The organism is Qipengyuania sp. SS22 (assembly GCF_025736935.1).
GTDB lineage: Bacteria > Pseudomonadota > Alphaproteobacteria > Sphingomonadales > Sphingomonadaceae > Qipengyuania.
In genome coordinates, this window is sequence record NZ_CP107048.1 from 226,005 (window position 1) to 282,687 (window position 56,683).

Genomic DNA, 56,683 nt, shown 5'->3' on the forward strand with positions numbered 1-56,683 from the left:
AGATCACCAGCAGGTCGAGCGCGTCGGGTAGGCCTTTGCGGATCGCGTCGGAGCGTTTCTTGGCAAGATTGCCGAGGTAGATTTCGGGGCCCTTGTAGCCAACGAACACGGCCAGGGCGAGCGCCGCCACACGCTTCATCTCCCAGTCGGGATAGACCTCGACCAGATACAGCATAACGAAGGCGAAGCCGCCCAAGAGGATCGGGAGCACGGCGCGCAAGCCAATGACGACGATCGCCAGCTCCTTGTTGCGGATGCCGGCATGGGCAAGCTTCTGCTGGACCGATTCGATCTGGCTCTGCTGCAGCACTTTCATGCTGCCGAGCGTGTCCTTGATCTTGTCGGTCGTGTCGCTGTTGCGGACGAGGCTCTGGCGCTTCTTCGCGCTTGCGGTGACGAGGCCCATCTTGAGCTCTTCGCGGCGCCCTTCGAGGGCCTTCACGCGCTTGCTCATCGGGTCCTTGATCGTAACCGCGGTGTAGATTGCGAACAGCACGGCGAGTGCTGCGACCCCGGACAGGATCGAGCCGATCACAAAGATGTCGAAGCCCAAAAGGGTGGGGCCGGTTGCGGGATCCATTACGCTAGTCCTTCCCCAGCTCAGATTTCGAAGCTGACCATCTTGGCCATGATAAAGGCCCCGATGCTCATCCAGACGAGGCCGCCGAGGCCCGTGACGATCAGGCGGTCATCTTCGAAGAAGCCGCCGATGTAGCTGGGGTTGATCCACCAGATCATAAAAAACACGATGAAGGGGAGGGCACCGACGATATAGGCCGAAGCCTTGGATTCGGAGCTCATCGCCTTGATCTTGAGCTTCATCTGCGCGCGCTTGCGCAGGACGTCCGCCAGGTTCGACAGCGTCTCGGCGAGATTACCGCCGGTTTCGCGCTGGATAGCGAGCGTGATGCAGAAGAAGTTGAATTCGGAGATCTCGAGCCGGTTGGCCGCTTCCTGGAGCGAATCCTCCATGGTGCGGCCGATCTTGATGCGCTCGACGATGCCCTTGAATTCCACCCCGACGGGGCCGGGAACTTCCTGCGACACGACCGACAGGGTTTCGGTTACCGGCAGACCCGAACGCAGGCCGCGAACGAGCAGTTCGATAGCGTCGGGAAACTTGGCGTTGAAGGCATTGGTGCGCTTCTTGATCGCGCGGCTGACAAGGAAGTGCGGCAGGCCTGCGCCGACCAGCACGCCGAGACCAAGTGAAAAGGCCAGCGATCCGCTGCGCAGATACATCAGCAGCGCGACGGCGACGCCAAGGCCCAGCGAGCCATAAGCATATTGGCTCAGCGTCCAGCCCTTGCCGGTCCGGTCGAGCCGGATGGCGAGGGCTTCTACCCGCGAGGATGACCCGGCGACGCCGCGCATCTTGGGCCTGCGCGCCGCAATGGCCTTCTTGAGCTGCGATTCGACCTTGGTGTCGGTGCTTTCCGAGTGGCGGAAACGCACCTGCTGGAGGCGGCGCTGGCTCGCCTTGGCCGTGTTCGGACCGGAGAACAAAGCGTAGCCGATCGCCAGCAAAGCCAGGACCCCGAGGGCCAACAGCACCAGCTGGAAGATGTTCATGCGTACTCTCCGTTTATCCGATCGCGGATCCGGGGGCGTCCCCGGAAGCCGTTATTCCGCGGGCACTGCGGTCCGCGTGTCTTTCTTCTTCGCCAGCAGGTTCTTAAAATCGAGCCCGCCGAGCAGCGACTTCTTGGCCCCTGCTTCTGCGGCTTTCTCGGCTTCCTCGTCGCCGACGCCGATGATCCGCGAGGAGAGCTGCTTGATCGCCGAGGTGGCCTTGGCACCGGAATTGGCATCGACGAAGGTCTTGCCCAGCTTGGCGGCATTGGCCGCAGCCTTCTGGTCGAACGGGATCGACACATCGATCTTGCGTTCGATCGAGGCCTCGAAATCGGCCTTGCTGATTTCCGCGACGCCCGGCTGCACCTTGTTGGCGACGATCAGCGGCTGCGCTTGCGGGGCGTGGGTTTTGAGCCACGACAGGATGCGGATCGTGTCCCGCGCCGAAGCGAGCGACATTTCCGTGGCCAGCACGACGACGTTCACATCGTTGAGCAGGTGCGGGAAATTGATCATCATGTTGCGCGGCATGTCGACCACGGTCATTTCGAACTGGTGTTTGAACTCCTCCTGCAACTGCAGGAAGGCCGCGCCATCGGTCATCAGCGGCTGGCTGATCGGCGCTTCCGCCGAAAGGATGGCGAGGTTTTCGTTGGCGCGGATCATGGCACGTTCGATGAACAGGCCATCGATCCGGCCGGGATTGTCGATCGCATCGGTCAACCCGCGGCCCGGTTCGAGATCGAGCGCGAGCGCACCGGTCCCGAAATGCACGTCGAGGTCGAGCAGGGCGGTCGGCATGCGCTGATCGACCGAGAAGATCCATGCCAGCGAGGTCACCAGCGTCGATGCGCCCACGCCGCCGCGCGTACCGATCACGGCCGCCGAGATGTGATGCTTGACGCCTTCGTCCTCGCCGCCGCGCGGGGCCAGGAACACCGCTTGCGCCTGATTGAGCGAATCGCGCAGCGCGTTGGCCGACAGCGGCTTGAGCAGGTAGTCGTGGATGCCGCTCGCGAGCAGGTCGCGATACAGGCGGACGTCATTGACCTGGCCGATGGCGATCACCACCGTGCCCGGCTCGCAGACCTCCGCCAGCGCGTTGATGTCGTTCAGCGGGTCGCCGCTTTCCGACAGATCGACCATGAGGATGTTCGGACTGGCCGCCACCGACAAGGACTGGATCGCATTGCGCAGACCGCCCTTGTTGCATTTCTCGGGCTGCCAGCCGAGTTCGATCACCACGGGACGCAGCACGTCGAGGGCGGTCTCGTCGCAGATATAGGCGGCAAAGGCGTCGCGGTTGCCTGCCATGCTCGATTTAAGTGAAGCGCTCATGGCTGCTTAGCCTCCTTCATTGCTGCTGACTTCAGCCAGATCTTGCGCGCCGGTGGGCGGCTTTTCGCGATAGGTCCGGATGGCCTTCGTCGATGTCGTGACGACGGTCTGGCCGGTGCCCTGCTGACCCGAAATCAGGTCTTCGGGATTGGCGACCATGGCGGCGAGATTGCCGTTCACGGCACAGCCGTAGCCGGGATAGGTCGCGTTATATTCATTGGCTTCGTTATTGGCCGACCAGTCGGGGCAACCCGGGACGCTGGCGGTCGAGCGAGTGACGACGATCCGGGCCTGGCCCGGTTCGACATAGCCCGCGGTGACCGGCGAACCCTCGGTAACCAGCAGTCCGTGCCGGCCGGCAAGCGCCGCCAGATCGTTCTTTAGCGCCGGATTGGCGGAGGGATCGTCGAGCGAGACGCGGTCGCCATAGCCGAGGCCCATGGCCTCGAACCAGCCCGACACGCGCTGCTGCTCGCTGACTGCCAGGCCATCGCCGACAGTGTTCACATCGAGCGTGAAATTGGTCCGTTCCACCACCGGTTGCCGCGCGCTGTAGAGCGAGCGGTTCTCGGTCGGGAAACCGCCACAGGCGCCGAGCACGAGGCTGAGCGAGACGGCGAGTGAACCGGTAAGCTTGCGAGTGATTGCCTTTGCCATGGTACTCGTCCCTCTTATTCGAAGCTGAAGCCGGGCTGCGCCGACGCGGTACGTTCGTTACGGCGCGCGTCGGGCTCGGTGGCAGCCTGCTGCTCGTCATTGTCGCCCGGGGTTCCGTAGGAAAGGCCCGGGGTTGCCGGAGCGGTCTCGACCGCGCGCGGCTTGGGGCGGTCGCCGCCGCTCACGCCATCGCTTTGCTGCAAGCCCAGCAGGCGCTGGAATTCGGTCGGCTTGCGGAACCCGTCGGTCGGCAGCTTGATGTCGTTCGCATCCACCGGCTTCACCAGATAGGGCGTGACCACGATGACCAGCTCGGTCTCACCCTTGCGATAGGTGGTCGAACGGAACAGATTGCCGAGGATCGGCACGTCGCCGAGACCCGGAGCCTTGTCGACCGAATTGGTCGCATTGTTCGACAAGAGGCCAGCGATCATGAAGCTCTGGCCCGAACCGAGTTCGATCGTGGTTTCCGCGCGGCGGGTGGTCAGCGCCGGCACCTGGAAACCGTCGAGCGTGATCGCGCCCTGACTGGTCAGTTCCGACACCTCCGGACGGACGCGCATCGAGATCCGGCCATTGGCCAGAACGGTCGGGGTATAGGCGAGGCTGACACCATAGTTCTTATATTCGATGGTCGTCGTGCCAAGTCCCTGGCTGAGCGGGATCGGGAATTCGCCGCCGGCAAGAAATTCGGCGGTTTCACCCGACAGCGCGGTCAGATTGGGCTGTGACAGCGTGGTCGCGAAGCCCTCGGTTTCGGCGAGATCGAGCGCGGCACCGAGGTCGAGGCCGAGGAATTTGCCAAACCCGGCAAGAGTTGTGCCCGGAGTGATCGCAGTGAAAGTGCCGCCGCCGGCTTCTACGCTTACTGAGTCGGTGCGACCCTGACCGATGCCAAACTGGAAGCCGCCCGTCGTGTCGACGCTGGTCAGATTGACGCCGACCGCGCGGACGAAAGTGCGGCTGACTTCGGCGATGCGTACCTGCAGGTTGACCTGCAGCGGGGTCGCCATGCGCAGGCGGCTGATGACATTGGCATCCTCGCCGACATAGGCTTCGACCAGACGCTGCGCCTCTTCGGCATCCTCGGGCCCGGCAACCGTGCCGGTCAGGAGGATGACATTCGTGCCCATCGTCGCGACCGAGATATTGGCCTCGGGCATGGCGAGCGCCATCAGCTGGTCGATGCTGCCGATGTTCGAACCGACGCGGACATTGGCGGACCAGATGATATCGCCAGCGCCATTGCTGGCATAAATCGTGGTTTCGCCGCCGGCCTTGCCAAAGACATAGAGCTGGCGCTGCGATTTGACCTGGACGTCGGCGACATTGTCGTTGGCGACGAAGATGTCGGCCATCGTGCCGGGAACATTGACCAATTCGCCGCGACCGATCGAAAGGACGATCTCCGAACCGGGGCTGACGACCGACTGGGCCGTCGCAACGGTCGTCGGTGCGGCTGCCAGCGGCGCGATGGCCAGACTGGCGAGCAGCAATTTGGTAGTAAGACGACGTTTCATGGAATTGCCCCCTGAATGGCGTTCCGTATTTCTTATCGGGCTCATTTGATCATGACCGCCTGGGCGACGGGCACCGTCCTCGCGGCTTGCGCGGTTCCGGCAGCCTGCTGGCCGACGAAGGCAGTCACGCCCGTCTTTCCGACGGGTACTTCTTCGGTTTCCTTGCCGCGGGTGACACGCACGCTCGGGCCCTGGCGGACAGGCTGTCCGTCGAAGCCGACAGGCGCACCTCCCGGTCCGGCCGGAGCCGCGGTACCTTGCGAGGGCATGGTACGACGCTGGAAGCGCGAGACATCGCCACCGGTCACATAGCTGCTCTTGCCATCGTCGGGACGGGCCATTGCCTGGCGCAGCAGGCGCTCTTCTTCTTCGGGCGTGGCATCGTCGGGAATGGTTACGTCACCGGCGGCGATCGCGCGCTCGAGCTCGGTCTGGTTATCGGCAAGCGAGCGCAGCGACAGGCTCAGCGAGCCGATGGTCTGCGCGACAGCGACCTTTTCCGCGATCACCGGCGTCACTTCGAGCGTCACCGTGCGGAATTCCTTGACCACGGTCGAGCCGTCTTCGGCTTTTTCCGACACGGTCGACTGGTCGGTGGCGAGCACACGAAGGTTACGAAGGATGGTTTCCGACGCTTTCAGGCTGGTGCCTTCATTGCCTTCGACCTGCTGGGTCAGGACCATGTCCACCCGGTCGCCCGGGAAGACAAAGCCGCCCACGCCCGATTGGGCGTTAACGGGAACGGTGATGGCCCGCATTCCGGGAGCCAGCGCGGCAGCGAGGAAGCCGCGGTCGCCGGGCGCGACGAGCGAGCCCTGGGTCACCGGCTCACCGGCAGTGATCGGATGGCGCACGACGGTACCGAGCAGCTTGCTCATATCGGCTTCGCCGTCGAGGAAGTAGGCGTCCTGGACCAGCTCTTCGGGCCACATCTGGAAGCCGATTGCGTCTGCCGTGATGATCGTGCCGACCGGCAGCGCACGTTGTGCGACGAGAACCTTGGGTCCCTGCGCCTGGGCCTGTGCGGCTTCAGCCTGCGGTGCGCTCGCTCCGGCGAACATGCTCCGCGCGACAAGCGCCGTTCCGACCGCAACGATCAGTGCGGCAATCAGCAGAACCAGCTTCTTCCTATCCATGGCTATCTAGCCCCCTAGTTCAGCCCGGCAAATCCTATCGCGGGCAAGTATGGTTTCACGCTCTAAGGGCGAATTGGTTAAGATCGCGTTTTCAACCACCCACCGCGGCCACGTGGCCTGCGAGCAACTGCCCGCTTGCCACGATCCAGATACCGGCGAGTGATATTGCGGGTCCGTAGGGGACCCAGAGATCGCGGTCGTGGCGGCGGATGATGCGGATCGAGCCGAGCGTGACGATCAGTAATATCGTGAAGGGAGCGAGCATCAGCGCGACTGCGGCGGCCGGACTGGCCGCGCTTATTCCGGCGAGGCCCGGCGGCATCGGCAGCTTGGGCCCGCCCAGCACAGCGCTGGCGAACAGCGCGGCAATGGCGGTGCCGATGACGAGCAGCACGGTATCGCGCGCGGGCTTGGTCTTGATCGTTTTCGAATGCGCGACCCGCCATGCGCCGATGGCCATGGTCAGGACCCAGCCGAGCATCGCCATGGCGACCAGCAGCAGCGTGAATTGCGACGGCGGGACCCACAGCGCTAGCGCGGTCAGTAGCTTGACATCGCCGCCGCCCATCTGGCGGATGGCGAACAGCACGCAGCATACGGCGAAGACCAGCAGGGCGAGGCCGAGCTGGAAGGCGACGCCCGGCCATAGCGGCAGGCCGATCGACAGCCAGTAGAGCGGCGCCCCGATGGCGATGGTCATGGTCAGCCGGTTGCTGATCGTCCGGCTCTTGAGGTCGGTCACGATCACCCAGAGGAGTGCGATTGCCAATCCGGCAAGCAATACGTAGGTGAAAATCTGGCTTTGCATGACGCTCCCCGGGCAACCCTTCGGGATGTGGTGCTACAGGAACGTGCTTACCAAAAAGTAACCATAGAGGAGGTCGTGATCGCCGACATGCCAGCGCCGCAGGACACTATCGATCGCCGCGCGATTCCGCCGGCCGCGCGCGAATCCACTTTCGCACTGGCCGATGGTCACGCGATTCGGCGGATCGACTGGCCCGGCGCAGACGGCGGCCGACGCGGGTCGATCCTGTTCCTTCCCGGGCGCGGCGACTTTTACGAGAAGTATCTCGAGACGCTGGAGCAATGGCATCGTGCGGGCTGGCGCGTCACTGCCGCCGACTGGCGCGGACAGGCGGGGTCGGGGCGGCTCGGCAATGACGCGGTTACCGGCCATGTGGACGATTTTTCCGACTGGACCGCGGATCTCGCATACTTCTGGACCGCATGGAAGGCGACCACGCCTGGGCCCCATGTCCTGGCGGGGCATTCGATGGGCGGGCACCTCGTATTGCGCGCGCTGGTCGACGGGCTGGTCGCGCCTGATGCCGCAGTCCTCAGCGCGCCGATGGTCGGGATGGCGGGGCCGCCCTTGCCGCTCGGCCTGCTGCATTCCGCAGCGCGGCTGATGACGAAGGTGGGCAAGCCAACGCGTCCGGCCTGGAAATGGAGCGAGAAGCCGGGCGAAATGCCCGCCGATCGCAGCGACCTGCTGACGCATGACGGCGCGCGCTATGCCGACGAGCTGTGGTGGCGCGAGCAACGTCCCGAGCTGGTCATGGGGCCGGGTAGCTGGGGCTGGGTGGAACGCGCCTATGCCTCGAGCCGCCGGCTCGAAGAACGCGGAGCAATGGAAAAGGTGCAGGTGCCGGTGCTCGTGGTGAGTACCTCGGCAGACCGGCTGGTGAGCCATGCATCCGCCGTTCGCGCGGCGCAGCGCCTGCCCAAGGGCGAGTTGATCGTCTTCGGAGATGAAGCACGGCATGAAATCCTGCGCGAAGTCGATCCGGTGCGCGAGCGCGCACTGGCGGGCATGGCCGAATTCCTCGATCGTGTGGCTCCGCAGGAGAACCCGTGACAACTTACGACTTTGCCATCATCGGCGCCGGAATTGCCGGGGCCAGTCTCGCCGCCGAACTGACCGATGGCGGCGCAAGCGTCCTGATGCTCGAGGCCGAAGACCGGCCCGGCTATCATGCCACGGGACGTTCCGCTGCCTTTTGGGAAGAATGCTATGGCGGGCCGGAGATCGTGCCGCTGACACTCGCATCGGGCCCCTATCTCCGCGATGGCGGGTTCCTCCACCAACGCGGCGCACTGTACATCGGGCGCGAGGGCGACGAGGAGCTCGTGACGCAGTTCATGCAGCGCTTCGTCCCGACCGGGGCAACCATCCAGCATCTCGGCCGGGCGGAACTGCAACGGCGGATCAACGGAATCCGCCATGACTGGTCCGATGCGATCTGGGAGCCGATGTGCGCCGATATCGACGTGGCCCGGCTCCATGCGCATTTCCTCGCGCAAGCGCAGGGCGGTGGTGCCGACCTGGAATGCCGCGCGCGGCTCGCCCACGCCACCCGCGCCGACGGGCAATGGACGCTAAAGACCGAGCGCGGCGAGACCCATCACGCCGCCGTGCTGGTCAATGCGGCCGGGGCCTGGGCGGACGAGATCGCCCGGCTGGCCGGCGCGCAGCCAGCAGCAATCAGCCCCTATCGCCGTACGGTGGTGCAGGTGCGTGTCGACCCGCCGGCGCCCGAGGACCTTCCGCTGGTGCTCGACATCCGCGGGCGGTTCTATTTCAAACCCGAAGCCGGACGTTTGTGGGTGAGCCCGCATGACGAAGAACCGAGCAAGCCCTGCGATGCCGCGCCCGAGGAGCTGGCGGTAGCCGAAGCGATCGCGCGGCTTGAAGAAGTCGTCGATTGGCAGGTCGAAGCGGTCGAGCACAAATGGGCCGGCCTGCGCAGCTTCACGCCTGACCGTCGGCCGGTTTACGGCCCTGATCCCAAGGTCGAAGGCTTCGCGTGGTTTGCGGGACAGGGCGGCTTCGGTATCCAGACCTCGCCCGCCGCCGCGCGGCTCGGGCGCCAGCTGCTGCTGAATGAAAAACCCGATGCGATGACAGGGGGTCTCGATCCTGAACTCTATTCAGCCACCCGCTTTGGCTAGCAATGCCTGCATCCTTTGTTAGGGTGCGCGCCAAATCCAAGCTTATGACGGAGACAAATCGATGAGCCACCACTTCGAGATCTACAAGGACAAGGCCGGCGAGTTTCGCGTCCGTTTCAAATACAATTCGGAAGTGATGTTCTCGACCGAGGGATATGCCTCGAAGGCGAGTGCGCAGAACGCCATCGATTCGATCAAGAAAAACGGCCCCGGCGCGGAGACCGTCGACAACAGCTGATCAATCCGCGCGGGCGAACTGTTCCGCTGCATCGCTGGCGAGCCGGTCTACCCGGTCGTTTTCCGGGTGACCGGAATGGCCCTTAACCCAGTGCCATTCGACCCGGTGGTGCGCGGTCAGTTCGATCAGATCGTGCCACAGCTCGGCATTGCGCACCGGTTTCTTGCTGGCATTGACCCAGCCGCGCTTCTTCCAGCCGTGGACCCACTTGGTGATCCCGTCGATCAAATACTTGCTGTCGGTATAGAGATCGACCTCGCACGGCTCGATCAACGCGCTCAGCCCTTTGATCGCTGCCGTCATTTCCATGCGGTTGTTGGTCGTATCGGGTTCGCCGCCCGACAGTTCCTTCTCATGCTGGCCCATCCGCAGCAGCGCGCCCCAGCCGCCGGGGCCGGGATTGCCCTTGCAGGCGCCATCGGTGAACATCTCGACCTTCTTCATGCGAACGCCCTCTGGCCGTTTGCGCGATAGAATTCCAGCCGCCGTGTGAAATCCATCGGATCCTTGCGGCGGACCAGCGCGTCTTCGGGCGTATCGAGCCAGTCCTGGGCGCGGCTGGCGATGAAGCGCAGGCAGGCGCCCTCGGCAAGCAGCGGCAACGCGGCCCGCTCCTGCTCGCTCAGCACTCGCACGCTCTCGTATCCCTCGAGCAGCGCGCGTCCCAGCGCGCGATCGCAGGTTTCGCCTGCGTCGTCGAAGCACCACGCAGCATGCGTCACAGCCAGGTCATAGGCCATTGCCCCGGTGCAGGCGAAATAGAAGTCGATCATTCCGGTGACCCGGTCGTCGAGCATCAAGACGTTATCCGGGAAGAGGTCCGAATGGATGATCGATCGCGGCAAATCCTCCGGCCATTCGCGGACGATTGCCTCGCCGGTTTCCAGCATCGCAGGGAGCTGGGGGTCGATCGTGCCAAGCGCCGCGTCTCCGCAGTGTGCGAGGATCGCCAGCGTATCGGACGGGGCAAGCGTGTTTTCGCGCGCCATGGGGAAATCATGCGCGGCGAGGTGTGCCTGCGCCAGTGCAACTCCAACCGCGCGTGCCTGCGCCGGTGTCGGGTTGCTTGGCGAAACACCGGGCAGGAATTCGATCAGCGCGACCGCCTTGTCGCCGACCATGCGGTAGGCGCCACCGTCGGAATCGTGGATCGTGCGCGGCACCGGGCATTGTGCTGCGGAAAGATGGTCGAGCAGGCCGAGGAAGAAGGGCAGGTCGGCGGTCTCGATCCGCCGTTCGTACATCGTCAGGATAAACCGACCGCGCGTGGTTTCGACCAGCCAGTTGGAGTTCGAGACCCCTTCGGCAATGCCCTTGGACGAGACCAGTTCGCCGACATCGTAATGCGCGATCAATCGCGCAAGTTCCTCGGCCCCGAGATGGGTATAGACGGCCACGTTAGTCGGTCAGCTGGCGCGGCAGTTTGAAGACCATGTTCTCTTCGGTGGTGGTTATCACCTCCTCGTCGACCAGCCGCCAATCGCACAACCGGTCGACCACTTCGCGGACCAGCTTTTCGGGCGCCGAGGCGCCTGCCGTGAGGCCGATGGTGCCAACCCCCTCAAGCCATGCCGGATCGATCTCGTCGGCGCGCTGGATCAGCCGGGCATTGGTCCCGAGCCGTTCGGCAACCTCGACGAGCCGCAGCGAATTGGACGAGTTCGGCGCGCCGATCACCAGCACCAGGTCGCAGCTGGCGGCGATCTGCTTGACCGCGGCCTGGCGGTTGCTGGTGGCGTAGCAAATGTCTTCCGCCTTGGGCGCGATGATCTGCGGGAAGCGAGCTTCGAGCGCGGTGATGATGTCGCGCGTATCGTCCACCGACAATGTCGTTTGCGAAAGATAAGAAAGATCGTCGGTGGGCGCGAAGTCGAGCGTCGCTACGTCATCGACCGTTTCGACCAGCGTGATCCGGCCTGCCGGCACCTGACCCATCGTCCCGATCACCTCGGGATGGCCCGCATGGCCGATGAACAGGATGTGCTGGCCCTTTTCGATCTGGCGTTCGGCCTGGCGGTGGACCTTGCTCACCAATGGGCAGGTCGCATCGACATACAGCATCTTGCGCCGCTCGGCCTCGGCCGGAATGGTCTTGGGTACGCCGTGGGCGCTGAAGACCACCGGCGCATCGTCGGGCACTTCGTCCAGTTCCTCGACGAAGATCGCGCCCTTGGCCTTGAGGCTGTCGACCACATAGCGATTGTGCACGATTTCGTGCCGGACATAGACCGGTGCGCCGTATTTCTGCAGCGCGCGCTCAACGATTTCGATCGCCCGGTCGACGCCCGCGCAAAAGCCGCGCGGCGCAGCAATCAGGAGCTTGAGCGGCAGGCGCGGATCGCTGCCGGGCGACCCGGGCGGGGATTGAAAGGGGGCGTTCATGTCCCGCCCTCTAGCGCTTTCGTGCAGGCCAAGCTAGGGCATCCCGCAGCCCGCCGGGCTACGATTTCGAATGACCGCAAAAGGGAATTTAGCCGCATGACCATCCGTAACCGTCTTCTTCCCGCGCTTGCCCTCGGCCTGGCGTTGGCCGGTTGCGCCAGGGAAGGCGACCTCGTTATCGACCAGGGCGTTGGCATTTCCGCGGTGCGCACCGCCTGCCCGGCTGTCGGCATACCCGACTATACGGGCGACATCACCACTTTCCGGACCGCCGGGGCGACCACGATGGCCGATCTCGATGTGACGGCGGCGATCACCAATCTGCGCTCCACCTGCAACGAAGAAGCGGGCGACCGCGTCTATTCCGAAGCGAGCTTCGATGTCGTCGCGCGCCGCAGCGATACGCGCGGCAGCCGTACGGTCACGCTACCCTATTTCTCCACCGTGCTGCGCGGCGGTTCGTCGGTAGTTACCAAGCGCGTCGGCAACGTTACGCTGCAATTCGCCGACGGGCAGGAACGTGCGCAGGCACGCGGCACCGCGGGCGCCTATGTCAATCGCACCGATGCAACGCTGCCTGCCGAAATTCGCGAGCAGATCACGCGCAAGCGCGAACCCGGCGATCCCGATGCGGCGCTCGATCCGCTGGCCGATCCGGCGGTGCGTGCTGCGGTGCAGCGGGCGACCTTCGAACTGCTGGTCGGCTTCCAGCTGACCGAAGCGCAATTGCGCTACAACGCCACCCGCTAGAACCGCTCGTGTCTTGCCATTTCGCGCCGATAGGCTAGGCGCGCGGAATGGCTGACATGCAGACACTTCACGCGGCTTTCGCGGCCCGGATCGATGCGGTCCTGAACGCTCTCGAAATGGAGGGCGTGTTGCCCGCCGATACGCCGCGCGCCAATGTTACCGTGGAACCGCCGCGCGATCCATCGCACGGCGATCTGGCGACCAATGCCGCGATGGTGCTGGCCAAGCAGGCCAAGACCAATCCGCGCGCGCTGGCCGAGAAGATCGTCGAACACCTCCAGCGCGAACCCGAAATTACCGCCGCCGAAATCGCCGGTCCGGGCTTCATCAATCTGCGCCTGTCGCCCGATGCGTGGCGGCGCGAACTGCTGGCCATTGCCGGTCAGGGCGACGATTACGGTCGCTCGGCGCTGGGCGACGGGCGGACGGTCAATGTCGAATATGTTTCGGCCAATCCGACCGGCCCGATGCACATGGGGCATTGCCGCGGCGCAGTCGTCGGCGATGCGCTGTGCGGCCTGCTCGAATGGGCGGGCTACCGGGTTACGCGCGAATATTACGTCAACGACGCCGGCGGGCAGGTCGATGTCCTCGCCCGGTCGGCGCACCTGCGCTACCGCGAGGCGCTGGGCGACGATATCGGCGCCATTCCCGAAGGCCTCTATCCCGGCGATTATCTCAAGCCGGTGGGCGAACGGCTCGCGCAGGAATTCGGCCCCGCATACAAGGATGCCGACGAAAGCGAATGGCTCGGCCTGTTCCGCGAGCGTTCGGTCGCTGCGATGATGGAGATGATCCGCGCGGACCTCGCGCTGCTCGGCATCCATCACGACCTGTTTTCCTCCGAAGCCGAATTGCAGGCGGCGAAGAAACCCGAAGCGGCCGAGGCGTGGCTGCGCGACAAGGGCCTGGTCTATGACGGCGTGCTCGAAGCGCCCAAGGGCAAGGCACCGCCCGAGGATTGGGAGCCGGTCGAACTGCCGCTGTTCCGCTCGACGGAATTTGGCGACGATCAGGATCGCCCGATCAAGAAATCGAACGGCGCCTGGACCTATTTCGGGGCCGATCTCGCCTATCATTTCCAGAAGGCCGAGAAGGCCGATGCGCTGATCGATATCTGGGGCGCCGACCATGCCGGAACGGTCAAGCGTATCCGCGCGGCTGTCGCGGCGCTGACCAAGGGCGCGGGGCGCGATGTGCCCTTCGACGTCAAGCTGGTGCAGATGGTCAAATTGCTGCGCGATGGCGAACCGGTGAAGATGTCCAAACGCTCGGGCACTTTCGTCACGCTTGCCGAAGTGGTCGATGAAGTGGGCAAGGATGTCGTGCGTTTCACCATGCTCACGCGCAAGCCCGACGCGCAGATGGAATTCGACTTCGCCAAGGTGGTCGAGGCCTCGAAGGACAATCCGGTTTTCTATCTCCAATATGCCAATGCGCGGATCCATTCGACACTGCGCAAGGCGGGCGTGGCGCCGAGCGACGAGCATCTCGATCGACTGGGCGAGGAGGAACTGGCGCTGGTGCGCGAAGCGGCGCAATTCCCGCGCGTGGTCGAAGCCGCAGCCAAGGCGCGCGAACCGCACCGTATCGCGTTCTTCCTCGGCGATCTGGCGGCTGCCTTCCACAGCTTCTGGAATACGGGTAACGACGATCCGGCAAAACGGATCATCCAGGAAGGCGACGCCGAACTGACCGCCGCGCGCCTGTTCCTGGCGTCGCAGGTCGGGCAGGTAATCCGCAACGGCCTCGCCATCCTGGGGGTCGAAGCGGTCGAGGAGATGTGAGCATGGTGGGATCGACACCGTATGACATGGGCGGGGATCGCGGGGCCGAGGACCAGCTCGACCTCGCCGAAGACGACAGCCTGCCCTGGCTCGAAGCAGCCGAGGACGATGACCACACTGCGGGTTTCGATACCTCACGCCTGATCCTGCTCGGCGTGCTCGCCCTGGTGCTGCTCGGCGCGGTTGTCGGCGGGATCTGGTTCCTGACGAACAAGGCGTCGGACGAACCCGAACCCGATGGCAGCGTGATCGCCGCACCCGAAGAACCCTATAAGACCAAGCCCGAGGACCCGGGCGGCAAGACCTTTGCCGGCACCGGCGACACGAGTTTTGCAGTGGGCGAGGGGCAGACACGCGAAGGCAAGCTGGCCGAGACCACCACCAAACCTCCGGTCGATGCGGGCACATCTTCCGGCCCGACCATTGCTTCGACGGTCAATGAGGGAACCCGGGCTGCTCCGGTGGCGGGTACTTCGGTGCAGGTCGGCGCCTATCCGCGCCGTGCCGATGCCGAAGCGGCGTGGTCGAACCTGATGCGGCAGACCGAAGCGCTCAACGGCGTCAGCCACCGCGTGGTCGAGGCACAGGTCGATATCGGCCGGGTTTATCGCCTGCAGGCGATTACGGGCGACCGCGCCAGCGCAAGCCGGTTGTGCGCCGCCCTCAAGGCGGACGGGCTCGCCTGTTTCGTCAAATAGGCGCGTCTCGAATCTGATTTCCACACCTCCTGCAGGGGCTTAGCTTGCGGGACTCGGGCCAAGGTTCCACTTTCCGGCGATGACACCCGCCATATTCGGCATCTCCGGTCTCGAACTGACGGCCGACGAGCGCGCTTTCTTCACCGAGGCGGACCCGGCGGGTTACATCCTGTTCGCGCGCAATTGCGCCGATCGCACGCAGCTGCGCAGGCTGACCGACGATCTGCGTGCGATCCACGGTCGCGAGCATCTGATCGTCTCGATCGACCAGGAAGGCGGGCGCGTCGCGCGGATGAAGCCGCCCGAATGGCAGCGCTATCCAGCGGGCGAGGCATTTGCGCGGCTGTGGGACATCGCGCCCGCTTCGGCGATCGAGGCCGCGCGCGCGAATGCCGAAGCGATGGGGCGCGAGCTGGCCGAGATGGGCATCACGGTTGATTATCACGCCCCGTTCGATGTGCGCCGCCCCGAGACCGACGATGTGATCGGCGACCGTGCGTTAGGCAACGACCCCTTGCAGGTAGCAGCGCTGGGCCGCGCCGTGCTCGACGGGATGGGCCGCGCAGGGGTGGTCGGCTGTCTCAAGCATATGCCGGGCCATGGCCGCGCGACCTGCGATACGCATAAGGAATTGCCCTTCGTCACCGCTAACGACGTAGAGCTCCAGATAGATATCGAACCCTTTCGCACGCTCGCAGCGCATCCGCTGGGGATGAGCGCGCATATCGTGTTCGAAGCATGGGACGCCGAAGCGCCCGCCACGCTGTCGCAGACGGTCATAACCGATGTGATTCGCGGCAAGATCGGCTTCGACGGGCTGCTTCTGTCCGACGATATCGATATGGAAGCGCTCGACGGGACGATCGCCGAACGCGCCCAGCGCGCCTTGGCGGCGGGATGCGATATCGTGCTCAATTGCTGGGCGAAAATGGCCGATCAGCAGGCCATCGCCGAACTTGGCGCGACGCTGGCGGCAAAATCCGCCGAGCGGCTCGACCGCGTCCATGCGGCAATGCGGGCACCGCAGGACGGGCCCGAGACTGCCGAATTGCTCGCCAAGCGCGATGCGCTGCTCGCGCTGGCGGAGGAACGCGCGGCATGACCAGCGACGGGCTGCTCTTCGCCGATCCGGCTGCCGGCTTGCAGGACGAATGGGACGGGATCGCCGCAGAGGCGCCGGTCGACGAGAACACGCTCTATCTCGAACTCGATGGGTGGGAGGGGCCGCTCGACCTGTTGCTCGACCTTGCGCGGCGGCAAAAGGTCGACCTGCGCTCGATTTCAATCCTCTCTCTGGTCGATCAGTATCTCGGCTATATCGATCAGGCCGAGGCATTGAAGCTCGAACTGGCTGCCGACTATCTCGTGATGGCCGCGTGGCTGGCCTATCTCAAATCGGCCATGCTCCTGCCCAAGGAAGAGCAGGAAGATCCCAGCCCCGAGGAGCTGGCGCTCAAGCTGCAATTGCGGCTCCAGCGGCTCGGCGCGATGCGCGATGCGGCGGCGCGGCTGATGGGCGGCGACAGGATCGGCCGCGACGTATTCCTGCGCGGCACACCCGAGGGGCTGGAGATTGCGCGCAAAACCCTGTGGCAATGCGACCAGTTCGCGCTGATCGAGGCCTATGGGCGCGTGAAGGCGCGCACGGCGCCCGCCATTCACATGGTGCGCGAACGCCCCGTGATGACGCTGGAATCGGCGCTCGACCGGGTCTCCAACATGCTCGGGGTGACACTGGACTGGATGGAATTGCGCGATTTCCTCCCGCCGCATGCCGAACCCCGGCTCAAGCGATCGGCGCTCGCCTCGAGCTTTGTCGCCGCGCTCGAACTGGCGCGGCTTGGACGGGCCGAATTGCAGCAGGAAGATACTTTCGGACCGCTCCACCTGCGCCGGGTGCCCGCCTGATGGACGAGCTCGCCCGCGCCGTCGAAGCCGCGCTGTTCGCAGCGGAGGAGCCGATGACCGCCGAGGCGCTGGCCGGATTTCTTGGCGGTGCGGTAGTGGGCGATGTGCGCGAGGCGCTGCGCAGCGTCGCGGCCGATTACGAGAAGCGCGGCGTCCATCTGGTCGAACGCGCGAAGCGCTGGCATTTCGAAACCGCGCCCGATCTGGCGCATCTGCTGCGGCGCGAAAAGGAACAGGTCCGCCGGCTTAGCCGCGCTGCCACCGAAGTGCTCGCGATCATCGCTTATCACGAGCCGGTCAGCCGCGCGGAGATCGAATCGATCCGCGGTGTGCAGACCAGTGGCGGGACGCTCGACGTGCTGATGGAAGCGGGATGGGCGAAGATTGCCGGTCGGCGCGAGGTTCCGGGGCGACCAACGATTTACGCGACGACCCCCGATTTCCTCGAACATTTCGGCCTTTCCAGCCGCCGCGACCTGCCCGGAATCGCGGAATTGCGCGCCACCGGCCTGCTCGACCCGGTCGACGATGCCTATGAAGAACTGATCGGCGACGAGGGCACCGAAGAGGGGCAGAGCGCCGCCGAAGAGCTCGATGAGCCTGCCGACGACGCCTGACTGGCGCTAACCCGCCGCAACGCCTATATTCGGTGCCAAGCAATCTGAAAGAGAAGGTCCCATGGGTCTCAGTGTCTGGCAGCTCGCCATCATCGCAGTCGTTGTCCTCGTCCTGTTCGGCCGGGGGCGCATCTCCGAAATGATGGGCGATTTCGGCAAGGGCATCAAAAGCTTCAAGCAGGGCATGAACGAGGAAGAAGCACCTGCGAAGCAACTCGGCCACGAGGCGAAGCCTGCCGACGAAGGGCTGGCCGCCGAGCAGGTCAAGCAGACCTCCGACACCAAGTGATCCGCTAGCAGGCGGAGGCAGGCCATGTTCGATATCGGCGCCAGCGAATTGCTGGTGATCGTCACTGTGGCGATCTTCGTGATCGGTCCCAGTGACATGCCCAAGGCGCTGAAACATGCCGGTCGCTGGATCGGCAAGCTGCGCCGTATGTCGAGCCATTTCCGCGCCGGGCTGGACGAGGTCGTCCGCCAGGCCGAGATCGAGGAAATGGAAGAGAAGTGGGCCGCGCGTAACAAGCAGATCATGGCCGAATACCCCGATGGTTCGACCCCCGAAGGGGGCGGGCCCGAGAACCTGCTGCCGGGCGAAATGGAACCGCTTGTCGCGGCCGATGACGTGCCCGATGCCGATGCCGCCGCCGAAGCCGCGATCAAGCGCGCCGCCCCGGTAAAGGCACCCGAACATGCGGAGGAGCCGTCTCCGCCGCCGCCGAGCTCTCCGCCAGTCGCTCCGCCCCCACCGGGCAAAGAAGGCTGAGATGGCGGTGATCAAGGACATCGACGAAAGCCAGGCGCCGCTGCTCGACCATCTGATCGAATTGCGCGCGCGGTTGGTGCGCTGCGTGCTGGCGCTGGCGCTGGCGTTTGGCGGCTGTCTCTATTTCGCCGATCCGATCCTCGGCTTCCTGATCCAGCCGCTCAAGAACGCCTTTCCGGCGGGCGAGGGGCAGCTGATCTTCACCAAGCTCTACGAAGTCTTCTTCGTCGAACTGAAGGTCGCACTGTTTGCCGGCTTCTGCCTCAGTTTTCCGGTCATCGCCAACCAGCTGTGGGCGTTTGTCGCGCCGGGGCTCTATGCAAAGGAAAAGAAGGCCTTCCTGCCCTTCTTACTCGCCACGCCGGTGCTGTTCCTGATGGGTGCCTCACTCGCCTATTACGTGGTCATGCCGACCGCTTTCGAATGGTTCCTCGGCTTCGAGGGGTCGGCTGGCGGGCTCGAGATCCAGGCGCTGCCGACCGCGAATGAATATCTCGGGCTGGTGATGCAGTTCATCCTCGCTTTCGGGATGAGTTTCCTGCTGCCCGTGCTGCTGTTGCTGCTGCACCGCGCGGGCATCGTCACGCGTGCGCAACTGGTGTCCGCGCGGCGCTATGTGATCGTGCTGATCGTTGCCGTGGCGGCGATCATCACGCCGCCCGACCCGGGATCGCAGCTGCTGCTGGCAATCCCGCTGCTGCTGCTGTTCGAAGGTTCGCTGCTGCTGATGCGGCTGACCGAGAAGCGCCGCAAGGCGGAAGACGAGCAGGCCGAGGAAACTCAGTCGGCGTCGTAAACCTTGCGCCCGCCAACCCAGGTCTCGAGCACCTTGGTGGCGCGCAATTCGCCGGGTGAGGCCAGCATCGGGTCGCGGTCGATCAGAACGAAATCGGCACGCTCACCGGGCAACAGCCGCCCGAAACGCCCCTCCGCAAAACCGGCATAGGCGGCTTCGCTGGTGAACCCCGCCAGCGCCTGTTCGCGATTGACCCGGTCCTGCGCACGCCAGCCGCCGAAGGGCTGGCCAGCGGCATCCATCCGCGTGACCGCCGCGGCCAGACCGGCGAAAGGATCGGGCGATTCCACCGGGGCGTCCGAGCCAAAGGCCAGCCTGCCGCCAAGCCCGAGAATGGTGTTCCAGGCATAGGCGCCGTCGAGGCGGTCCGCGCCCAGCCGGGCTTCGGCCATCACGCGGTCGCTGGTCTGGTGGACCGGCTGCATCGAGGCAATGATGCCGTGCTGCCCGAATTTGGGCAGATCGATGGGATCGACGATCTGCGCATGCTCGATCCGCCAACGGCGGTCGCCGGGGAAGCTTTCGGCCAGTTCGCCGATCGCATTGAGCGCGTCTTCATTGGCCGCGGTGCCGATCGCGTGGATCGCGGGCTGGAAATTGCCCTGTGCGGCGCGCACGAGGATATTGCGCAGCTTGGCCGGCCCGGTCAGCGGCAGGCCGGTATTGCCCGGATCGTCCGCATAGGGGCGCTTGAGCCACGCCCCGCGGCTGCCCAAGGCGCCGTCGAGATAGATCTTCACCCCGTTCAGTCGCAGCTTGTCGTCATAGAGCCACGGTGACGGGCGCGCGCCCGCGATCAGCTCCATCTGGTCGGGCCCCGCAGCATAGGCCATGATCCGCAGCGTCAGCGCGCCCGTATCGCCTGCGCGGCGGAACGCCTGCCAGTCCTCGATCGATGTGCCCATGTCGGCGACGGCGGTGATCCCGAAACTGTGCAGCACCTTCTGCGCTTCGGCAAAGGCGAGGTCGCGCTCGTTCGGGCGCGGTGCGGGGATCGCGCGCATCATCAGCGCTTCGGCGGCATCGACGAACACGCCTGCGGGGGCTTGCGAACCGGGAAGCCGTTCGACGCGCCCACCCGCCGGGCTCTTGGTGTTCGCGTCGATCCCTGCCGCCTGCATTGCGAGGCCGTTGGCCCAGCCGGCATGCCCGTCGACCCGCTGGAGATAGACCGGCCGGTCGGATACTGCGCGGTCGAGCTCGGCGGCGGTGGGAAAGCGGCCGAGTCCCCATTTTTCCTGGTTCCAGCCGCGCCCGAGAATCCACGGCCGGGCCTCGTTTTCGGCGGCGAACCGGCGGATCTTGTCGAGCGCCTCTTCGAGCGACGTGGTGTCCGACAGGTCGAGCGTCAGCGCGCCGATCCCGATCCCCATGACATGCGCATGCGCATCGACCAGTCCCGGGATCATCACCGCACCTTCGCCGTCTTCGCGGTAATCGGTCTCCGGCTTCTTGTCCTTGGCGGAAAGGATCTGCGCCACCTTGCCCGCATCGTCGATGACCAGAGCGGTGAAGCGCTGGATCGTGCCGTCTTCGCCGATGGTGATGCCTTCGACATTGTCGATCAGAACATCGGCCTGCGCCGGCGCGGCCAGCGTCAGGGCGATCATGGCGGCGAGGAATTTGCGTGTCATTTCACTGCGGTCCCGTCTCGAATTCGATGGTTCGCGATAAGGCAAAGCTTGGTTGAGGCAAACCCTTTCGGCGATTGCGCCCCGTGGCCGCGCGCCGTAGGGGCGAAGGATGACAAAGGCATCTCCCGTGCGGGCCGCGACCAAGGCCACCGACCTCCTCACCCTCGACGATGTCCGCGCTGCCGCGGCGCGGATCGAAGGCGCGGTGGTGCGCACGCCGATGCTGCGCTCGCAGACATTGTCGGAGATTACCGGGGCCGATATCTGGCTCAAGTTCGAGAATCACCAGTTCACCGCTGCCTATAAGGAGCGCGGTGCACTCAATGCGCTGCTGCATCTCGACGAGGAGCAGCGGGCACGCGGCGTCATCGCCGCCTCGGCGGGCAATCACTCGCAGGGGCTGAGCTATCATGGCCGCCGCTTGGGCGTGCCGGTGACCATCGTGATGCCCGAAACCACACCCAGCGTGAAAGTGATGCAGACGCAGAGCGTCGGCGGCGATGTGGTGCTGTTCGGCGAGACCTTCGACGAGGCTTACGCGCATGCGCTCGAGCTCGAGCAGGAACGCGGGCTTACCTTCGTCCACCCCTTCGACGACCCGCTGGTCGCTGCGGGGCAGGGTACGGTGGCGCTCGAAATGCTGGCCGAGAAGGACGATTTCGATTGCCTCGTCGTGCCGATCGGCGGTGGCGGGCTGATGAGCGGGATGGCGACGGTGGCCAAGGCGCTCAAGCCCGAGATCGAGATGGTCGGGGTGCAGGCCGAGCTTTATCCGTCGATGTATTCCGCCGTAACCGGCGATGACCGCCCCTGCGGCGGCGATACGCTGGCTGAAGGAATCGCGGTCAAGGCGCCGGGGGCATTCACCCGCCAGATCATCGCCGAGTTGGTCGACGAGGTTCTGCTGGTCAAGGAATCCACGCTCGAGCACTCGGTCTCGCTGCTGCTGCAGATCGAGAAGACCGTGGTCGAGGGCGCGGGTGCGGCAGGGCTTGCCGCGGTCTTGTCCAATCCGGAGAAATTCGCCGGCAAGACCATCGGCCTGGTGCTGTGCGGCGGCAATATCGATACCCGGCTGCTGGCCAATGTACTGCTGCGCGACCTCGCGCGGTCGGGCCGCCTGGCGCGGCTGCAGGTCGTCTTGCAGGATCGCCCCGGCGCGCTGTTCAAGGTGATGCGCGAATTCAATGCGCATAACGTCAACATCATCGAGATCTATCACCAGCGCATCTTCACCACGCTGCCGGCCAAGGGGCTGACCGCGGAAATCGAATGCGAAGCGCGCGATGGCGAGCAGATCGACCGGTTGGTGCACAACCTGCGCGACAAAGGCTACAGCGTGGAACTGGCCGAACTGGCCTGATCTCGGTCCCGGGCAGGTGCTTGGCGCGGCCCGATTCTCCTGTCTCCAGAAGACCGTTCGACGGGCGCTTTGCGCTTTTCATGGTTAAGAGGGTTTTAACCAGAGACCCGCTCTGTCATTAATGTCTGCGACAGGTAAGGAATTGTTAACCTCCGAGAGGATGCAAACCAAAGTGACCGCACCGATTCGCTTTCCCCGCTTCTTCGTGACCAGCCCAGCGCCGTGTCCGTATCTGCCGGGCAAGAGCGAGCGTAAGGTCTTTACCGAACTGCGCGGCGAAAATGCCGACGAATTGAACGAAGCGCTTGGCCGGATCGGCTTCCGCCGCAGCCAGACTGTCGCCTACCGCCCGTCCTGCCTCGATTGCCAGGCCTGCGTCTCGGTGCGGGTGGTAGCGGACGAGTTCAAGCCGTCTTCATCGCAGAAGCGCACGCTCAAGGCCAATGAGGATCTGATCGCCACCGAATGCCGTCCTTGGGCGACTGCGGAACAATTTGAGCTGTTGCAGAGTTATCTTGCAGCCCGCCACCCCGGTGGCGGGATGACGCAGATGGAGGAAACCGACTTTGCCGACATGGTGGAACACACCAGTGTCACCAGCTACGTCATTGAATATCGGGAGCCGGGTATCGGCACCGAACCGGGACGCCTCGTGGGGGCGTGCCTAACAGATTATCAGGGTGACGGGCTGTCGATGATCTACAGCTTCTACAACTCTGAACATGGGGATCGCGCCGGGCTTGGGAACTACATTATCCTCGACCACATTCGCCGTGCGGCTGCCAGCGGCCTGCCCTATGTCTATCTCGGCTATTGGGTCGATGGGGCCGAGCGGATGCAATACAAGGTCCGCTATCGTCCGCTCGAACGGCTTACCCGTGGCGGATGGGAACGCATGCCCGATGACGAGCAGAAGCGCCTTATCGCCGCTGCTACCGCCCCGCGCCCCAGCCGCCGCGACGAAGCGCTGCCGGCCAAGGACGGGCTCGCGGCCGAGTACCGGATTGCCGACTGACCTAGCGCGTAACGCGCTGGCTACCTGTCTCGCCGCGATTGCGATCGCGGGCGTCCAGCCGCTTGCAGCGCAGGATGCCGACGCTCCGTCCTCGCTCGAAGACCTGATCCCCGACAGCGCGGTAAGCGATCCCGACGCCTGGGCGCAGCAGGGCACCGACGCGCCCACCGAGATTGCGGTGGAAGACACCGCGCCCGACCTCCAGGCCGAGACCGCGATTGCCGAAATTCCAGGCATGTCGGTGGCATGGCCCGAAGATGTCGTTTTCGAGCCGCTCGAGCCGCTCGAACCCCAAACCGATATCGTCTTTGCCGACCTCTTGGCCGACGTGCCGCAGATCGCCTTCGATGAAGCAGATCTGGAAGAGCTGTCGGATACGCTGGTGCTCGGTTTCCCGCAGAAGGAACCCCCGTTCAGCCAGCGCGGGGATTTCATCGATCGGTTCGAGGCGCTCTCGACCATCGAGGAACTCGACGATGGCGACGAGAATGTCGCCCAGCTGGCCGCACGCGCGCGCAAGGACGAGGAATTGCTGACCACGCTGCTGCGCGTCTATGGTTATTACGATGGCGAGATCGTCCGCACCATCGCCACGCGCGATGCAGGCGAGGAGGCCGCCGACCAGCGCCCCCGCGTACGCTTCGATGTCATTCCCGGCCCGCGCTATACCTATGGCGCGATTGCGCTGGGCGAACTTGCCGCTGCGCCCGATGCCGGCGACCTGCGCGACGCCTTCGAAATCCGCTCGGGCGATTATCTCCAGTCCGACGATATCCTCGCCGAACGCTTCGATCTCGATCGCGCCCTGGGCGAAACGGGTTACGCCTTTGCCGAAATCGACAATCCCGAACTGCTGATCGATCACGAGCGGATCGAGGGCGATCTGACCATGCCGGTCCGCCCGAACGGGAAATACGTCTTCGGCGAAGTCGTCAGCAGCGACGAGGCCTTCCTCTCCAGCCGTCATCTCGCGAGCATCGCGCGGTTCGATGCGGGCGATGTCTACCAGCGCAGCCTCGCCTTCGACCTTCGCCGCGCGGTGACCGCCACGGGGCTGGTATCGACCGTCGGCGTCGAAGCGCGCGAAGTGTCGCCGCCGCAGGGCGACGAGCCCGGCGTGGTGGCGATGGACGTCACGCTCGAACGCGCCAAGCTACGGACGATCGCAGGCGCGATCGGCTATGGCTCCGAGGAAGGCGTGCGCATCCAGGCGAGCTGGGAACATCGCAATTTCTTCCCGCCCGAAGGTGCGCTGCGGCTGCGCGGCATCCTCGGCACGCGCGAGCAGCTGGCCGGGGTGACCTTCCGCAAGAACAATTTCGGCGGCCGCGACAAGGTCCTCACTGTCGATGCCTATGCGTCCAGCATCGATACTACCGCCTATGATGCGCGCACGGTGGCACTGACCGGGACCTATGAACGCACCTCGACGCTGCTGTTCCAGAAACCCCTCGCCTGGGGCCTTGGCGCAGAAGTGCTCGCGACCGACGAGCGTAACCGCATCGTCGATGGCGTGGCGCGGCCCCGCCAGACCTATTTCATCGCTTCGCTCTTCGGCAGGGCGACGCTCGATACCAGCGACTCGCTGCTCGACCCCACGCGCGGGTTCCGCGTCACGGGCTTCCTCGCGCCTGAAACCTCGCGCACCGAGGGCGAGCAGTACTATTACCTGCGCAACCGCGTTGACGGGTCGTTCTACCAGTCGGTCGGCGCGCGCACGGTGATCGCGGCGCGGGGGGCCTTCGCCAGCATCCAGGGTGCCGACCTGGTCGGCATCGCGCCATCGCGTCGGCTCTATGCCGGCGGCGGGGGATCGGTGCGCGGCTATGGCTATCAGGCGATCGGGCCCAAGAACGAATTCATGGAGCCGACCGGCGGGCGCAGCCTGGTCGAAGCCTCGCTCGAGGCGCGGATCGGCACTGGCTTCTTCGATGGCGCGGTTTCGGTCGTGCCGTTCTTCGATCTGGGTAGCGTATCGACCTCGACCACGCCCGATTTTGCCGAGATCAAGATGGGCGCGGGTATCGGCCTGCGCTACGCGACCGGCTTCGGCCCGATCCGCTTCGACGTGGGCATCCCGCTCAATCCCGAACCCGAGGATTCGGCGGTCGGGGTCTATATCTCGCTCGGACAGGCTTTCTGATGAGCGACGATGCATTGAGCGAAACCGAGCCCACCGCTCGCCGTCGGCCGCGCCGTGGCAAGTGGCTGCTGGGCATCGTCGGTGCGCTGGTGCTGGTGATTGTCGGCGCGCTGGCTGTGCTCAACACACCGCTGGGCGAGCGCTTCCTCGCCAATCGGATTGCCGAGCGGACCTTCCCCAATGGACTGAACGTGCGGATCGGGCGGATCGAGGGCAATCTCTACGGTGCGGCAGTCCTGCACGATGTGCGCCTGTCCGACCCGCAGGGCGTGTTCCTGACCATTCCGCGCGCGGAGGTCGACTGGAACCCGGGCGCTTGGCTGTCGAACCGGCTGGAGATCGACACCTTTGCCGCACGCCGCGCAACGCTGGCGCGGATCCCCGAATTCCTGCCGAGCGAAGAAGAAGGACCGATCCTGCCCGGCTTCGACATCGCGGTGGAAGACTTTACGATCGATCAGCTCATGCTCGCCCCCGGGATCGCTGGCGATCAGGCGCAACGTGTCGATCTGAGCGGAAACGCCACCGTCACCGACCGGCGCCTGATGCTCGATGTGGACGGCGCGCTGGGCGAACGCGACCGGCTGGCGCTGCTGCTCGACGCCGAACCCGATGGCGATGATTTCGATCTCTCCTTCGACCTTGCTGCGGCCGCCGATGGCCCGCTTGTCGCGCTGGCCGGGCTCGACCGCGCCTACACCGCGCAGCTGCGCGGCGACGGAACATGGTCGCAATGGACTGGCGGCCTGCTGGTGCGTAGCGAGAACGAGCGCGTGGCGGCCATGCGTGTCACCAATCGCGCGGGCCGCTTCGGCCTGCTGGGCAAGTTCGATCCGTCCGATTTCCTCTCCGGTATTCCCGCGCGCGCGCTGGGCGACGATGTCGCGCTGAAGGTCGATCTGGCGATCGACGACCGTGCTTTCGATGGCCGGACGACCCTGATCGGGCGCGGGCTGAGCCTTGATGCCAATGGGCTGATCGACCTCGCCGGAAACCGCGCAGAGGAACTGGAGCTTGTCGCCCGCGTGCGCGACCCGAATGTGCTCGGCGAGGGCATGACGCTCCGCGAAACGCAGCTTTCGGCCACGCTCGACGGCGCATTCAGCGATCTGGCGGTGGTTCACGATTTGCGTATCGGCGAACTCGACCTCGAGGGCACCGTGTTGGCAGGGCTGCGCCAACAGGGCACTGCGCGGTATGACGGGACGCGCTGGACGCTGCCGCTTGACGTCGCAGTGGCGAAAGTCACCAGCGGCAATAGCTGGGTCGATCCGCGGCTGGTCGATGGCGTGGGCCGGGGCACTCTGGTGCTCAGCGGCTCGACGCTGCTGTCCGACGATCTGAGCGTAGCTTTCCCCGGCACCTCGGCGAACCTCGCGCTGCGCGGCGATCTGGCGAGCGGTCGTTACGAGCTGCGGGGTCCGGTCCGCGCGGAACGGCTTGCGCTCGACAATGTCGGTACGCTGGGCGGGACCGCGGTAATCGACTTCGTTCTGGCATCCGGAGCGCCGTGGCGGCTCGCAGCCGATCTCGACGCGCGGGTCGCGCCCGTCACCAATGCCACGCTGGCCAATCTTGCCGGGACACCGATCCGCGTGCGCGGCGGCATCGCGGTGGGCGGTAATGCACCGCTCGACTTCAACCGGCTGCGCGTCGACGCCAGCAAGCTGCGCCTCGCGCTCGATGGTAGCGTCCGCGATGGCACCACCCAAGTGGCGGGCAATGGCACGCATGTCGATTACGGCCCCTTCACTGTCGAAGCCAGCGTGACCGATGCGGGTCCCAGTGCCGCGCTGGTTTTCGCCAGCCCCGCGACCGGGCTCGAGAATGTCCGCCTGACCATTGCGCCCAGCGAGGAAGGCTTTGCGATCGATACCGAGGGCGATTCCCTCCTCGGCCCCTTCGCAGGCCAACTGGCGCTGCTGGCACCAGAGGATGGGCCGACCCGCATCGCGATCGAACGCATGCGCATATCCGAGACCAATGTCACTGGCGGGCTGACGCTGGTCGATGGCGGCGCTGATGGCACGCTTACCTTTGCCGGGGGCGGGCTCGACGGCACTGTCACGCTGGCTCCGCGTGGCGGCGGTCAGGGGCTGGAAATCGCGCTCAAGGCCCGCAACGCGCGCTTTGGCGGCGAGACCCCGCTACGTATCGCGCGCGCTGATATCGACGCGTCGGGGCTGATCCGGGAAGGCCATACGAGCTTTTCCGGCACAGGCACCGCGGCCGGGCTGTCCTATGGCACGCTGTTCATTGGCCGCCTTGCGGCGCAGGGCGAGATCGAGAACGGCGTGGGCAGCGTCGATGCCTCGCTTTCGGGCCGGCGCAGTGGCCGGTTCGTGCTCGATGTGAATGCAGGGATCCGCCCCGACCAGATCGCACTGGCTGCGCAGGGCGAGTTTGCCGGACGTCGTATTTCGATGCCGCGCCGCGCGGTGCTCACCAGCCTCGATAATGGCGGCTGGCGCCTCGCACCGACGCAATTGTCCTATGGCGATGGCGGGATGATCGCTTCGGGCAGCTTCGGCGGCGGCGATCTCGATTTCGACTTCAAGCTTGCCCGCATGCCGCTCTCGCTGATCGATATCGTTCGGCCCGACACCGGGCTGGGCGGAATGATCTCGGGCACGGTGGATTACCGCGTGGGTGCAAACCAGCTGCCGGTGAGCGAGGCCAAGGTAAAGATCGATGGGCTGACGCGCTCGGGTCTCGTGCTGACTTCGCGTCCGGTCAATGTGGCGCTGGTCGCGCGGCTGACCGAAAGCGAGCTCGAGGCGCGCGCGCTGTTGCAGAACGAGGATATCCAGCGCGGCCGCGTGCAGGCGCAGATCACCGGGTTACCTGGGCAGGGGATGCTGATCGACCGGCTGCGTGCCGGGAACCTGCTTGCGCAATTGCGCTATCGCGGCGCGGCGGAAAGCCTGTGGCGGCTGGCGGCGCTCGACACCTTCGACATCACCGGCCCGATCGCTATCGCCGCCAATGCCAGCGGGACTTTGCAGGACCCGACGGTACGCGGCTCGATCTCGGGCGAAACGCTCCAGCTGCGCAGTTCGCTTTCGGGAACCGATATTCGCGACATTACCCTGCGTGGGCGGTTCCGCGGATCGCGTCTGCAAATCGCGCGCTTTGCCGGGACTGCGGTCAATGGCGGCAGCGTTAGCGGTAGCGGGATCGTCGATCTGCGCACGCTTGGCGAAGCGGTGGAGGGCCGGGTGCTCGAAATCCGCGGGCCGATCATCGATCTGCGCGCCTCGGCACGCAATGCCCGCTTGCTCGATACCGGCGGGCTGAGCGCCACCATCACCGGCCCGCTGCGGATCGTCTCCAACGGGCTCGGCGGGACCATTGCGGGCCGCGTACGTGTCAACGAGGCGATCTGGCGGCTGGGCACCGCGTCAGATGACTTGCGCCTCCCGCAGATAACCACGCGCGAGATCAACGCGCCTGCCAACCGTGCCCCGCAGGTCGCCCCGTCGCGTCCGTGGCGCTATCTGATCGATGCTACGGCAGCGAGCCGGATCAATGTCGACGGCATGGGTCTCGACAGCGAATGGTCAGCCGATGTCATCCTGCGCGGGACGACCGACGATCCGCGCATCGGCGGCAACGCCGAAGTGGTGCGCGGCGACTACACCTTTGCCGGAACGCAATTCGAACTGACCCGCGGCGAGATCGAATTCGATGCCAATGTGCCGGTCGATCCGCGGCTCGATATCGTGGCCGAAACCGAACGCGATGGGCTGACCGTCGAAGCCACGGTACAGGGCAGTGCGACCCAGCCCGAAATCGCCTTCAGCTCGAACCCCTCGCTGCCCGAAGAGGAATTGCTTGCGCGCCTCCTGTTCGGCGGGTCGGTCACCAGTCTTTCGGCCACCGATGCGCTGCAGTTGGGGGCGGCAGTTGCCAGCCTGCGCGGCGGCGGCGGGCTGGACCCCATCAACCAGCTGCGCAGTGCCATCGGTCTAGATCGCCTGCGGATCGTCAGCGCCGATCCGGCACTGGGTCGCGGTACGGGCGTGGCGCTGGGCAAGAATTTCGGACGCCGCTTCTATGCGGAAATCATCACCGACGGGCGCGGGTATAGCGCGACCGAACTGGAGTTCCGCGTAACCAGCTGGCTATCGCTGCTGGCTGCGGTTTCGACCGTGGGCCGGGAAAGCGTCGTCGCGGAAATCAGCCGCGACTACTAGGCGCCGCTCAGCCGCGCGGCGGGAGCAGCACGGTATCGATTGGGATGAGGACGCCGTTACTGGCCGCGATGGCAGTACCGGAAACATCCGCGCTGCCGCCGCCGTCCATCGTGACGGTCAGCGTTTCTCCCGTTCTGGCGAAGTGAACCTCGGTCTGACCGAGCGTCGTCATGGTGACCGGACCGCCGCGGCGGTCGATGGCGGCGCCGATCGCTTCGGGGGTCAGGTGACCAGGCAATAAGTGGTCACGCAATATCGCGATCAGGATCGGGCGTTGCTCGTCCTCCATCAGGGCCACGCCGTCCTCACCCAGAGCGGCAAATGCCCGATCGTCGGGCGCTAGCACCGTGTAGCTCGCCGGCCCGTCGAGCACGCCCGAAAGCTCCGATTGCTCGATGGCGCTCTGCAACGTGCCAAGCGCCTGGTTTGCGCCCAATGTTGCGGCCAGCGTAAGCGTACCGTCATCCTGCGTGACAGGAGCCGATTTCTTGTCCTCGGCTTCACCGCAACTGCCCAGCAGCGGAAGCGCCACCAGCGCCAGCGCTGCAATGCCTGTTCTCACTAAGGGTGTCATGCGTGCACTTTCAGACCAGCAGGTCGATCACGGCCGCGACCAGCTGTGTTTCGGGATCGATCCGGTACACATGCCCGTCCGAATAGCGGTACCAGGCATCCGCCGTATCGGCGTAACGCTCGCGATAGGAGTAGGGCACGTTGTAAACATCATAGCCCGCCGGCACCGCCTGCCCGACGGTGAACGTGTCCCCTGTCAGCAACCCCGCCACCGACGTGATCGTGAAATCCTCGGGATCGACCCGGTAGAGGATGTGTTCGGCATAGCGATAGGATGAGACCGGCCCCAGGTCGTAATAGTCGACGTAATAATCGGGAACGGCGTAGCTCTCATATGTCGAGGGCCAGACATTGCCGATCGCAAGCGCTCCACCAAGCAAGGGGACATAACCCGCGACGCCGCCCTCATCGGTGCGGCGCAGCAAGTAGCCATCGTCGTAGTAATAGCGGCCCGCAGCATAGTGGCTCAGCCCGAACAGACCTAGATCGTAGTCATAGCCGTTCCAACGCTGGTTGCTGACACGGGACGCACCTGCCTGATCGGCGGAGACACAGTCGGTGGTCCGGCGCGCAAGGCCCGGAGGGCATCCGGCGATCAGCGCGCGGTTGCGGTCGCGGTCGAGAAAGGCGCGCGCGCCACTGCTGCGATCGCGTGCGATAGGTGCGTCGGGTGTGCGGTTATCGCGTCGCTCGGTACTTGGTTTTGCGCGCTGGCGGATGCTGTTCGCTCGCCTGGTTTCTGGCTCACCGCGTTCCAACTGCGCGGCCGCACGGTCGTTATTCCGCTTGTCGTTTCCCTGCCCCTTGCCGGGCGCGGCGTAAGCGCCGCCCGTCGCGAGTACGATGGCGGCCGCTCCTGCGACCAAGATACGCATTTGGGATACTCCTTTGCTCGCCTAACGGCGGCGGGAGCATTCGGGTTCCGGTTATTCGTTCGGCGCGGATGGCAGAATTCTGCGGCCTTCAATGTGAGCGATAGAGGCTGGCCTCTGCTGCACGGCGACGGACCAGGCCCTTGAGGACCCGTCCGCCAGCCCTGTTCCACCGCGCGAATTCGTCCGCCGCACCCTTGTAATCGCCCGCCAAATGACGGCGCAGCAGCGTCGATCGCCCAATCGCACCGGTGTTGTAATGGAAGCTGGTCAGCGCATCGAATTGCGCTGGCGTGGTCGGCGCGTCGGCGAGCGCGTGTGCGACATCCCGTGCATGCCGTGCGACATCGCTCTCCAGCCGCGCGTCGCATTGCTGCTGGGTCCACACGGTGGTCGGGCCGATGTCCGGCCCGGTCGCGCCCCAGCCGATCGTCCATGGTTCGCCGCCAGTGCCCGGATCGGGATAGGCTTCAACCAGCCCATCGGGTCGCAAGCGCGCGCAACCCTCGAATTGCCGGATAAGCGCGAGGCCGCGAGGGCCGATGCTGTATGTGCTCCCGCCTGGGGCAGGTTCGGCTGCGGTATCGAGCACGGCATCCAGCGCCTCCACCTCGGCTTGCCTGAACCCGCGTCCCAAGAGCTTGCGAATGGCGTCGAATAGCGGTTTGCGGTTCATCTCCGGCCTCCATGATGGATGAGGCCGACCGAGTAGGCACAAGCAGACCGAGTAGGAAAACGCTTTCGCTCAAAAGGGAAGGGCCGCCCGGTTTCCCGGACGGCCCATCTTGTCGGAACTGACGGTCCCGGTTGGCTTAGAACTTGAAGCTCGCCATCGCGCGGTAGGTCTGCGCATCGGCATTGTTGCGTCCGATCGTGGTGTCGAAGCCGACGCCGAATTGTGCGCCCCCGCTGACATATTGCAGCGAAAGTCCGGCTTCGCCCCAGTTTTTCGACGGGTCGGCAAGAAGGAACGGCACGGCCGGTCCGGTCCCGCCGGCGAACTGCGCCGTAAAGACCGAGGGGCCATCTTCGTATTCATGCACGAAGTCGATGTTGGCATCGATCTGGATCGGGCCACCCGCGCTCTGGTAATCGAGCCCGATACGACCCTGCAGGCTTTCCACGTCCTCGCGGTTGATGGCCAGGGCCAGCGAACCGCCCGTCTCGCTTACCGGATCGAACGAATGGTCGACATAGCGAAGCTCGATACCCGGCGAGATCGTGCCCAGCGGGCCTTCGAAATCGTAGCCCAGGCCCAGCGCGGCAGCAAAGCCGCTGTTGCTGCTTTCGCTGGTCAGCGTCTGCGAACCACCGAGGAACGAGACGGTCCGCGCAGTGTCGATATCCAGATCGATCAGGCTGACCTGGCCATCGACGACGAAGCCGTCGACGGTCTTGGCGCTGCCATAGAGCGACACGGCCAGCGCTTTCGCATCGGCCTGCTGGTTAAGCGCCACATCCGCATCGAGGTCCGAGTAATAGCCCGACAGGCCGATCATCGACCGTTCGCCGGGGAAGTACTCAATGCCGCCGCCGAAGAAGTAGCCGTCGACGTCGGTATCGCTCTGCGTGTAGCCGGGCATCGACGCGCCGCTGCCCCTGAGCAGGCCGCCGGCGATGTAGATCGCCATGTCCTCGCGGATGGCACCTTCCTGCACCCGCGTCGGCTCGTCACTCTGGTCGAGCCCGAGCGCACCCGCCGTGATCGGCTGGCTTCCGCGCGAGACCGACAGTTGGGCGGTCTGCATCGGACTGCCGAGCGTGGCGATCGTCCCGCCCGAACTGGCGAGATCCGATTCGCGCAGACGCGAAGCATTGAACGACTGGAGGTTATGGTAGGCCTGCGTCGCCAGCTGCTGGACCGCGGTTTCGGCTACCGGAGCCAGGCCGTCGAAGGTCGACTGTATCGTCGCAGCATCTGCGAAGTCGAGCTGGTAGAGCTCGGCCAGCGCAGCGTTGCCGCGGTTCTGGTCGAACAGCCGGGCATAGCTGCGCTGCACCGGATCCCCTGTTACCGCCGTACGATAGCTGGCCGCGAGGATTTCCATGATCACCGAGGTATCGGTGTAGGTGAACGACTGGCTGAGGATGGCCGACATGTCGCCTTCCACGAAGGTGCCGGTCACGCCGCCATCGGCAGTCAGGATGGTGTATTGCTGCCCGGTGCCATTGACCTGCTGGGTGACGCCCGCGCCGACCGCAACCACGCCGCCAACAGAGGCTTCACCGGTTACCGCAACCAGGTCCGAAGTATTGTCCGGACCGATATCGATCATCAGCGTCGAGCCCGACGACTGGACCAGCGAACCGTCGATCGTTAGCGTGTCCACACCGCCGATCGATCCCGGCGAAATCGCCCCCATGATGTTGGTGACGAACGGTGCGGTGATCGTCCCGCCGCCCTGCAACGCACCGCCGAAGAGGGTGTAGTCGCCGACCGAGGTCATCCCGCCGTCGACCGTAATCGTACCGCCGAACTGGCTGATGTCGATCAGCGAGGTCAGGCTGCCGTCTGCGGTAATGTTGAGACCCGCAGTGCTCTGCACGGTGAGGCGGTCGATGGTGGCATCGCTGCTCAACGTGGTGGTGCCGGCGTTCGCCAGCGTGACGTCGAAATAGCGCGGGTCGACATTGACCGCAGCATCCGCGCTCACGACCGGGTCGATATTGTCGGGCACGAAGCCGCTCGCCCCGGGCAGGCCGTTGTCGAGCGTGGGATCGGGCAGCGGGTCGTCCGAGAATTCGGGGCTGCCACCATCGCTGGCATGCGGTGCGTCCTCGGCGAACTCGGGTGCGCCGTTCTGCGCTTCATTGGCGTTGATCAGTCCGTTGCGCGCCAAGGCACCGCGACCGCCGGCGGCTGCTGTATCCGCAGCTTCTGGCGAAGCCTGAGCTTCCCCGCCACCCAGTGCATCGAGCATGTCGCCATCGGCTTCACCGATACCCGAATTGACCATACCGTCCGCGTTGCGCGCCGGCGGGGTGGGATCGCCGTTGGACAAGTCTTCGCAACCGTCGCCCAGATTGTCCCCTTCGAAATCGAAGCAGACTTCGCCGAATTGCGGCGCATCGCCGGTAACGCCGTTCCCCGGCGTGGATGGCAGGCCGTTCACCACATCGCCGTTTTCGTCGATCACACGATAGACAGGATCGAGCGTGGTGACCCAGTGGTCGGTATCCTCCCAATTGCCATCGCCTTCGACCGCCGAGACGTAGCGATAAGGGTTGGTGGCAACGATATAGTCCCAGAACAGGTAGAGCGGCTGGTAGAAGCTCTCAGTGCCGTAACTGGAAAAGACCTGCGGTCCGAAGAAACGCGAGCCGCCCGACAGCACCGCGATGACGAGGTCTTCGTCGCTCAGTGTATTGTTTGCGGCATCGAGGATCAGCGGGCCACCCGAGTCACCGCCGGCGGTGGTGCCTTCGCGTTCGCGCGGCTCATCCTTGTAGAGGTTGAAGTCGAACGGATTGGTCTTGTTCGGATCGTCGAAGTCGAGCCGGTAGAGGACCTGCGGCAGGTCGCCGAAGGGTGCGCCGAACAGGAAGGTATTTCGGTCGTCGAACGAAGTCAGCGAGCCGAGCATGTTCTCGGCCGATTTGCGGCGCCAGTCGATGCCGAGGTTGTCACCCCCGGTTCCCGAGCCGGTGCGGCCGTAGCCAGTGATATTGACGTGATAGCCGGTGCCATCGGTTTCGGAGATTTCCTCCGGTGTCGGCAGCGGCGAGAACAGCAGCGACCAGGTCGGCAGATTGGCCGCTGGCGTGTCGAGGCTGGCCAAGGCGATATCGCCTTCCAGGAAGCCTTGCCCGTCAGGACGCGCGACCGACCGCGGATCGTAATAGATGCGGTTTACGTCGAAGACTGCGAGATCTGGATTGCTCGCGAAGGCGTTGCCGATCCAGTTCTGGAAGCCCGGCAGCGCATTGACGTTGAAAGACCAGGCCGCACGGAGCGCATCGTCGCGAAAATCGGTTTCGGCAACATCGTTAACGCAGTGCGCGGCGAACAGCACCGTCCGCGGATTGATCAGCGTACCCGAGCAGACGAAGCCGTCGTTGCGGAAGAACATGCCGACGCCGCTGAAGTCTTCGTCGTTATCGACGATGTCGTCGGGCGAATAATTGTCGTTGGGGACGATAGCGTGAGCCGGCGTGCTGAGTGCGACCGTCGACAGAGCGATGGTTGCGGCGCCAGCCAAAAGGCGGCTTCCGGTGCGATTGAACGTAGATTTCATTCCGAGTGTCCCTCCAGGAAATATTCGTTAACGCGCGCCCAGGCCGCGCAATGCGAATGTTCTAGAACCGCAGGGGACAAAAAGGGAAGGGCTTTGCGGTGCCATCCCACCATATTTCATGGTAAAATGTTGCTTAAGAGACGCACTTTTTCATATTGTTCAAAGACAAGGGCGACCGGATCGCTCCGGCCGCCCAGTCGAAATTATTCCGCCGTTACCGGCAGGATCGGATCACGAGCTGTAGTACATGTCGAATTCGGCCGCGCAGGGCGTGGTTTCGACACGCAGGACCTCTTCCCATTTTAACTCGCAATAGGCCTCGATCTGGTCCTTGGTGAAGACGTCGCCTTTGAGCAGGAACTCGTGGTCGGCCATCAGCGACTCAAGCGCTTCGCGCAGGCTGCCGCAGACGGTCGGCACGTCGGCCAGTTCGGCGGGCGGCAGATCGTAAAGATTCTTGTCCATCGCTTCGCCCGGATGGATCTTGTTGGTGATCCCGTCGAGGCCAGCCATCAGCAATGCGGCATAAGCGAGATAGGGATTGGCCATCGCATCGGGGAAGCGGAACTCGACGCGCTTGGCCTTGTCGCCTGCACCATAGGGGATGCGGCACGAGGCCGAACGGTTACGCGCCGAATAGGCGAGCAGCACAGGCGCTTCGAAGCCGGGCACCAGCCGCTTGTAGCTGTTGGTGGTCGGGTTGGTGAAGGCGTTGAGTGCCTTGGCGTGCTTGATGACACCGCCGATGTAATAGAGGCAGTTCTCGCTCAGCCCGCCGTACTGGTTGCCTGCGAAGGTCGGCTTGCCTTCCTCCCAGATCGACATATGCGTGTGCATGCCCGAGCCGTTGTCGTCCTTGATCGGCTTGGGCATGAAGGTCGCGGTCTTGCCGTAGATATGCGCGACTTGGTGCACGACATATTTGTAGATCTGCATATTGTCGGCGGTTTCGACCAGCGTCCCGAAGGTCACGCCAAGCTCGTGCTGGGCAGCGGCCACCTCGTGGTGGTGCTTGTCGCAGGGCAGACCCATTTCGATCATGGTCGAGACCATTTCGCCGCGGATGTCGACGGCGCTGTCGACCGGGGCGACGGGGAAGTAACCGCCCTTGGCGCGCGGGCGGTGGGCGAGATTACCGCTCTCATATTCTCGGCCGCTGTTTGTCGGCAACTCGACATCGTCGAGGGCAAAGCCCGATCCGGCATAGCCGTCTTCGAAACGGACATCGTCGAACATGAAGAATTCGGCTTCGGGGCCGACATAGATCGTGTCGCCGACGCCGGTCGACTTGAGATAGGCCTCGGCGCGCTTGGCAGTCGAGCGCGGGTCGCGCGCATACCATTCACCGGTCGACGGTTCGACGATGTCGCAGAACACGATCAGCATCGGTTCGGCGCTGAAGGGATCGACATACACCCGATCGAGGTCGGGCTTGAGGATCATGTCGCTTTCGTTGATGACCTTCCAGCCGGCAATCGACGAGCCGTCGAACATCAGCCCGTCTTCCAGTTCGTCTTCGCTGAGTATGCCTGCGACCATGGTCAGGTGCTGCCACTTGCCCTTGGGGTCGGTGAACCGCAGGTCGACCCACTCGATGCCTTCGTCCTTGATCTGTTTCAGGACGTCGCTTGCACTTGCCATTGGTATTGCCTCCGTTTGAACTGGAACTGCTGGAGCGGGATGAGCCCGCGTTTATTCAGATAGCGTCGTCGTCTCGCTCGCCCGTGCGGATCCGCAGCGCGCCTTCGATGGACGAAATGAAGATCTTGCCGTCGCCGATGCGCCCGGTCTGGGCGGCGGCGGCGATGGCTTCGACGGTGCGGTCGGCAATGCCTTCGGGCACGACCACTTCGAGTTTCACCTTGGGCAGGAAATCGACGACATATTCGGCCCCGCGATAAAGCTCGGTATGGCCTTTCTGTCGCCCGAAGCCCTTGGCCTCGGTAACGGTGATCCCCGACACGCCGATTTCGTGCAGGGCTTCCTTTACCTCGTCGAGCTTGAATGGCTTGATGATCGCTTCGATCTTTTTCACCTGGCGGTGTCCCCCTCGAGAGTTCTGCTAACCGTAATGCACGTAATTTACGCGTCGCGCTCGCCCGTGTTCCAAGAAGCGTGCCAATTGGGTGGCAGGGCGTAAGTACGTCCATTCGAGCATTGGGTGCGGGCAATTGTGCCCGAAGCGCAGACAGGCGATGCCTGTTTTTTAGGCAACAGGCAACCGCAGGCCGGCAGTTTCGGGCAGGCCGCACATGAGGTTGAGGCTCTGGACGGCGGCTCCGCTGGCCCCCTTGCCAAGATTATCGAGCTGCGCGACGAGGCGGGCGTTCCAACCGCCTTCGTTGCCGAACACGAACAGGTCCATGCCGTCCGAAGGCGCGGCATTCTTGTCGAGCAGAAGCTCCCCGACCGGAGCCGTATTGTGCACGGTTACCACTGCCGAACTTTCGTAGAAGCGGGCAAGTGCATCCCGCAGGCTGCCGGCATGCGGTTCGTTTTCCATCGCGCCGAGATGCAGCGGGACTTCCACGATCATGCCGCGGTAGGCCGAGGCGACCGAGGGCGCGAACAGCACCGGGTGTTCAAGCCCGGCATGCGCCTTCATCTCGGGCAGGTGCTTGTGCGCCATGTCGTAGCCATAGGCGCGGAATGCCGGCGCACCTTCGGCTTCGAACCGTTCGATCAGTGCCTTGCCGCCGCCCGAATAGCCGCTGACGGCATTGACGCTATAGGGCCAGTCCGCCGGGATCAGACCCGCGCGCACCAATGGTGCGACCAGGGCAAGGAAGCCCGTGGGATAGCAGCCCGGATTGCTGACCCGGCGCGCATTGGCGACCCGTTCACTGCCGATGAGTTCGGGGAAACCATAGCACCAGCCTTCGGTGGTGCGATGCGCGCTGGAGGCATCGATCACGCGCGTGCCATTGGCCGGATCGATCAGCTCGACCGCTTCGCGTGCAGCATCGTCGGGCAAGCACAGGATGGCGATATCGGCTTCGTTCAGCGCTTCACGCCGCGCTCCGGCATTCTTGCGCTGCGCATCGTCGAGCCGGATGAGGGTGAACTCGGCGCGCCCTTCGAGCCGCTCGGCGATTTCAAGCCCGGTGGTGCCTGCGGCGCCGTCGATGAAGACCGCATGCGTCACTGGCTGGGCGCGAGCATGCCAAGCCGGACATAGCCGCTCGGCCCTTCGGGGCCGCAGGTGATCCATGCCCAATCGCCCGCGCAGTCGAGCAATTCGATCTCCTGGCCCGCATCAAGTGTCGCGCCGTCGTCGGCATCGTCGCGCATGTTCAGCTTGAGCGTTGCGGCCGCGCTGCCGATGGTCCGCGCTTGCGGGATCACGTAGTGTGCGGCGAGATAGCTATCCGCCAGTGCGACATGCGCCAGATCGCCACGCAGCGGCAGCGTTCCGGGCGCGGGCTTGTCGACCGGGCCCTTCAGTCCGACAATACCTTCGGGGAGGGAGTAACGGGCAGGGGCAGTCACGCTGTGTGCAAAATCCGGTTGTGAACGTTGCGGGCGCTTAGCCTCGCGCGTGCTTTCTCGCAAGGCGGCGGGCTTCAGGCTCCACCGAAACGGCCCTTCAGCATATGCCAGGCGGCGCGCAGGCCATAAGCATCGCCGCCCTTGGGACGGCCCGGTTTGGCCTGCGGGCGCCAGGCGAAAGTGTCGAAATGCGCCCAGTCGATACCGTCGCCGACAAACTTGTCGAGAAACAGGCCTGCGACACTTGCCCCCGCAAAGGCATTGCCATGTGCATTGTTGGTATCGGCGATGTCGGAATTGAGCCATTCGCGATAGGCATCGGGCAGCGGCAGGCGCCACGGCTCGTCGTCATGCGCGCGGCCGGCTTCGATCAGCGCCGCCGCGGTCGCGTCTTCGCGGGCCATCAGCGCGGGATAATCTGGACCGAGCGCGACGCGAGCGGCACCGGTCAGCGTGGCGAAGTCAAGGATCAGCGCAGGCCCTTCCTCGCTGGCGCGCTGGAGCGCATCGCCAAGCACCAGCCGGCCTTCGGCATCGGTATTGCCGATTTCCACACTCAAACCCTTGCGCGAGCGGAGCACGTCGCCCGGGCGGAAGCTGTTGCTGCTGATCGCGTTCTCGACCGCGGGGACCAGCAGGTGGAGCCGTACCGGCAGACCGGCGCCCATGACCAGCCCGGCCAGGGCAATCGCATGCGCCGCACCGCCCATGTCCTTCTTCATCAACAGCATGCCGGTCGAACTTTTTACGTCGAGCCCGCCGCTGTCGAAGCACACTCCCTTGCCGACGATGGCGAGGATCGGATCGCTTTCCTTGCCCCAGGTGAGATGCAGCAGGCGCGGGGCATGGTGGCGCGCGGCGGCGCGGCCGACCGCGTGGATCATGGGATATTCCTGCTCCAGCGTATCGCCCACGGTCACCTTGAGCGTGGCCGAATGCTGCTTCGCCAGCGTCTCGCACTGCTCTTCCAACGCGGCGGGGCCCATGTCTTCGGCGGGTGTATTGACCAGATCGCGGATGAGGCACACGGCCTGTGCTTCAGCGATGGCGCCTTCAATCGCGCCGACATCCTGCGTCAGCAGCACGCGCGGGCCGACCGGGCGTTCGGGCCGCTTGTAGCGGTCAAAGACATATTGCGCGGTCTGCCAGCCATGGACGGCGGGGCCAGGCGCTCCCTTCGTCCGGCGATAGGTGCCCGCAGGCAGGTTTTCGGCGAGCCGCGCCATGCACCAGCTCGAAAGGCTTTCGGGATCGGCCACGCCGCCGACCGCAAACCAGCATTCGCCATCGGGCACGATCGCGGTCTGGTAGCCGCCGCCGTCGAACTTCTGCGCCTCGAGCGCGGCTCGCTGGCTGGTCGAAAGCTGCTTGAGCCAGGCACCCAGCCCGTCGCGGTTGACGAGGTGAATGGAAATCGCATCCTGCCCGCGGTCGGGCTGGATCAGCGGCTGTTTGTCGGCCATATCGGAAGTGCCTCTAATGAATTCGTCTTTCGCAAAGGAAACCGCGATGCGTGCGCCCCTGTTCCTGATTTCCCTCGCGCTGTCGAGTGCGGCCTGTTCCGACAGCGCCGAGTATGCCGACAAGGCGGGGGTCAGCTCGAATGCGACCGCAAGCGCAAGCGCAACCGCAAACGCCTCAGCTACCGCCACGCCGGCGGCAGAAGCCCAGGCGGTCGAACAGGAAGCCGAGCGCTATCAGTTTGCCTATTCCTGGCCCGCGGAAGTCGCTGCCGAACCGGCGCTCGCCGCGTTCCTCGGGCAGAAGGCCGACGCGATGCGCGCGGCGCTCGAGCAAGGCGCGGATGAGGACTGGGACTCTTCCGAAGGGGGTGAGTGGACCCCGCGCCAGCACAGCGCCACCGAAGAGTGGCAAGTGGTGGCGGACATACCCGATTACCTGAGCCTGTCGGGCCATCTGGCGACCTATTCGGGCGGGGCGCATGGCATGTATGGCGTCCAGTCGCTCGTCTGGGATCGGAAGGCCGGTAAGGCGATGAAGGGGGTCGAGCTGTTCAACTCGCCCGTCGCGCTCGAACAGGCGCTGGGCAATAGGCTGTGCGACACGCTCAACACCGCGCGCGAAGAACGGCGCGGTATGGAGATCGAGGAGGGCAGCGACGACATGTTCGACAAATGCCCCGGCCTCGACGAGGCTAGCGTGCTGGTGGGCTCGTCCAACGGCAAGACCTTCGACAGGATCACGGTCTATTTCGGCCCCTATGTCGCGGGCGCCTATGCCGAGGGCGATTACGAGCTCGATTTCCCCGTCACCGCCTCGGTCGTCGATGCGGTCAAACCTGCGCATGCCGGTGCCTTCAGCGTGAAACGCTAGGCATCTCGCAATTGCCGCGCAAAGCGCCTATGTGGGCGGCATGACAGAATACCAGGTAATCGAGGCGGACGAGACCGTCTATCGCGACGGCACGATCAAGCTGCATGGACCCGAAGGTTTCGAGGGCATGCGCAAGGCAGGGCGGCTGGCCGCGGAAATTCTCGATGAGCTCACCACTTTCGTGCAGCCGGGCGTCACCACCGGGGCGATCGACGACTATGTCCGCGGTATGATGCTCGATGCCGGATCGGTGCCCGCGACGATGGGCTATCGCGGCTATGAGCATAGCTGCTGCACCTCGATCAACCATGTGATCTGCCATGGCATTCCGTCCGACAAGGCGCTGAAAGACGGCGACATCGTCAATATCGACGTGACCCCGCTGCTCGACGGCTGGCATGGCGATACCAGTCGCATGTTCTTCGCCGGCGAACCGTCGATCAAGGCCAAGCGGCTGGTCGAGGTGACCTATGAATGCCTGATGCTGGGCATCGATGCGGTGCGTAAGCCCGGCGCCCGGCTGGGCGATATCGGCGCGGCGATCGAAGCGCATGCGCGCCAGTACCGCTATGGCGTGGTGCAGGAATTCTGCGGCCACGGTCTCGGCCGGTTGTTCCATGATGCGCCGGAGGTGATCCATGCGGCGCGCGCGGGAACCGGGCCGGAAATGAAGCCGGGCATGTTCTTCACCATCGAACCGATGATCAACGCCGGTCGCGCGCATGCCAAGGTGCTGGGCGACGGCTGGACTGCGGTCACACGCGACAAGTCGCTTTCGGCGCAGTTCGAACATTCGATCGGCATTACCGATGACGGCGTCGAGATTTTCACCGAAAGCCCCAAGGGGCTGCACAAGCCGCCTTACTAACCTTCGCGCGCCGCGCGTATCGCCGCTCCGGCGGCAAAGGGTGTCACCGCGCACAGCCCGAGGCTGATCGCGCCGGTGAGCAGCAACGCGCCCGGATCGGGCCGGGACAATGCGCCGGCACCGAAAATCAGGATGGGCACGGCCAGCGGAATGACCATCAGCCCGGCCAGCGCCGCTCCGCCGCGCAGGCTGGCGGTAAGCGCGGCGACCGCAAGGCCGATCGCAGCGAGGCCGGGGGTGCCCGCCAGCAGGCCGAGCAGGACGGTGCGCGTCATTTCTCCCGGCAGGCCCAGCAGCGCTGCCGCAGGAAGTGTGGCAAGCAGCAGCAGCGGCGCGAAGGCCAGCCAATGCGCGAGCAGCCGTACTGCCATCGCGGCTTCCTCGCTCACCCCGCGCAAGTGTAACTGGTCGAACATGCCAGCATCGAGATCGGCCGAGACGAGCTTGTCGATCGGCAGGATCGCGGCGAGCAGGGCCGCCACCCAGATCACGCCGCCACCAGTACGCGCGAGCAATTGCGCGTCGGGCCCGACCGCGAAGGGATAAAGCATCGCCACCGCGAGGAAGAACAGCAGCGGCAGCACCCCGCCGCCGCCGCGCCCACCGGGCAGCAGCAGCCCGAGATCGCGCCGAAGAAGTGTCCCGATCATGCGGCATACTCTGCAAGGTGGATGGTGTGCGGCGCGGGCAGGGCAATGGGCTGGTGCGAGGCGATGACGGCAATCCCGCCGCCTGCGCAATGCTGCGCAATCAGCGTCTCGAAGGCCGCTTGCGCGTGGCCGTCAAGGCCGTTGAGCGGCTCGTCGAGCAGCCAGATCGGGCAGTTGCGATTGAGCAATCGCGCGAGCGCGGCACGCTTCTTCTGCCCGGTCGAGAGATAGCGCACCGGCACCTCCATCAGCGGATCGAGCTGCAGCAGTTCGAGCGCGCGGCCCGGCTGGGTGCATCCGTCGAGCGCTTCCCAGAATGCCAGCGCCTTGCCCAGCGGCAAATGGGCGTCGAGCGCGAGCCGTTCGTCGACCAGTCCCATCGCCCCGGCGTGGTCCACCGAGCCGGTGAACGGGTGCAGCAATCCGGCGAGAATGCGGATCAGGCTCGACTTGCCGATCCCGTTGGCGCCGGTGACATGCACGGCAGCGCCTTCATCGCAGGTAAGCGAAAACCTGCGAAACAGCAGCCTTTCGCCGCGGCGGCAGGCAATATCCTTTGCGACGAGGCGAGGTTGCATGGGCGGTGGCGATAGGCAAAAGGCGCGCCACCGACAAGTAGAGGAGAATCGCAGCCATGACCGTTGAACAGCTGACCGAGGAAGAGCGTGGCAGCTGGCTGCGCGGGCTGACCGGATGGAGCCTCGCCCGCGACGGCAAGGCAATCGCGCGGAGCTTCGAATTCGCCGACTTTTCCGAAGCTTTCGCCTTCATGACCCGCGTCGCGCTGATCGCGGAGACCCGCGATCACCATCCCGAATGGTCGAATGTCTACAACCGTGTGGAGATCACCCTGACCACGCATGACGCCAGCGGGCTGTCGCTGCGCGATGTCAAAATGGCGCGCAAGATCGACGCGCTGCTCGGCTAGCGCCTATTTGCCCAGCGGACGGGCGCTGGTGCGCGTCTGCTTGCGCACGCGTCCGGGCAGCCAACGTGCGGCAAAGGCCATCTGCCTGGCGGTCTTGCCCACGGGCGTGTGCAGCCGGTCGCCATGGACCGCAGCCCAGGCGGCAGCGGCCACTTCCTCGACCGGCGTGATTTCCAATCCGGCATCGGTAACACGCTGGCGGATGCCTTCGTTCACCCCGGCGTGGGGCGCGTGATCGAGCAGCGGCGTGTCGATGAAGCTGGGCATCAGCGAGCGGACATTGATGCCCGTGTCGGCCCATTCGCCATCGAGGCTCTCGGTCACCGCGCGTACGCCGAACTTGGTCGCCGAATAGACGCTCGCGCCCGGTGTGCCATAAATGCCCGCGGCACTGGCGGTGTTGAGCAGGCAGGATCCCGGCGCGGTCTTCGCCAGATGCGGATGCGCCGCCTGCGCGCCAAACAGCACCCCCTTGAGATTGATATCGAGACAGCGTTCGATTTCCTCGGTGCTGTTTTCAAGCACCGCCCCGCCAAGCGGGATGCCGGCATTGTTGAACACCACGTCGATCCGGCCGCCCGCCGCGACCGAGAACGCCTCAAGCGCTTCATCCCAGGCCGCGCGGTCGCGCACGTCGAGGACATGGCCATAGACGAAGCCGTTACCGATCATCTCCTCGGTTTCGCGCATGCCTGTCTTGTCGATGTCGCCAAGGCCGACGAACCAACCGCGCTCGCCGAAATACAGCGCAACCGCGCGCCCGATGCCCGACCCGCCGCCGGTGATGAAAATCGCCTTGCGCTCGCTCAATCTCTCTCTCCCTCGTGCGCGCTACAGCGCGGCATTGGTGTATGCGTGCCAGGTAAAGATGGCCATTGCGCCGCGACGGGGCCGCCAGTCTTCGCCGATGATACGCGTTTCCTTCTCGGTTGGCCGCGCCGCCAGTTCGAGCATGCGGCCCACGGCTTCCTGAACCGCCAGATCGCCCGCGGGCCAGATGTCGGGCCGCCCTTCGGCGAACAGCAAGTATATTTCCGCCGACCAGCGCCCGATCCCCTTGATTCGGGTGAGGTCAGCAATCGCCTCCTCGTCGTCTTCGGAAAGACTGGCCAGATCGAGTTCGCCGCTGGCCACCAGCTCGCACAGACTGCGGGCATAGCCCTGTTTCTGGCGCGACAGGCCGCAGGCACGCAGCGTGTCGAAATCGCGCGCCAGCACTTCGTGCGCGGGCATAGCTTCGCCCAGTTCGGCTTCGAGCTTGGCCCACACCGCATCCGCGGATGCGACGCTGACCTGCTGGCCGACGATCGTCCGCAGCAACGTGCGGTAGCCGGTGGGGCGAATGCGTTCTTCGGGATAGCCGCAGCGCTCCAGCGCCCCGGCCACAACGGGGTCGGATGCCGCGACCGTATCGAGATGCGTGCGCAATTGTGCGTTGGTCAGCCCCATGGCGAGTGCGCTTGCCTTCCCCGTCGCGATTGAATAGCAGCGCGACGCATAGGGTCGACCAGTAGCCCTTTGCAACCGAGGAAACACGCAATGCCGAAACTGACCGTGACCACCCGCGAAGGCGAGACCAGCGAAATCGACGTCGCCGACGGCCTGACCGTGATGGAAGCGATCCGCGACAATGGCTTCGACGAGCTGCTCGCGCTGTGCGGCGGGTGCTGTTCCTGCGCGACCTGCCATGTGCATGTCGACCCGGCGTTTGCAGACAAACTCCCGGAACTGAGCGAGGACGAGGACGACCTGCTCGAATCCACCGATCACCGCCAGCCGACTTCGCGCCTGTCGTGCCAGATCCCCTTCACGGCGGAACTGGATGGGTTGAAGGTTACTATCGCGCCTGAAGACTGATGTTGTTTGCAGGTTGGGGTCGGCGCGCCTAGTTCCCGGTCCATGACTACAATTCCCGTACGCGAGCATACGCTCGATCTCATCGGCAACACCCCGCTGGTCCGTCTCGAAGGACCGAGCGAGGAAGCCGGTTGCGACATCTTTGGTAAATGCGAATTCGCCAATCCGGGCGCCAGCGTGAAGGATCGCGCAGCGCTCTATATCATCCGTGATGCGGAAGAGCGCGGCGAACTGAAGCCCGGTGGCACGGTGGTCGAAGGGACCGCCGGCAATACCGGGATCGGCATTGCGCTGGTGGCCAATGCGCTGGGTTACCGCACGATCATCGTGATGCCCGACAACCAGTCGAAGGAAAAGATGGACACGCTCCGCGCCCTGGGCGCGGAACTGGTCACCGTTCCGCCGACGAAGTATGCCGATTGCAACCACTTCCAGCACGTCTCACGCCGGATGGCGGAAGAGATCGACGGGGCGATCTGGGCCGGCCAGTTCGACAATACCGCCAACCGCAAGGCGCATATCGAAACCACCGCCAAGGAACTGTGGGACCAGCTCGAGGGCCGAATCGACGGTTTTACCTGCGCGGCGGGCACGGGTGGCACCATCGCCGGCGTGGGTATGGGGCTGAAGGAGCTGGATGAAACCGTCACCATCGCGCTGACCGACCCGCATGGCGCGGCGCTGTATAACTACTTCGCCAATGGCGAGCTGAAGGCCGAAGGGTCTTCGGTTGCCGAGGGGATCGGGCAGGGGCGCATCACCGGCAATCTCGAAGGCGCGCCGATCGATACGCAATTCCGGATTTCGGACGAGGAAGGCCTGACCTGGGTAGCGCGCCTGCTGCGCGAAGAGGGACTGTGCCTCGGCCTGTCCTCGGGCATCAATGTCGGCGGCGCGATTGCGCTGGGTAAGCATTTGGTGGCTGAAGGGCGCGAGAACCCGCGCGTGGCTACCATCCTGTGCGACACAGGCTTCCGCTATCTCTCGACGCTCTACAGCGCCGAATGGTTGGCCGCTAAGGGCCTGCCAGTGTTCGATTGGTTGCAATCGGGCGATTGACTGCCCGCCACGGGTCCCTACGCTTATGCGCGTGCACCAATTCTTCGACATGAGCCGCAAGCCGCCGGTGGGCGAGCTGCCCGAAGTGCCGGGTAGCGATGCCCGGCGCGAGCGCACCGTGCAGCGCTTGCAGATCGGCATCACCGGCATCGTCATGATGATCCTGCTCGTCGGGCTGGCGAGCATTATCCAGAACCGGGCTGCGGAAACCGATGCCACTACCGTGCCTGCCGCCGCGCCAACGACCGAGCCGACGCAAGCTGCGCCGCAGAATGACCCGCTGGTCGAGGCGGGTGTGGTGCCCGATCTCCCGGCCGAACCGACCGCGACCCCCAATGCCGCGCCGACCTCCGGCCCGCAGACCGAAACCGATGCGCCGCCGCCCGCTGCTAACTAGCATCCTTTTACTTCCAATGGCGCTGCTCGCCGCGGCCTGCTCTTCGGGGGAGGCGCGCGAGGAAGCTGCCTCCAAGCCGCGCGTCGGGCTGTTTTCGAGCCTGCCGCTCTATTGGGGCGAAGGCGAGTTCGGCGCGATGCTGGAAGGCGGGGGACATAAGGACTGGGTGCGCGAGGAACTCGAGACGCGCTTCGACCTCGTTCCGCTCGATACGCTCGAACCCGAGGCGCTCGAAGGGCTCGACCGCGTGATCCTGGCGCAGCCACGCGCACTGGCGCCGTCGGAAAATGTCTCTTTCGATCAATGGGTGGTCCAGGGCGGCCAGGCGGTAATCCTCGCCGATCCGATGCTGACGCGCCACTCGCGCTATCCGATCGGTGACCGGCGCCGGCCGCAGGATGTCGTGCTGCTGTCGCCGATCTTTGCGCATTGGGGTCTCGAACTGCTGTTCGACGAGACCCAGCCCGGCGGCGAACGGACGGTCAAGCTGGCAGGTCAGTCGGTTCCGGTGGCGCTGCACGGCCGCTTTGCGCGGCAGGAAACCAGTTCGTGTACGGTGCTTGGCGACGGATTGCTCGCACGCTGTGCACGAGGCAGCGGAGCGGCGGTCCTTTTCGCCGATGCCGCGCTGCTCGACTGGGAAGGCAGTGATCGCGTTCCGCAGGGCCGCAAGGACGCCTTGTGGGCCGTACTAAAGTCCGCGATCCCCGACGAACCAGCCGCTACGGACTGACCGGGGATTTCACGGGCGAGGCCCGGAGAAATCACGGGATTCTCTGCGCAACACCTCACAAATCCGTGCGTTTCCAGTCGCTTTGTTAAGAAACTGGTAACGAATTCGAGCCTGCTCGCGGGAAAACTATCACATTAAAACAAGGGTATACGGGCTTATCCCGTGAAATCCCGCAATTTTCCCTTCCATCCCCGACTGACCCGCGATAAACCGCAATCACATCGGACAAGGACTGTCTCTGCGCGCTCGGCCCGTGGGCCAAGCGGCTCGCCCCCATGCTTGGGCGAGGGAGGAAGGTTTTGCCCGGTGAGGAGGCAAATGAAACCGGTATTGGGGTTTGGAGACAGTGTCGTTCGGAGGGTACAGCGGTCAGGCCTATTCGCCAGCAGGCGATAAGGGCCGCTTTGTGCTTCCGCCCCTGTTTCGCAAGGCGGTGAAGGACAGCAGCGATGGTCGCGTGCTGTGCCTGATGAAGCACCCCAGCTGGAACTGCCTCGTCGGCTTCGGCCTCTCGCGCAAACCCGAACTCGAAGCCCAGCTCGACCGTGAGGAAGAGCTCGCCGTCCGCCTGGGCAAGGAATTCGACCGCGATACGCGCTCCAGCCAGCTTTTCGGCTTCCAGGAAATGCCGTTCGACGACAGCGGCCGTTTCGTCATGCCCGATCATCTGCGGATGCTCGGCAAGATCGAAGACGGACTCTATTACCAGGGCGGTGGCCGGTTCTTCACGCTGTGGAACCCCGGCGAACTCGCGCAGATGGGCGACGATTGGGCGGGCGCCAAGGCAGCCTGCGAAAGCTTCCTCGCCGATGTGAAGGCGAAGGGCAAATGAGCGCCGCGCCGCATATTCCCGTGCTCCTCGACGAGGTGATCGACGCGCTCGATCCGCAACCGGGCGACGTGATCGTCGACGCAACCTTCGGTGCGGGCGGCTATACGCGCGCCCTGCTCGAACGCGGCGTCACCGTGCATGCTTTCGACCGCGATCCCGACGCCATCGCTGCGGGTCGGAAATGGAGCGAGACAGAAGAAGCTCCGCCGCGCCTCGTTCTCCACCCGCATCGTTTCTCCGAAATGCTTGACGTCATGACGTCGGCAGACGTTGCGCAGGTCGATGGGGTGGTGATGGATATCGGCGTCTCCTCGATGCAGCTCGACCAGGCCGAGCGCGGCTTCGCCTTTTCGGCCGATGGACCGCTCGACATGCGTATGAGCCAGGACGGCGAAAGTGCGGCCGATTTCCTCAATTCGGCGGACGAAAAAGCGATCGCCGACGTGCTCTATCTCTATGGCGAGGAACGCCAGTCGCGCCGGGTCGCGCGCGCCATCGTTGCCGCGCGTCCGCTGGAAACGACAGGCGCGCTGGCGCGGGTCGTGCGCAAGACGCTGGGCTACAAGCCGCATGACAAGAAGGACCCCGCTACGCGGACCTTCCAGGCGGTCAGGATCCATGTGAACGGCGAACTCGACGAACTGGCCCATGGCTTGTCGGCAGCCGAGCATTTGCTGCGCGAAGGGGGCCGCCTCGCGGTGGTCAGCTTCCACAGCCTCGAAGACCGGATCGTCAAGCGCTTCCTGCGCGAGGCGTCCTCAACCCCGAGTGCCTCGCGTCATGTCCCCTTGGCGGCGCAGGATGATCCGGTCTTTTCCAATGTCAGCAAGGCAATCAAGCCCGGCGAAGCCGAGATCGCGCGTAATCCGCGGTCGCGTTCGTCGGTGCTGCGCCACGCCACGCGTACCGCCACCCCGGCGCGGGAAGCCGCGTGATGGTCGGCGGTTCACGCATTCGCCAGATCGGCTGGGCGCTGGTGCTGGCCATCTGCTTCGCGCTGCTGCTCGCGCTGACCTTCAAGGTCAACGCGGTGAAAAGCGACGTGCGCCTCGCCGAACGCCAGATCATCGCCGCGCAGCAGGCTAAGCTGATGCTCGACACCGAGTTCGAGACCCGCGCCAGCCAGCAGCAGCTGTCCGACTGGAACGCGGTCGAGTTCGGCTATGCCGCGCCGCGCGCCGACCAATATCTCGAAAACGAACGCCAGCTGGCCGTGCTTGGTACGCCGCGCGGGATCGACGCCCCGGACCCGGTCCGCGTCGCACTCAACCGGCCCGCGCCCGAAAGCGAAAGCCTGTTCGCTGAGTGGATCGAGGATGATGAGGGCACGGATAGCGCCGCCCGTCCCGAACGCCGCGAACTTGCTGCTGCCGGCGGTCTCGCCGAACGCCTGGCCAGTCCCGCGGTCGGCATGGCCGCTGTCGCCGAGGTGAGCCAGTGAACGCCTTCTCCGGCTTCGGCCCCGCCATCGCCGCGGGCAGCAGGAGCGGGCAGGGGGCAGTGAGCATGGCGGTGGCCTCGGGCCGCGTCCAGCTTGTCACCATCCGCCAGGAATCGCTGACGCTCGCCCGCTGGCGGGTTTTGTGGATTGCGCTTGGCTTTGCCTTTGTCGCGTTGCTCGCGCTTGTCCGGATCGGCTATCTCGGCATGTCCGACGATGGCCTGCGCGGCACCTCGCTCGAAGAAGCGCTGCTGCCGCCGCGCGGCGAGATCACCGACCGCAATGGCGTGCCGCTGGCGCGCGCCTTTCCCGCCTATGCGCTGTGGTTCAACCCGGAAGCGCTGGGCGAAGACGGTGCGCCGCTGGTGCGCGACCCAGCCACGGTCGTGAGCAAGCTGAAAGCGATCTTCCCCGATCTCGACGAAAAGGCGGTCGCCGCACAATTCGCCGCGGGCAAGCAGGGCTATATCCGCCGCCGCGTCTTGCCCGAGGAAGCCAATCGCGTGCAGGAAATCGGCGAACTCGCGCTCGAAATGCCGATGGAGAACGACCGCCACTATCCGCAGGGTTCGATGGCCGCGCATGTGCTCGGCTATGTCGCTGCCGACGGCAATGGCCGCGTCGGCATGGAGCAGGTGCTCAACGATCACCTGTCCAACCCTTCGACCCGCGGTACGCCGATTGCGCTGTCGATCGATTCCCGCGTGCAGGGCGCGCTCGAGGACGAGCTGCGCCGCGGGATGAAGCTGGTCCAGGCGCAGGGCGGGGCGGGCATTGTGCTCGATGTCGATACCGGCGAAGTGCTGGCGCTGGCATCGCTCCCCGAATTTGATCCCAACAAGATCGATGCGCGCGGCGAAAAGCTGATGTTCAACCGCGTGACCAACCAGGTCTATGAACTGGGCTCGACTTTCAAGCCGCTGTCGGTCGCCGCTGCGATCGATGCCGGTGTCGTCCGCAATCTTGGCAAGCGCTGGGACGCAAGCCCGGTCAAGGTCGGGCGCTTCAGCATCAAGGACAGCCACGATCTGGGGTCCGATCTCAACGCGGTCGAGGCGCTCATCCACTCGTCCAACACGGTCACCGCGCGGCTGGTCGACGAACTCGGCCCCGACCGCATGCGACGCACGATGATGGACCTCGGCATGAATGAGCGCCCCTATATCGAACTGCCCGCCAAGGGTTTCCCGATCTGGCCGGGCGAAAAATGGCCGCGCCTGCGCTCGATGACGGTTGGCTATGGCCACGGTATCGCGGTCACGCCGCTGCATCTCGCCAGCGCCTATGCGGCGATGATCAATGGCGGCATCTGGCGCCCGGCCACGCTCAAGAAGCTGGGCCCGGGCGAGGCGCCCAAGGGACGCCGCGTGTTCAAGGCCTCGACCTCGAGCCGGATGCGGCAATTGCTGCGCGCGATTGCGGTCTATGGCACCGGCAAGAATGCCGATGCGCCGGGCTATCGCGTCGGCGGCAAGACCGGTTCGGCTGAAAAGCCGGGCGGCAGTGCCGGTTATCGCAAGACCGCGTTGGTTTCGACCTTCGCCGCCGCATTCCCGATGGACCGCCCGCGCTACGTCGTGATCGCCATGCTCGACGAGCCGCGCGGGACGCTTGCCAGTTCCTACCAGCGCACTGCCGCATGGAACGCCGCGCCGATCGTCGGGCGGCTGGTACCGCGCATCGGTCCGTTGATCGGCGTGCGCCCCGACGATACGCGCGATGTCGACATCTCCGATATCAAGCCACTGATCCCGGAGGCGAACAAGTGAAGCTCGCCAAGCTCTGCACCGCAGCGGGGATCGCCTGCGATGCCGACGTCATGGTGACCGGCTTCGCTATCGACAATCGCAAGGTGGCACCGGGCACCGTCTTCGGCGCCTTCCAGGGTGCGCAGGCCAACGGCGAAGACTTCATTCCCGCCGCGATCGAAAGCGGTGCGGTGGCGGTGGTCGCGCGGCCCGAAGCGACGGTGGAAGGCGCGATTCATATCGCCGACGATACGCCGCGCCGCGCCTTCGCCGCGCTGGCCGCACAGTTCTTCACGCCCGCGCCCGACCATATCGTCGCGGTCACCGGCACCAATGGGAAGACCTCGACGGTCGAAATGACCCGCCAGATCTGGCGCATGGCGGGCGAGCGCGCGGCGAGCATCGGTACGTTGGGGGTGACCACGCCCGATGAAAGCGTTTCCACCGGGCTGACCACCCCCGACATCGTCACTTTCCTGTCGAACCTCGCCGGGTTGGCGCGCGAAGGCGTGACGCATGTCGCCTATGAAGCGTCGAGCCACGGCCTCTCGCAATTCCGCAATGAAGGCGTGCCGGTCGAGGCGGCTGGTTTTACCAATTTCAGCCGCGACCACCTCGATTACCACGCCGACATGGAAGACTATTTCGCCGCCAAGATGCGGCTGTTCGACGAAGTCGTTTCGGACGGCGCGACGGCAGTGATCTGGATGGGCGCGGGCGATTGCGGGTGGAATGCCCGCGTGGTCGATCATGCGGCACAGCGCGGTCTCGCAGTCATGACCGTCGGCGAACAGGGCGATGCTATCCGCCTGACCCATCGCGAACCCACCCAACTGGGCCAGTCGCTGACGGTCGAACACGCGGGGCAGAGCCGGACGATCAATTTGCCGCTGATCGGCGCTTACCAGGTCTCCAACGCGCTGACCGCCGCCGGGTTGGCGCTAGCCACTGGTTGCGATGCCGGGCTGGTCTGGGATGCAGTCGCGCGGCTCCAGCCGGTACGCGGTCGGCTCGAACGCGCAGTCATCGCGCCCTCGGGTGCGCCCGTCTATGTGGATTACGCGCATACGCCCGACGCGCTCGAAGCGGCCATCGCGGCACTGCGCCCACATGTCAGCGGACGGCTCATCACCGTTTTCGGCGCGGGCGGCGACCGCGATCATGGCAAGCGCGCCCCGATGGGCGAGGCAGCCGCCAAGGCGAGCGACCTCGTCATGGTTACCGACGACAACCCGCGCGGTGAAGATCCTGCGGAAATCCGCAGTCAGGTGCTTGCGGGCGCGCCGCAGTCACGCGAGATAGGCGGGCGTCGCGAAGCCATTCTCGCAGCCATTGCCGAAGCGGGTGCGCAGGACATCGTCCTGATCGCCGGCAAGGGACACGAAACGGGTCAGATCATCGGATCGGGAGAGAACATGCGGGTGTTGCCCTTCGACGACGTAGAGGTCGCGCGCGAATGCGCCGCGCAGATTGCCAGAGGTGATGCATGAGCGCGGCGATCCTGCGCCATCCGGCCTATGTCGAATGGCCCGCCGATCCGCGCGACCGCCTGCCGCTGACGCTGTGGGACGCCAGGAGCATCGCCGAGGCCGTGGGTGGCACCGCCAGTCATGATTTCCAGGTCGCAGGTGTCGAGATGGACAGCCGCGATGTGGTTAATGGTGACCTGTTCGTCGCGCTCAAGGGCGAGGCGATGGATGGTCACCGCTTCCTCGATACCGCTTTCGCCAATGGCGCAGCGGGTGCCATTGTCGACCGTCCGGTCGACTGGCCGCATATCCTTGTCGACGACACCACCAAGGCGTTGCAGGCGCTGGCGCGTGCAGCGCGCAGCCGGGTCGAGGCGACCATCATCGGTGTGACCGGATCGGTAGGCAAGACCGGCGTCAAGGAAGCGATCTTTGCCAGTCTCGAGCGCGCCAGTCGCGGCGCAGCGCATCGTTCCACGCGCAGCTATAACAACCATGTCGGCGTTCCGCTCAGCCTGACGCGGATGCCCGCGCGCAGCCGGTTCGGCGTGTTCGAAATGGGCATGAACCATGCCGGCGAAATTGCGGAACTGACCACGCAGGTCCGCCCGCATGTTGCGGTCATCACAACCATCGCCCCGGCGCATATCGAAAATCTCGGCAGCATGGCCGCGATCGCCACCGCCAAGGCGGAGATCTTCGCTGGTCTCGAACCAGGCGGCATCGCGGTGATCCCCGCCGACAGCGAACATTACGAACCGCTCAAGCTTGCCGCGCTGCGGGCAGGGGCCAACGTCGTCAGCTTTGGCCGGGCACGCTTCGCCGATGTCCGCTTGCTCGATGCGATCCCCAGCGCCAACGGCGGCAGTCTCGTGACCTGCGAATTCCCCGAAGGACGGCTGTGCTACACCGTCGCCGAACCCGGCGATCACTGGGTGGTAAACTCGCTCGCCGTGATGGCTGCAGTGCGGGCGGCGGGCGGCGACATGGCCGCCGCGGGTCTCGCGCTGGCCGAAATGGGCGGGCTCAAGGGTCGCGGCGCGCGCCACGGGATCGACGTGCCCGGCGGCAAGGCGCTGTTGATCGACGAAAGTTACAACGCCAATCCGGCAAGCATGCGCGCCACGCTGGCGCAGCTCGGGCAGACGCCCTCGGGCCGCCGCATCGCCGTGCTTGGCGCGATGAAGGAACTCGGCGATTTCGGTCCGCAGTTCCACGCTGCGCTGTCCGAACCCGTTCTGGCCGCCGATGTCGACTATGCGCTGCTGGTTGGCGACGAGATGCTCGCATTGGCGCGCGAACTGGGGAAACCGGAAAGCTCCGTCCTTGGCAAGCCCATCGCCTGGGCGCATTGCCATACCGCCGACGAGGCGATCAACCTGCTCGAGGACTTCGGTGTCGTTGCCGGCGATGCTGTGCTGGTCAAGGGCTCCAATTCGGTCGGTCTTGGCCGGCTCGTGGATCATTTCACCCGCGCCGGCTAGGCGCGACGAGAGGCCGATTTGCTATACATCCTCGCCGAATGGTTGAATTTCGAAGGCATCTTCAACCTCGTGCGCTACCAGACGTTCCGTGCCGGAGCGACGCTGATGACTGCGTTGATCTTCGGCCTCGTCATCGGCCCGCGTTTCATCGCCATGCTGCGTGTGCGGCAGGGCAAGGGTCAGCCGATCCGCGAAGACGGGCCGCAGACCCACTTGGCCAAGCGCGGCACACCCACCATGGGCGGGCTGATGATCCTGATCAGCCTGACATTGTCGGTGCTGATCTGGATGGATCTGCGCAACCCGTTCATCTGGGCCTGCCTCGCGGTGACGCTGGGCTTCGGCCTGATCGGTTTCCTCGACGACTATGACAAGGTTACCAAGGCCAGCCACAAAGGCGTTTCGGCGCGTATCCGTTTGCTGATGGAATTCACCGTGGCGGGTATCGCCAGCTATATCATCGTCAGCCAGATCAACACCTTCGTCTATGTCCCCTTCGTCAATGACTTCGGGGTCGAGCTGGGGGCTTTCTATTACGTTTTTGCGGCGATCGTGATCGTCGGCGCAGGCAATGCGGTGAACCTCACCGACGGGCTCGACGGGCTGGCCACCATGCCGGTCATCATTGCCGCCGGCACCTTCGCGCTGATCGCCTATCTCGTCGGCCGTGTCGATTTCTCGACCTATCTCGGCATCCCCCATGTCGAAGGCGCGGGCGAACTGGCGATCTTCTGTGCCGCGATCATGGGGGCGGGCCTTGCCTTTCTATGGTTCAACGCCCCGCCAGCAGCGGTGTTCATGGGCGATACCGGTAGCCTTGCCTTGGGCGGCGCACTTGGCGCGATTGCGGTGGCGACGCATCACGAGATTGTCCTCGCCATCGTCGGCGGGCTGTTCGTGTTCGAGGCGCTGAGCGTGATCATCCAGGTCCTTTGGTTCAAGCACACCGGCAAGCGGGTCTTCCGCATGGCACCGATCCATCACCATTTCGAACAGCTTGGCTGGTCGGAGAGCAAGGTCGTGATCCGCTTCTGGATCGTGGCCATCGTGCTGGCACTTCTGGGGCTCGCGACGCTCAAGCTACGATGATCACCTCACCCGCCTGGAAGGACAAAAAGTACGCGGTGCTCGGCCTCGCGCGCTCGGGCAAGGCGACGCTCGATGCGCTGATGATGTCGGGCGCGAGCGTCAAGGCGTGGGATTCGAGTGGAGAAGTGCGGCAGAGCTTTTGTGAGCACTTCCTTGAGGAGAGCTATCCGGAGGACACGCTGATCCTGTTCCCCGGGATGGACGGCACTCTGCAGCTTGTCGACCCCTTGACGCTCGACCTGACCGGCTATGCCGGTGTGGTGGTCAGTCCGGGCGTCCCGCTCAACACCCACCCGATCAAACCGCATGCCGACAGCTTCGGCGTGCCGGTGATTGGCGATATCGAACTCTTCGCGCAGGCGAGGACGGACCTGCCGCCGCACAAGGTCGTCGGCATCACCGGCACCAATGGCAAATCGACCACCACTGCGCTGGTCCATCACATCCTCAAAGAGGTGAGTGTGCCCACCACCATGGGCGGTAATATCGGCCTGCCGATCCTCGAGCAGGACCCGCTGCCTGAAGGCGGGGTCTATGTGCTCGAACTGTCGAGTTACCAGATCGACCTCACCTACTCACTCGATTGCGATGTAGCGGTGCTGCTCAACATCACCCCGGATCATCTGGACCGGTATGATGGGGATTTCGGAAAGTATGCGGCCAGCAAGTCGCGTTTGCTCTCGCTTCAGACAGCCGGCCACAATTCCATTGCGCGGTTTACCGATGCCCGGGTTCTGGGCCAATTCGCCGAAGGTTCGATTGCGAGCATTCTCGAGGATGTGCTCCAGAACAGGGGCTTCACGCCGAGCGAGCAATCGAACTGGCCGTCGCTCCAGGGGCCGCACAATCGCGAGAACGCGGCAGCGGCGATCGAAGTTTGCGATATCCTGGGTATTTCCGGTGAGCAGATCAGGACTGGCCTGAAGAGTTACCCCGGCCTTGCGCACCGCATGGAACGCGTCGCCGAAATCTCTGGCGTCGCCTATGTCAACGACAGCAAGGGCACCAACACCGCCGCCTCCGCCCCTGCGCTCGCGGCCTTCGACAATGTCCACTGGATCCTCGGCGGGCTGGCCAAGGAACCGGGGCTGGGCGAGTGCGAGGCCGAGTTGGGCCATGTGAAAGCCGCCTATACCATCGGTAAGGCCGGG

General features: G+C 64.8%; 55 protein-coding genes (2 of these 55 only partly in view). 31 read left to right on the plus strand and 24 right to left on the minus strand.

Features of this window, described 5'->3' with window-relative positions; genetic code table 11:
* The 7 genes from N6L26_RS01040 to N6L26_RS01070 form a co-directional block, all read right to left on the minus strand.
* Window positions 1–580 carry the 5' portion of a type II secretion system F family protein gene (locus N6L26_RS01040; protein WP_263606212.1) on the minus strand. The gene continues 419 nt to the left of window position 1, outside the view, so only the first 580 of its 999 coding nucleotides appear in the window; its start codon is at window positions 578–580; the stop codon falls past the left edge of the window.
* A gap of 20 nt (window positions 581–600) precedes the next feature.
* Window positions 601–1,572 carry a type II secretion system F family protein gene (locus tag N6L26_RS01045; RefSeq protein ID WP_263606213.1) on the minus strand — a complete coding sequence of 324 codons (972 nt, stop codon included), beginning with the start codon at window positions 1,570–1,572 and terminating at the stop codon, window positions 601–603.
* Between the two features lie 51 nt (window positions 1,573–1,623).
* Window positions 1,624–2,913, minus strand: a complete 1,290-nt coding sequence (locus tag N6L26_RS01050) for a pilus assembly protein CpaE (protein WP_263606214.1) — start codon at window positions 2,911–2,913, stop codon at window positions 1,624–1,626.
* 6 nt (window positions 2,914–2,919) lie between these two features.
* Window positions 2,920–3,570: a CpaD family pilus assembly protein gene (locus N6L26_RS01055; RefSeq protein WP_263606215.1), complete on the minus strand. Its 651-nt coding sequence runs from the start codon at window positions 3,568–3,570 to the stop codon at window positions 2,920–2,922.
* Window positions 3,571–3,584: 14 nt separating this feature from the next.
* Window positions 3,585–5,090: a type II and III secretion system protein family protein gene (locus N6L26_RS01060; RefSeq protein ID WP_263606216.1), complete on the minus strand. Its 1,506-nt coding sequence runs from the start codon at window positions 5,088–5,090 to the stop codon at window positions 3,585–3,587.
* Window positions 5,091–5,131: 41 nt separating this feature from the next.
* Window positions 5,132–6,226 carry a Flp pilus assembly protein CpaB gene (cpaB, locus tag N6L26_RS01065; RefSeq protein WP_263606217.1) on the minus strand — a complete coding sequence of 365 codons (1,095 nt, stop codon included), beginning with the start codon at window positions 6,224–6,226 and terminating at the stop codon, window positions 5,132–5,134.
* A 91-nt stretch (window positions 6,227–6,317) separates the two neighbouring features.
* Entirely contained in the window at window positions 6,318–7,034 is a 717-nt protein-coding gene (locus N6L26_RS01070; protein ID WP_263606218.1) for a prepilin peptidase, read from the minus strand.
* An 87-nt stretch (window positions 7,035–7,121) separates the two neighbouring features.
* On the opposite strand from N6L26_RS01070, the gene N6L26_RS01075 reads away from it, so the two are divergent.
* From N6L26_RS01075 to N6L26_RS01085, 3 genes are all read left to right on the plus strand, one after another.
* Window positions 7,122–8,087: an alpha/beta fold hydrolase gene (locus N6L26_RS01075; protein WP_263607223.1), complete on the plus strand. Its 966-nt coding sequence runs from the start codon at window positions 7,122–7,124 to the stop codon at window positions 8,085–8,087.
* Window positions 8,084–9,181, plus strand: a complete 1,098-nt coding sequence (locus N6L26_RS01080) for an NAD(P)/FAD-dependent oxidoreductase (RefSeq protein ID WP_263606219.1) — start codon at window positions 8,084–8,086, stop codon at window positions 9,179–9,181. Before N6L26_RS01075 ends, N6L26_RS01080 begins: the two co-directional genes overlap by 4 nt.
* A gap of 61 nt (window positions 9,182–9,242) precedes the next feature.
* On the plus strand, window positions 9,243–9,419 hold the full coding sequence (locus N6L26_RS01085; RefSeq protein ID WP_263606220.1) for a YegP family protein: 177 nt from the start codon (window positions 9,243–9,245) through the stop codon (window positions 9,417–9,419).
* Here the strand turns inward: N6L26_RS01085 and rnhA are convergent, their stop codons facing one another.
* Genes rnhA through ispH form a run of 3 tightly spaced genes read right to left on the minus strand, consistent with a single transcriptional unit; the run spans window position 9,420 to window position 11,801 of the window.
* On the minus strand, window positions 9,420–9,863 hold the full coding sequence (rnhA, locus tag N6L26_RS01090) for a ribonuclease HI (RefSeq protein WP_263606221.1): 444 nt from the start codon (window positions 9,861–9,863) through the stop codon (window positions 9,420–9,422).
* A complete protein-coding gene (gene thrB, locus N6L26_RS01095) occupies window positions 9,860–10,816 on the minus strand; it encodes a homoserine kinase (RefSeq protein ID WP_263606222.1) in 957 nt (318 codons plus the stop codon). Before thrB ends, rnhA begins: the two co-directional genes overlap by 4 nt.
* Window position 10,817: 1 nt before the next feature.
* On the minus strand, window positions 10,818–11,801 hold the full coding sequence (ispH, locus tag N6L26_RS01100; protein ID WP_263606223.1) for a 4-hydroxy-3-methylbut-2-enyl diphosphate reductase: 984 nt from the start codon (window positions 11,799–11,801) through the stop codon (window positions 10,818–10,820).
* 96 nt (window positions 11,802–11,897) lie between these two features.
* Here ispH and N6L26_RS01105 point away from each other — a divergent pair, with 96 nt between their 5' ends.
* The 9 genes from N6L26_RS01105 to tatC all read left to right on the plus strand — a co-directional run bounded on the left by N6L26_RS01105 (window position 11,898) and on the right by tatC (window position 19,123).
* Complete coding sequence (locus N6L26_RS01105) at window positions 11,898–12,551, plus strand: hypothetical protein (RefSeq protein ID WP_263606224.1); 654 nt, start codon at window positions 11,898–11,900, stop codon at window positions 12,549–12,551.
* 47 nt (window positions 12,552–12,598) lie between these two features.
* A complete protein-coding gene (argS, locus tag N6L26_RS01110; RefSeq protein WP_263606225.1) occupies window positions 12,599–14,338 on the plus strand; it encodes an arginine--tRNA ligase in 1,740 nt (579 codons plus the stop codon).
* A 2-nt stretch (window positions 14,339–14,340) separates the two neighbouring features.
* A complete protein-coding gene (locus tag N6L26_RS01115; RefSeq protein ID WP_263606226.1) occupies window positions 14,341–15,036 on the plus strand; it encodes an SPOR domain-containing protein in 696 nt (231 codons plus the stop codon).
* Window positions 15,037–15,115: 79 nt separating this feature from the next.
* Window positions 15,116–16,138 carry a beta-N-acetylhexosaminidase gene (gene nagZ, locus N6L26_RS01120; protein WP_263606227.1) on the plus strand — a complete coding sequence of 341 codons (1,023 nt, stop codon included), beginning with the start codon at window positions 15,116–15,118 and terminating at the stop codon, window positions 16,136–16,138.
* Window positions 16,135–16,944, plus strand: a complete 810-nt coding sequence (locus N6L26_RS01125; RefSeq protein ID WP_263606228.1) for a segregation and condensation protein A — start codon at window positions 16,135–16,137, stop codon at window positions 16,942–16,944. Before nagZ ends, N6L26_RS01125 begins: the two co-directional genes overlap by 4 nt.
* Complete coding sequence (scpB, locus tag N6L26_RS01130) at window positions 16,944–17,561, plus strand: SMC-Scp complex subunit ScpB (RefSeq protein WP_263606229.1); 618 nt, start codon at window positions 16,944–16,946, stop codon at window positions 17,559–17,561. The genes N6L26_RS01125 and scpB overlap by 1 nt, the downstream gene beginning before the upstream one ends.
* 61 nt (window positions 17,562–17,622) lie before the next feature.
* Window positions 17,623–17,850 (plus strand): twin-arginine translocase TatA/TatE family subunit, encoded by a 228-nt coding sequence (gene tatA / locus N6L26_RS01135; protein WP_263606230.1) that lies wholly within the window; start codon window positions 17,623–17,625, stop codon window positions 17,848–17,850.
* Window positions 17,851–17,874: 24 nt separating this feature from the next.
* Window positions 17,875–18,327, plus strand: coding sequence for a Sec-independent protein translocase protein TatB (gene tatB, locus N6L26_RS01140; RefSeq protein WP_263606231.1), 453 nt, complete (start codon window positions 17,875–17,877; stop codon window positions 18,325–18,327).
* 1 nt (window position 18,328) lies between these two features.
* On the plus strand, window positions 18,329–19,123 hold the full coding sequence (gene tatC, locus N6L26_RS01145; RefSeq protein WP_263606232.1) for a twin-arginine translocase subunit TatC: 795 nt from the start codon (window positions 18,329–18,331) through the stop codon (window positions 19,121–19,123).
* On the opposite strand, the gene N6L26_RS01150 is transcribed toward tatC, so the two are convergent.
* Window positions 19,108–20,757: an amidohydrolase gene (locus N6L26_RS01150; protein ID WP_263606233.1), complete on the minus strand. Its 1,650-nt coding sequence runs from the start codon at window positions 20,755–20,757 to the stop codon at window positions 19,108–19,110. The genes tatC and N6L26_RS01150 overlap by 16 nt on opposite strands.
* A gap of 109 nt (window positions 20,758–20,866) precedes the next feature.
* On the opposite strand from N6L26_RS01150, the gene N6L26_RS01155 reads away from it, so the two are divergent.
* The 4 genes from N6L26_RS01155 (at window position 20,867) to N6L26_RS01170 (ending at window position 29,474) form a co-directional block, all read left to right on the plus strand.
* Entirely contained in the window at window positions 20,867–22,120 is a 1,254-nt protein-coding gene (locus N6L26_RS01155) for a threonine ammonia-lyase (RefSeq protein WP_263606234.1), read from the plus strand.
* A 172-nt stretch (window positions 22,121–22,292) separates the two neighbouring features.
* Window positions 22,293–23,135, plus strand: a complete 843-nt coding sequence (locus N6L26_RS01160) for an arginyltransferase (protein WP_263606235.1) — start codon at window positions 22,293–22,295, stop codon at window positions 23,133–23,135.
* A complete protein-coding gene (locus tag N6L26_RS01165) occupies window positions 23,125–25,278 on the plus strand; it encodes an autotransporter assembly complex protein TamA (RefSeq protein ID WP_263606236.1) in 2,154 nt (717 codons plus the stop codon). The genes N6L26_RS01160 and N6L26_RS01165 overlap by 11 nt, the downstream gene beginning before the upstream one ends.
* Complete coding sequence (locus tag N6L26_RS01170) at window positions 25,278–29,474, plus strand: translocation/assembly module TamB domain-containing protein (RefSeq protein WP_263606237.1); 4,197 nt, start codon at window positions 25,278–25,280, stop codon at window positions 29,472–29,474. Before N6L26_RS01165 ends, N6L26_RS01170 begins: the two co-directional genes overlap by 1 nt.
* A 7-nt stretch (window positions 29,475–29,481) precedes the next feature.
* Here the strand turns inward: N6L26_RS01170 and N6L26_RS01175 are convergent, their stop codons facing one another.
* From N6L26_RS01175 to N6L26_RS01215, 9 genes are all read right to left on the minus strand, one after another.
* Window positions 29,482–30,036: a fasciclin domain-containing protein gene (locus N6L26_RS01175; RefSeq protein ID WP_263606238.1), complete on the minus strand. Its 555-nt coding sequence runs from the start codon at window positions 30,034–30,036 to the stop codon at window positions 29,482–29,484.
* 22 nt (window positions 30,037–30,058) lie between these two features.
* The gene (locus N6L26_RS01180; protein WP_263606239.1) at window positions 30,059–30,922 is read right to left on the minus strand and encodes a hypothetical protein; all 864 of its coding nucleotides are present in this window, start codon (window positions 30,920–30,922) and stop codon (window positions 30,059–30,061) included.
* An 88-nt stretch (window positions 30,923–31,010) separates the two neighbouring features.
* Window positions 31,011–31,595 carry a lysozyme gene (locus N6L26_RS01185; RefSeq protein WP_263606240.1) on the minus strand — a complete coding sequence of 195 codons (585 nt, stop codon included), beginning with the start codon at window positions 31,593–31,595 and terminating at the stop codon, window positions 31,011–31,013.
* Window positions 31,596–31,731: 136 nt separating this feature from the next.
* On the minus strand, window positions 31,732–35,154 hold the full coding sequence (locus N6L26_RS01190; protein WP_263606241.1) for an autotransporter domain-containing protein: 3,423 nt from the start codon (window positions 35,152–35,154) through the stop codon (window positions 31,732–31,734).
* Window positions 35,155–35,385: 231 nt separating this feature from the next.
* Window positions 35,386–36,795 (minus strand): type I glutamate--ammonia ligase, encoded by a 1,410-nt coding sequence (gene glnA / locus N6L26_RS01195; protein WP_263606242.1) that lies wholly within the window; start codon window positions 36,793–36,795, stop codon window positions 35,386–35,388.
* A gap of 55 nt (window positions 36,796–36,850) precedes the next feature.
* Complete coding sequence (locus N6L26_RS01200; protein WP_067462894.1) at window positions 36,851–37,189, minus strand: P-II family nitrogen regulator; 339 nt, start codon at window positions 37,187–37,189, stop codon at window positions 36,851–36,853.
* 171 nt (window positions 37,190–37,360) lie between these two features.
* Window positions 37,361–38,299 carry an N-acetyl-gamma-glutamyl-phosphate reductase gene (argC, locus tag N6L26_RS01205; protein ID WP_263606243.1) on the minus strand — a complete coding sequence of 313 codons (939 nt, stop codon included), beginning with the start codon at window positions 38,297–38,299 and terminating at the stop codon, window positions 37,361–37,363.
* Window positions 38,296–38,643 (minus strand): hypothetical protein, encoded by a 348-nt coding sequence (locus N6L26_RS01210; RefSeq protein ID WP_263606244.1) that lies wholly within the window; start codon window positions 38,641–38,643, stop codon window positions 38,296–38,298. Before N6L26_RS01210 ends, argC begins: the two co-directional genes overlap by 4 nt.
* A 74-nt stretch (window positions 38,644–38,717) precedes the next feature.
* Window positions 38,718–40,106 (minus strand): leucyl aminopeptidase family protein, encoded by a 1,389-nt coding sequence (locus tag N6L26_RS01215; protein ID WP_263606245.1) that lies wholly within the window; start codon window positions 40,104–40,106, stop codon window positions 38,718–38,720.
* Between the two features lie 46 nt (window positions 40,107–40,152).
* On the opposite strand from N6L26_RS01215, the gene N6L26_RS01220 reads away from it, so the two are divergent.
* Both N6L26_RS01220 and map read left to right on the plus strand, forming a co-directional pair.
* Window positions 40,153–40,977 (plus strand): DUF3298 and DUF4163 domain-containing protein, encoded by an 825-nt coding sequence (locus N6L26_RS01220; RefSeq protein WP_263606246.1) that lies wholly within the window; start codon window positions 40,153–40,155, stop codon window positions 40,975–40,977.
* A 40-nt stretch (window positions 40,978–41,017) separates the two neighbouring features.
* A complete protein-coding gene (gene map / locus N6L26_RS01225) occupies window positions 41,018–41,845 on the plus strand; it encodes a type I methionyl aminopeptidase (RefSeq protein ID WP_263606247.1) in 828 nt (275 codons plus the stop codon).
* Here the strand turns inward: map and N6L26_RS01230 are convergent.
* Window positions 41,842–42,495 carry a heme exporter protein CcmB gene (locus tag N6L26_RS01230; RefSeq protein WP_263606248.1) on the minus strand — a complete coding sequence of 218 codons (654 nt, stop codon included), beginning with the start codon at window positions 42,493–42,495 and terminating at the stop codon, window positions 41,842–41,844. The two genes, map and N6L26_RS01230, sit on opposite strands and share 4 nt — an antisense overlap.
* Window positions 42,492–43,073 carry a heme ABC exporter ATP-binding protein CcmA gene (gene ccmA, locus N6L26_RS01235; protein WP_263606249.1) on the minus strand — a complete coding sequence of 194 codons (582 nt, stop codon included), beginning with the start codon at window positions 43,071–43,073 and terminating at the stop codon, window positions 42,492–42,494. Before ccmA ends, N6L26_RS01230 begins: the two co-directional genes overlap by 4 nt.
* A gap of 56 nt (window positions 43,074–43,129) precedes the next feature.
* Here ccmA and N6L26_RS01240 point away from each other — a divergent pair, with 56 nt between their 5' ends.
* Window positions 43,130–43,423 carry a 4a-hydroxytetrahydrobiopterin dehydratase gene (locus tag N6L26_RS01240; protein ID WP_263606250.1) on the plus strand — a complete coding sequence of 98 codons (294 nt, stop codon included), beginning with the start codon at window positions 43,130–43,132 and terminating at the stop codon, window positions 43,421–43,423.
* A 3-nt stretch (window positions 43,424–43,426) separates the two neighbouring features.
* Here N6L26_RS01240 and N6L26_RS01245 read toward each other — a convergent pair whose 3' ends face one another.
* Entirely contained in the window at window positions 43,427–44,233 is an 807-nt protein-coding gene (locus N6L26_RS01245; protein WP_263606251.1) for an SDR family oxidoreductase, read from the minus strand.
* A 21-nt stretch (window positions 44,234–44,254) separates the two neighbouring features.
* On the minus strand, window positions 44,255–44,872 hold the full coding sequence (locus N6L26_RS01250) for a DNA-3-methyladenine glycosylase family protein (RefSeq protein WP_263606252.1): 618 nt from the start codon (window positions 44,870–44,872) through the stop codon (window positions 44,255–44,257).
* 90 nt (window positions 44,873–44,962) lie between these two features.
* Here N6L26_RS01250 and N6L26_RS01255 point away from each other — a divergent pair, with 90 nt between their 5' ends.
* From N6L26_RS01255 to murD, 12 genes are all read left to right on the plus strand, one after another.
* Complete coding sequence (locus tag N6L26_RS01255; protein ID WP_253518186.1) at window positions 44,963–45,280, plus strand: 2Fe-2S iron-sulfur cluster-binding protein; 318 nt, start codon at window positions 44,963–44,965, stop codon at window positions 45,278–45,280.
* 42 nt (window positions 45,281–45,322) lie between these two features.
* The gene (locus tag N6L26_RS01260; RefSeq protein ID WP_263606253.1) at window positions 45,323–46,339 is read left to right on the plus strand and encodes a cysteine synthase A; all 1,017 of its coding nucleotides are present in this window, start codon (window positions 45,323–45,325) and stop codon (window positions 46,337–46,339) included.
* A gap of 25 nt (window positions 46,340–46,364) precedes the next feature.
* Window positions 46,365–46,736 (plus strand): hypothetical protein, encoded by a 372-nt coding sequence (locus N6L26_RS01265; RefSeq protein ID WP_263606254.1) that lies wholly within the window; start codon window positions 46,365–46,367, stop codon window positions 46,734–46,736.
* A 16-nt stretch (window positions 46,737–46,752) separates the two neighbouring features.
* The gene (locus tag N6L26_RS01270; protein WP_263606255.1) at window positions 46,753–47,469 is read left to right on the plus strand and encodes a GldG family protein; all 717 of its coding nucleotides are present in this window, start codon (window positions 46,753–46,755) and stop codon (window positions 47,467–47,469) included.
* A 406-nt stretch (window positions 47,470–47,875) separates the two neighbouring features.
* Window positions 47,876–48,301, plus strand: a complete 426-nt coding sequence (locus N6L26_RS01275; RefSeq protein ID WP_263606256.1) for a division/cell wall cluster transcriptional repressor MraZ — start codon at window positions 47,876–47,878, stop codon at window positions 48,299–48,301.
* Window positions 48,298–49,236, plus strand: coding sequence for a 16S rRNA (cytosine(1402)-N(4))-methyltransferase RsmH (rsmH, locus tag N6L26_RS01280; protein ID WP_263606257.1), 939 nt, complete (start codon window positions 48,298–48,300; stop codon window positions 49,234–49,236). The genes N6L26_RS01275 and rsmH overlap by 4 nt, the downstream gene beginning before the upstream one ends.
* The gene (locus N6L26_RS01285) at window positions 49,236–49,742 is read left to right on the plus strand and encodes a hypothetical protein (protein ID WP_263607224.1); all 507 of its coding nucleotides are present in this window, start codon (window positions 49,236–49,238) and stop codon (window positions 49,740–49,742) included. Before rsmH ends, N6L26_RS01285 begins: the two co-directional genes overlap by 1 nt.
* Before the next feature lie 65 nt (window positions 49,743–49,807).
* Window positions 49,808–51,511: a peptidoglycan D,D-transpeptidase FtsI family protein gene (locus N6L26_RS01290; RefSeq protein WP_263607225.1), complete on the plus strand. Its 1,704-nt coding sequence runs from the start codon at window positions 49,808–49,810 to the stop codon at window positions 51,509–51,511.
* Window positions 51,508–52,980, plus strand: coding sequence for a UDP-N-acetylmuramoyl-L-alanyl-D-glutamate--2,6-diaminopimelate ligase (locus N6L26_RS01295; RefSeq protein WP_263606258.1), 1,473 nt, complete (start codon window positions 51,508–51,510; stop codon window positions 52,978–52,980). Before N6L26_RS01290 ends, N6L26_RS01295 begins: the two co-directional genes overlap by 4 nt.
* Window positions 52,977–54,443: a UDP-N-acetylmuramoyl-tripeptide--D-alanyl-D-alanine ligase gene (locus N6L26_RS01300; RefSeq protein WP_263606259.1), complete on the plus strand. Its 1,467-nt coding sequence runs from the start codon at window positions 52,977–52,979 to the stop codon at window positions 54,441–54,443. The genes N6L26_RS01295 and N6L26_RS01300 overlap by 4 nt, the downstream gene beginning before the upstream one ends.
* 18 nt (window positions 54,444–54,461) lie before the next feature.
* Window positions 54,462–55,532, plus strand: a complete 1,071-nt coding sequence (gene mraY / locus N6L26_RS01305; protein ID WP_263606260.1) for a phospho-N-acetylmuramoyl-pentapeptide-transferase — start codon at window positions 54,462–54,464, stop codon at window positions 55,530–55,532.
* Window positions 55,529–56,683: the 5' portion of a UDP-N-acetylmuramoyl-L-alanine--D-glutamate ligase gene (murD, locus tag N6L26_RS01310; protein ID WP_263606261.1), read on the plus strand. The gene runs 201 nt beyond the window's last position; only the first 1,155 of its 1,356 coding nucleotides appear in the window; its start codon is at window positions 55,529–55,531; its stop codon lies off the right edge, out of view. Before mraY ends, murD begins: the two co-directional genes overlap by 4 nt.

Bases quoted from the DNA above. Each gene is read 5' to 3' on its own strand.
- N6L26_RS01045 (WP_263606213.1), bottom strand. From the start codon at position 1,572: ATGAACATCTTCCAGCTGGTGCTGTTGGCCCTCGGGGTCCTGGCTTTG.
- N6L26_RS01050 (WP_263606214.1), bottom strand. From the start codon at position 2,913: ATGAGCGCTTCACTTAAATCGAGCATGGCAGGCAACCGCGACGCCTTT.
- N6L26_RS01055 (WP_263606215.1), bottom strand. From the start codon at position 3,570: ATGGCAAAGGCAATCACTCGCAAGCTTACCGGTTCACTCGCCGTCTCG.
- N6L26_RS01060 (WP_263606216.1), bottom strand. From the start codon at position 5,090: ATGAAACGTCGTCTTACTACCAAATTGCTGCTCGCCAGTCTGGCCATC.
- cpaB (WP_263606217.1), bottom strand. From the start codon at position 6,226: ATGGATAGGAAGAAGCTGGTTCTGCTGATTGCCGCACTGATCGTTGCG.
- N6L26_RS01070 (WP_263606218.1), bottom strand. From the start codon at position 7,034: ATGCAAAGCCAGATTTTCACCTACGTATTGCTTGCCGGATTGGCAATC.
- N6L26_RS01075 (WP_263607223.1), top strand. From the start codon at position 7,122: ATGCCAGCGCCGCAGGACACTATCGATCGCCGCGCGATTCCGCCGGCC.
- N6L26_RS01085 (WP_263606220.1), top strand. From the start codon at position 9,243: ATGAGCCACCACTTCGAGATCTACAAGGACAAGGCCGGCGAGTTTCGC.
- rnhA (WP_263606221.1), bottom strand. From the start codon at position 9,863: ATGAAGAAGGTCGAGATGTTCACCGATGGCGCCTGCAAGGGCAATCCC.
- ispH (WP_263606223.1), bottom strand. From the start codon at position 11,801: ATGAACGCCCCCTTTCAATCCCCGCCCGGGTCGCCCGGCAGCGATCCG.
- N6L26_RS01105 (WP_263606224.1), top strand. From the start codon at position 11,898: ATGACCATCCGTAACCGTCTTCTTCCCGCGCTTGCCCTCGGCCTGGCG.
- argS (WP_263606225.1), top strand. From the start codon at position 12,599: ATGGCTGACATGCAGACACTTCACGCGGCTTTCGCGGCCCGGATCGAT.
- N6L26_RS01115 (WP_263606226.1), top strand. From the start codon at position 14,341: ATGGTGGGATCGACACCGTATGACATGGGCGGGGATCGCGGGGCCGAG.
- nagZ (WP_263606227.1), top strand. From the start codon at position 15,116: ATGACACCCGCCATATTCGGCATCTCCGGTCTCGAACTGACGGCCGAC.
- N6L26_RS01125 (WP_263606228.1), top strand. From the start codon at position 16,135: ATGACCAGCGACGGGCTGCTCTTCGCCGATCCGGCTGCCGGCTTGCAG.
- scpB (WP_263606229.1), top strand. From the start codon at position 16,944: ATGGACGAGCTCGCCCGCGCCGTCGAAGCCGCGCTGTTCGCAGCGGAG.
- tatA (WP_263606230.1), top strand. From the start codon at position 17,623: ATGGGTCTCAGTGTCTGGCAGCTCGCCATCATCGCAGTCGTTGTCCTC.
- tatB (WP_263606231.1), top strand. From the start codon at position 17,875: ATGTTCGATATCGGCGCCAGCGAATTGCTGGTGATCGTCACTGTGGCG.
- tatC (WP_263606232.1), top strand. From the start codon at position 18,329: ATGGCGGTGATCAAGGACATCGACGAAAGCCAGGCGCCGCTGCTCGAC.
- N6L26_RS01150 (WP_263606233.1), bottom strand. From the start codon at position 20,757: ATGACACGCAAATTCCTCGCCGCCATGATCGCCCTGACGCTGGCCGCG.
- N6L26_RS01155 (WP_263606234.1), top strand. From the start codon at position 20,867: ATGACAAAGGCATCTCCCGTGCGGGCCGCGACCAAGGCCACCGACCTC.
- N6L26_RS01170 (WP_263606237.1), top strand. From the start codon at position 25,278: ATGAGCGACGATGCATTGAGCGAAACCGAGCCCACCGCTCGCCGTCGG.
- N6L26_RS01180 (WP_263606239.1), bottom strand. From the start codon at position 30,922: ATGCGTATCTTGGTCGCAGGAGCGGCCGCCATCGTACTCGCGACGGGC.
- N6L26_RS01185 (WP_263606240.1), bottom strand. From the start codon at position 31,595: ATGAACCGCAAACCGCTATTCGACGCCATTCGCAAGCTCTTGGGACGC.
- N6L26_RS01190 (WP_263606241.1), bottom strand. From the start codon at position 35,154: ATGAAATCTACGTTCAATCGCACCGGAAGCCGCCTTTTGGCTGGCGCC.
- glnA (WP_263606242.1), bottom strand. From the start codon at position 36,795: ATGGCAAGTGCAAGCGACGTCCTGAAACAGATCAAGGACGAAGGCATC.
- N6L26_RS01215 (WP_263606245.1), bottom strand. From the start codon at position 40,106: ATGGCCGACAAACAGCCGCTGATCCAGCCCGACCGCGGGCAGGATGCG.
- N6L26_RS01220 (WP_263606246.1), top strand. From the start codon at position 40,153: ATGCGTGCGCCCCTGTTCCTGATTTCCCTCGCGCTGTCGAGTGCGGCC.
- map (WP_263606247.1), top strand. From the start codon at position 41,018: ATGACAGAATACCAGGTAATCGAGGCGGACGAGACCGTCTATCGCGAC.
- N6L26_RS01230 (WP_263606248.1), bottom strand. From the start codon at position 42,495: ATGATCGGGACACTTCTTCGGCGCGATCTCGGGCTGCTGCTGCCCGGT.
- ccmA (WP_263606249.1), bottom strand. From the start codon at position 43,073: ATGCAACCTCGCCTCGTCGCAAAGGATATTGCCTGCCGCCGCGGCGAA.
- N6L26_RS01240 (WP_263606250.1), top strand. From the start codon at position 43,130: ATGACCGTTGAACAGCTGACCGAGGAAGAGCGTGGCAGCTGGCTGCGC.
- N6L26_RS01250 (WP_263606252.1), bottom strand. From the start codon at position 44,872: ATGGGGCTGACCAACGCACAATTGCGCACGCATCTCGATACGGTCGCG.
- N6L26_RS01255 (WP_253518186.1), top strand. From the start codon at position 44,963: ATGCCGAAACTGACCGTGACCACCCGCGAAGGCGAGACCAGCGAAATC.
- N6L26_RS01260 (WP_263606253.1), top strand. From the start codon at position 45,323: ATGACTACAATTCCCGTACGCGAGCATACGCTCGATCTCATCGGCAAC.
- N6L26_RS01265 (WP_263606254.1), top strand. From the start codon at position 46,365: ATGCGCGTGCACCAATTCTTCGACATGAGCCGCAAGCCGCCGGTGGGC.
- N6L26_RS01270 (WP_263606255.1), top strand. From the start codon at position 46,753: ATGGCGCTGCTCGCCGCGGCCTGCTCTTCGGGGGAGGCGCGCGAGGAA.
- rsmH (WP_263606257.1), top strand. From the start codon at position 48,298: ATGAGCGCCGCGCCGCATATTCCCGTGCTCCTCGACGAGGTGATCGAC.
- N6L26_RS01285 (WP_263607224.1), top strand. From the start codon at position 49,236: ATGGTCGGCGGTTCACGCATTCGCCAGATCGGCTGGGCGCTGGTGCTG.
- N6L26_RS01290 (WP_263607225.1), top strand. From the start codon at position 49,808: ATGGCGGTGGCCTCGGGCCGCGTCCAGCTTGTCACCATCCGCCAGGAA.
- N6L26_RS01300 (WP_263606259.1), top strand. From the start codon at position 52,977: ATGAGCGCGGCGATCCTGCGCCATCCGGCCTATGTCGAATGGCCCGCC.